The 47114-nt window shown below is 60.8% G+C and carries 42 protein-coding genes (1 of these 42 cut by a window edge); 36 read left to right on the forward strand and 6 right to left on the reverse strand.

Annotated features, from left to right (window positions below):
- Positions 1-66: the 3' portion of a cupin domain-containing protein gene (locus AC07W4_RS17305; RefSeq protein WP_495033257.1), read on the forward strand. Its footprint begins 531 nt before the window's first position; only the last 66 of its 597 coding nucleotides appear in the window; the start codon falls outside the window, past its left edge; the stop codon is at positions 64-66.
- Here the strand turns inward: AC07W4_RS17305 and AC07W4_RS17310 are convergent.
- Positions 63-995 (reverse strand): helix-turn-helix domain-containing protein, encoded by a 933-nt coding sequence (locus AC07W4_RS17310; protein ID WP_495033258.1) that lies wholly within the window; start codon positions 993-995, stop codon positions 63-65. The two genes, AC07W4_RS17305 and AC07W4_RS17310, sit on opposite strands and share 4 nt — an antisense overlap.
- Before the next feature lie 162 nt (positions 996-1157).
- On the opposite strand from AC07W4_RS17310, the gene AC07W4_RS17315 reads away from it, so the two are divergent.
- The 19 genes from AC07W4_RS17315 to AC07W4_RS17405 all read left to right on the forward strand — a co-directional run bounded on the left by AC07W4_RS17315 (position 1158) and on the right by AC07W4_RS17405 (position 24102).
- Entirely contained in the window at positions 1158-2516 is a 1359-nt protein-coding gene (locus tag AC07W4_RS17315) for a glutamine synthetase family protein (RefSeq protein WP_495033259.1), read from the forward strand.
- 183 nt (positions 2517-2699) lie between these two features.
- Positions 2700-3788, forward strand: a complete 1089-nt coding sequence (locus tag AC07W4_RS17320) for a polyamine ABC transporter substrate-binding protein (protein ID WP_495033260.1) — start codon at positions 2700-2702, stop codon at positions 3786-3788.
- A complete protein-coding gene (locus tag AC07W4_RS17325; protein WP_495033261.1) occupies positions 3785-5086 on the forward strand; it encodes an NAD(P)/FAD-dependent oxidoreductase in 1302 nt (433 codons plus the stop codon). The genes AC07W4_RS17320 and AC07W4_RS17325 overlap by 4 nt, the downstream gene beginning before the upstream one ends.
- A gap of 264 nt (positions 5087-5350) precedes the next feature.
- Entirely contained in the window at positions 5351-5947 is a 597-nt protein-coding gene (locus AC07W4_RS17330; RefSeq protein WP_495033262.1) for a paraquat-inducible protein A, read from the forward strand.
- On the forward strand, positions 5944-6600 hold the full coding sequence (locus AC07W4_RS17335; RefSeq protein WP_495033263.1) for a paraquat-inducible protein A: 657 nt from the start codon (positions 5944-5946) through the stop codon (positions 6598-6600). Before AC07W4_RS17330 ends, AC07W4_RS17335 begins: the two co-directional genes overlap by 4 nt.
- Positions 6581-8257, forward strand: a complete 1677-nt coding sequence (locus AC07W4_RS17340; protein ID WP_495033264.1) for a PqiB family protein — start codon at positions 6581-6583, stop codon at positions 8255-8257. Before AC07W4_RS17335 ends, AC07W4_RS17340 begins: the two co-directional genes overlap by 20 nt.
- Positions 8258-8274: 17 nt before the next feature.
- On the forward strand, positions 8275-8832 hold the full coding sequence (locus AC07W4_RS17345; RefSeq protein ID WP_495033265.1) for a PqiC family protein: 558 nt from the start codon (positions 8275-8277) through the stop codon (positions 8830-8832).
- A gap of 284 nt (positions 8833-9116) precedes the next feature.
- Entirely contained in the window at positions 9117-9767 is a 651-nt protein-coding gene (pmrG, locus tag AC07W4_RS17350) for a lipopolysaccharide core heptose(II)-phosphate phosphatase PmrG (protein ID WP_495033266.1), read from the forward strand.
- A 181-nt stretch (positions 9768-9948) separates the two neighbouring features.
- On the forward strand, positions 9949-11670 hold the full coding sequence (arnT, locus tag AC07W4_RS17355; RefSeq protein WP_495033267.1) for a lipid IV(A) 4-amino-4-deoxy-L-arabinosyltransferase: 1722 nt from the start codon (positions 9949-9951) through the stop codon (positions 11668-11670).
- A 151-nt stretch (positions 11671-11821) separates the two neighbouring features.
- Entirely contained in the window at positions 11822-13066 is a 1245-nt protein-coding gene (locus AC07W4_RS17360) for an MFS transporter (protein ID WP_495033268.1), read from the forward strand.
- 78 nt (positions 13067-13144) lie between these two features.
- Positions 13145-13660, forward strand: coding sequence for a sigma-70 family RNA polymerase sigma factor (locus AC07W4_RS17365; RefSeq protein WP_495033269.1), 516 nt, complete (start codon positions 13145-13147; stop codon positions 13658-13660).
- On the forward strand, positions 13661-14638 hold the full coding sequence (locus AC07W4_RS17370) for a FecR domain-containing protein (protein WP_495033270.1): 978 nt from the start codon (positions 13661-13663) through the stop codon (positions 14636-14638).
- Between the two features lie 100 nt (positions 14639-14738).
- On the forward strand, positions 14739-17171 hold the full coding sequence (locus AC07W4_RS17375; protein WP_495033271.1) for a TonB-dependent siderophore receptor: 2433 nt from the start codon (positions 14739-14741) through the stop codon (positions 17169-17171).
- 65 nt (positions 17172-17236) lie between these two features.
- Complete coding sequence (locus AC07W4_RS17380) at positions 17237-18412, forward strand: ABC transporter substrate-binding protein (protein ID WP_495033272.1); 1176 nt, start codon at positions 17237-17239, stop codon at positions 18410-18412.
- On the forward strand, positions 18409-19470 hold the full coding sequence (locus AC07W4_RS17385) for a FecCD family ABC transporter permease (RefSeq protein ID WP_495033273.1): 1062 nt from the start codon (positions 18409-18411) through the stop codon (positions 19468-19470). The genes AC07W4_RS17380 and AC07W4_RS17385 overlap by 4 nt, the downstream gene beginning before the upstream one ends.
- On the forward strand, positions 19464-20219 hold the full coding sequence (locus AC07W4_RS17390; RefSeq protein ID WP_495033274.1) for an ABC transporter ATP-binding protein: 756 nt from the start codon (positions 19464-19466) through the stop codon (positions 20217-20219). The genes AC07W4_RS17385 and AC07W4_RS17390 overlap by 7 nt, the downstream gene beginning before the upstream one ends.
- Before the next feature lie 199 nt (positions 20220-20418).
- On the forward strand, positions 20419-21432 hold the full coding sequence (locus AC07W4_RS17395; RefSeq protein WP_495033275.1) for an iron ABC transporter substrate-binding protein: 1014 nt from the start codon (positions 20419-20421) through the stop codon (positions 21430-21432).
- 4 nt (positions 21433-21436) lie between these two features.
- Entirely contained in the window at positions 21437-23035 is a 1599-nt protein-coding gene (locus AC07W4_RS17400; protein ID WP_495033276.1) for an ABC transporter permease, read from the forward strand.
- Complete coding sequence (locus tag AC07W4_RS17405; protein WP_495033277.1) at positions 23032-24102, forward strand: ABC transporter ATP-binding protein; 1071 nt, start codon at positions 23032-23034, stop codon at positions 24100-24102. The genes AC07W4_RS17400 and AC07W4_RS17405 overlap by 4 nt, the downstream gene beginning before the upstream one ends.
- 4 nt (positions 24103-24106) lie before the next feature.
- Here the strand turns inward: AC07W4_RS17405 and AC07W4_RS17410 are convergent, their stop codons facing one another.
- A complete protein-coding gene (locus AC07W4_RS17410; protein ID WP_495033278.1) occupies positions 24107-25045 on the reverse strand; it encodes a site-specific integrase in 939 nt (312 codons plus the stop codon).
- Positions 25046-25435: 390 nt separating this feature from the next.
- Here AC07W4_RS17410 and arnB point away from each other — a divergent pair, with 390 nt between their 5' ends.
- The 13 genes from arnB to AC07W4_RS17475 all read left to right on the forward strand — a co-directional run bounded on the left by arnB (position 25436) and on the right by AC07W4_RS17475 (position 40091).
- Entirely contained in the window at positions 25436-26584 is a 1149-nt protein-coding gene (gene arnB / locus AC07W4_RS17415) for a UDP-4-amino-4-deoxy-L-arabinose aminotransferase (protein ID WP_495033279.1), read from the forward strand.
- Entirely contained in the window at positions 26581-27636 is a 1056-nt protein-coding gene (arnC, locus tag AC07W4_RS17420; RefSeq protein WP_495033280.1) for an undecaprenyl-phosphate 4-deoxy-4-formamido-L-arabinose transferase, read from the forward strand. Before arnB ends, arnC begins: the two co-directional genes overlap by 4 nt.
- A complete protein-coding gene (gene arnA / locus AC07W4_RS17425) occupies positions 27633-29624 on the forward strand; it encodes a bifunctional UDP-4-amino-4-deoxy-L-arabinose formyltransferase/UDP-glucuronic acid oxidase ArnA (RefSeq protein WP_495033281.1) in 1992 nt (663 codons plus the stop codon). Before arnC ends, arnA begins: the two co-directional genes overlap by 4 nt.
- Complete coding sequence (arnD, locus tag AC07W4_RS17430) at positions 29624-30508, forward strand: 4-deoxy-4-formamido-L-arabinose-phosphoundecaprenol deformylase (protein WP_495033282.1); 885 nt, start codon at positions 29624-29626, stop codon at positions 30506-30508. Before arnA ends, arnD begins: the two co-directional genes overlap by 1 nt.
- Positions 30505-32154, forward strand: a complete 1650-nt coding sequence (gene arnT / locus AC07W4_RS17435) for a lipid IV(A) 4-amino-4-deoxy-L-arabinosyltransferase (RefSeq protein ID WP_495033283.1) — start codon at positions 30505-30507, stop codon at positions 32152-32154. The genes arnD and arnT (AC07W4_RS17435) overlap by 4 nt, the downstream gene beginning before the upstream one ends.
- Positions 32151-32495 carry a 4-amino-4-deoxy-L-arabinose-phosphoundecaprenol flippase subunit ArnE gene (arnE, locus tag AC07W4_RS17440; RefSeq protein ID WP_008052193.1) on the forward strand — a complete coding sequence of 115 codons (345 nt, stop codon included), beginning with the start codon at positions 32151-32153 and terminating at the stop codon, positions 32493-32495. The genes arnT (AC07W4_RS17435) and arnE overlap by 4 nt, the downstream gene beginning before the upstream one ends.
- A complete protein-coding gene (gene arnF, locus AC07W4_RS17445) occupies positions 32492-32893 on the forward strand; it encodes a 4-amino-4-deoxy-L-arabinose-phosphoundecaprenol flippase subunit ArnF (protein ID WP_495033284.1) in 402 nt (133 codons plus the stop codon). Before arnE ends, arnF begins: the two co-directional genes overlap by 4 nt.
- A complete protein-coding gene (locus AC07W4_RS17450; RefSeq protein WP_495033285.1) occupies positions 32890-34269 on the forward strand; it encodes a UDP-glucose dehydrogenase family protein in 1380 nt (459 codons plus the stop codon). Before arnF ends, AC07W4_RS17450 begins: the two co-directional genes overlap by 4 nt.
- Before the next feature lie 5 nt (positions 34270-34274).
- Positions 34275-35858: an ArnT family glycosyltransferase gene (locus tag AC07W4_RS17455; RefSeq protein ID WP_495033286.1), complete on the forward strand. Its 1584-nt coding sequence runs from the start codon at positions 34275-34277 to the stop codon at positions 35856-35858.
- Positions 35859-35914: 56 nt separating this feature from the next.
- Complete coding sequence (locus tag AC07W4_RS17460) at positions 35915-37126, forward strand: MFS transporter (protein ID WP_495033287.1); 1212 nt, start codon at positions 35915-35917, stop codon at positions 37124-37126.
- A gap of 159 nt (positions 37127-37285) precedes the next feature.
- Positions 37286-37993, forward strand: coding sequence for an HPP family protein (locus tag AC07W4_RS17465; RefSeq protein WP_495033288.1), 708 nt, complete (start codon positions 37286-37288; stop codon positions 37991-37993).
- Between the two features lie 97 nt (positions 37994-38090).
- Complete coding sequence (locus tag AC07W4_RS17470) at positions 38091-39563, forward strand: nucleobase:cation symporter-2 family protein (protein WP_495033289.1); 1473 nt, start codon at positions 38091-38093, stop codon at positions 39561-39563.
- Positions 39564-39620: 57 nt separating this feature from the next.
- Positions 39621-40091 carry an LEA/WHy family protein gene (locus tag AC07W4_RS17475; RefSeq protein ID WP_008052186.1) on the forward strand — a complete coding sequence of 157 codons (471 nt, stop codon included), beginning with the start codon at positions 39621-39623 and terminating at the stop codon, positions 40089-40091.
- Positions 40092-40106: 15 nt separating this feature from the next.
- On the opposite strand, the gene AC07W4_RS17480 is transcribed toward AC07W4_RS17475, so the two are convergent.
- Both AC07W4_RS17480 and pssA read right to left on the reverse strand, forming a co-directional pair.
- On the reverse strand, positions 40107-41123 hold the full coding sequence (locus tag AC07W4_RS17480) for an AraC family transcriptional regulator (protein ID WP_495033296.1): 1017 nt from the start codon (positions 41121-41123) through the stop codon (positions 40107-40109).
- 259 nt (positions 41124-41382) lie between these two features.
- On the reverse strand, positions 41383-42726 hold the full coding sequence (pssA, locus tag AC07W4_RS17485; RefSeq protein ID WP_495033290.1) for a CDP-diacylglycerol--serine O-phosphatidyltransferase: 1344 nt from the start codon (positions 42724-42726) through the stop codon (positions 41383-41385).
- A gap of 217 nt (positions 42727-42943) precedes the next feature.
- Between pssA and AC07W4_RS17490 the strand changes: the two genes are divergently transcribed.
- From AC07W4_RS17490 to AC07W4_RS17500, 3 genes are all read left to right on the forward strand, one after another.
- Positions 42944-43507 carry a TetR/AcrR family transcriptional regulator gene (locus tag AC07W4_RS17490; RefSeq protein ID WP_495033291.1) on the forward strand — a complete coding sequence of 188 codons (564 nt, stop codon included), beginning with the start codon at positions 42944-42946 and terminating at the stop codon, positions 43505-43507.
- 56 nt (positions 43508-43563) lie between these two features.
- Positions 43564-44040 (forward strand): nuclear transport factor 2 family protein, encoded by a 477-nt coding sequence (locus AC07W4_RS17495; protein ID WP_056727496.1) that lies wholly within the window; start codon positions 43564-43566, stop codon positions 44038-44040.
- 202 nt (positions 44041-44242) lie between these two features.
- Positions 44243-45022, forward strand: coding sequence for a TSUP family transporter (locus tag AC07W4_RS17500; protein ID WP_495033292.1), 780 nt, complete (start codon positions 44243-44245; stop codon positions 45020-45022).
- Here AC07W4_RS17500 and nudC read toward each other — a convergent pair.
- Both nudC and AC07W4_RS17510 read right to left on the reverse strand, forming a co-directional pair.
- Complete coding sequence (nudC, locus tag AC07W4_RS17505) at positions 44990-45820, reverse strand: NAD(+) diphosphatase (protein WP_008052180.1); 831 nt, start codon at positions 45818-45820, stop codon at positions 44990-44992. The two genes, AC07W4_RS17500 and nudC, sit on opposite strands and share 33 nt — an antisense overlap.
- A gap of 6 nt (positions 45821-45826) precedes the next feature.
- On the reverse strand, positions 45827-46639 hold the full coding sequence (locus AC07W4_RS17510) for a crotonase/enoyl-CoA hydratase family protein (protein ID WP_495033293.1): 813 nt from the start codon (positions 46637-46639) through the stop codon (positions 45827-45829).
- Positions 46640-47114: the final 475 nt, after the last annotated feature.

The following is a 47114-nucleotide window of genomic DNA, read 5'->3' on the forward strand; positions in this document are numbered from 1 at the left end:
CGCTATGGCAACCCTGGCGATGTCGATGCGGTGGTGATCTGGGTGATTACGCCACCGACGTTCTAACGTCGGCTGCGAGCGCTTGCCTGAGTGGTACTCGCACGCTTGAGGGTGTCACTCGGCAGCTCGTTGAACAATGCGCGGTAGCTGCTGGAAAACCGCCCCAGATGCCAGAACGACCAATGCATCGCCACCTCGGCCACGGTAGTTTGCGTGGGCGTGCGACTGAGCAATTCGCGGCGGGCGCTGTTGAGGCGGCGCAGGCGCAGCCATTGGGTCGGCGACATGCCGGTGTAGGTCTTGAACGCATGCTGCAACTGGCGCAGTGAAACCCCGGCAACCTGGGACAACTCCAGCAGGTTGAGGTGTTCTTCCGGGGTGTCCGCCGCCCATTCCCCTACCCGCTTCATGATCGACCGCTCGCCGGCCCGACGCTGCAAGGCCCCCTGGTCGAGGCCGACACAGGCGTTGTCGAGGATGAACAGACAGTCTTCCAGCAATTGCTGGGTCAGCGCTTCGCGGCTCGGCGGATCGAAGGTCTGCGACAGCCGCGTCAAGGTCCCGCTGAGCCAACGGCAGAACAGCGCGTTCTGCTGCGAGTTGAGCGGTGCCATGAACAGCCCTTCGAGCCGGGCGATGTCCAGACTATGACGTTGTACAAACTCCGGCCCGAACACCACGGCGATTTCCTGGTAGTTCTCCGGGGTGATCCAGATGTTGCGGCTCTCGCCATTCAACACGTACAGCGCGTTGTCGCCGCGATCGAAACAGAACGACAACGAGCCCTGGGGCGCGCTGAAATTCTGCTCGACCCGGGTGTTCATCGACTCTTCGTATATCTCCACGCCCTGCAGATCCAGATAGCGCACCAGGCCTGCGAAATGCCCCGGCGACATCTGCTGGTATTGCTGCACCCAGCCCGGCGTGGCGCGGATTTGCTCGGCGACATCGGCGGTGTTGAAGGCTTGGACCTGGAGGGCGTTGGAACCTGTCATGGGGCGACCTTACGCACTCTTTTGGTGCGCTTTGTACTGCTTAAAGTGGATAGATGGAACCGCAAGGCTCGCACAAGATAGTCGTCAACGCGCTACAGGGGAAGTGTCCGGCGGATGAAACCGGTCTCTCCTGGCGTTAATAAAACCAATAACGAGGTCTTTATGAATGTCCCTTTCGATCAGCTGTTCACTTGGCTGAAAGATCACAAGATTACCGAAGTCGAGTGCGTTGTCAGCGACCTGACCGGCATTGCACGCGGCAAAATTGCACCGACCAACAAGTTCCTGCATGAGCGAGGCATGCGCCTGCCGGAAAGTGTCCTTCTGCAAACGGTAACCGGGGACTTTGTCGACGACGACATCTACTACGACCTGCTCGACCCGGCCGACATCGACATGGTCTGCAAGCCGGACGCCGACGCTGTCTACGTGGTGCCATGGGCCATCGAGCCGACCGCCATCGTGATCCACGACACCTTCGACAAGTTCGGCAACCCGATCGAACTGTCGCCGCGCAACGTGCTGAAGAAAGTCCTGCAGTTGTACACCGACAAAGGCTGGCGGCCGATCGTCGCGCCGGAAATGGAGTTCTACCTGACCCAGCGCTGCGAAGACCCGGACCTGCCGCTCAAGGCACCGATGGGCCGTTCGGGCCGCGCCGAAAGTGGTCGCCAGTCGTTCTCCATCGACGCGGCCAACGAATTCGATCCGCTGTTCGAAGACGTTTATGACTGGTGCGAACTGCAAGGCCTGGACCTCGATACGCTGATCCACGAAGACGGCCCGGCGCAGATGGAAATCAACTTCCGTCACGGCAACGCCCTGGACCTGGCCGACCAGATCACCGTGTTCAAGCGCACCATGCGTGAAGCGGCGCTCAAGCACAACGTGGCGGCCACCTTCATGGCCAAGCCGGTCGGCGACGAGCCAGGCAGTGCCATGCACCTTCACCAGAGCGTGGTGGACATCGCCACCGGCCAGCCGATCTTTGCCGATGCCGATGGCAACATGAGCGAGCTGTTCCTGCATCACATTGGCGGCTTGCAGAAGTACATCCCGAAAGTGCTGCCGATGTTCGCGCCGAACGTCAATTCGTTCCGCCGCTTCCTGCCGGACACCTCGGCACCGGTGAACGTCGAATGGGGCGAAGAAAACCGCACCGTCGGCCTGCGCGTGCCGACTTCCAGCCCCGATGCAATGCGCGTGGAAAACCGCTTGCCGGGTGCCGACGCCAACCCGTACCTGGCCATCGCCGCCAGCCTGCTGTGTGGTTACCTGGGCATGGTCGAGCGCGTCGAGCCGAGCGCTGCGGTACAGGGCCGCGCCTATGAACGTCGCAACCTGCGCCTGCCGATCACCATCGAGGACGCCCTGACCCAGATGGAAGAGTGCGACACCATCAGCCGCTACCTGGGCAGCAAGTTCGTGCGGGGCTATGTCGCGGTCAAACGCGCCGAGCACGAGAACTTCAAACGGGTGATCAGTTCGTGGGAGCGTGAGTTCCTGATGCTCAGCGTCTAAGGCCCCCGCTCCCCCAGGCATCACACATTCCCTGTGGGAGCGGGCTTGCTCGCGAAGGCGGCCTGTCAGTCAACGACGATGTTGTATGTACCGGCCTATTCGCGAGCAAGCCCGCTCCCACAAGAGGACACAGAACACCAAAGAATTGCCTGAAGAATCCAATAATTCCAAGAAGGTATCGATATGCGTCTATTGAAATCCGTGGTTCCAGCCGCACTGGCGGTTCTGTTCAGCGCCGTTGCCCAGGCTCAGCCCCAGGTGAGTGTCTACAACTGGACCGACTACATCGGCGAAACCACCCTCGCCGACTTCCAGGCCAAGACCGGGATCAAGGTGATCTACGACGTATTCGATTCCAACGAAACCCTGGAAGGCAAATTGCTTGCCGGTCGCACCGGGTATGACGTGGTGGTGCCGTCCAACCACTTTCTCGCCCGCCAGGTAAAGGCCGGCGCGTTCCTCAAGCTCGATCGCGAGCAGCTGCCGAACTTCAAGAACCTCGACCCGAAACTGCTGGCTTTGCTTGAGAAAAACGATCCGGGCAACTCGCACTCGGTGCCGTACCTGTGGGGCACCAACGGCATCGGCTATAACGTCGACAAGGTCAAGGCTGTGCTGGGCATCGACAGGATCGACTCCTGGGCCGTGCTGTTCGAGCCGGAAAACATCAAGAAGCTCAGCGCCTGCGGCGTGTCGATGATGGACTCGGCGGACGAAGTGTTCCCGGCGGTCCTCAACTACATGGGCATGGACCCGCGCAGCGAAAACCCCGAGGACTTCAAGAAGGCCGAAGCCAAGCTGCTGCAGATCCGCCCCTACATCACCTACTTCCACTCCTCCAAGTACGTCTCGGACCTGGCCAACGGCGACATCTGCGTGGCGTTCGGTTACTCGGGCGACGTGTTCCAGGCCGCCAACCGCGCCAAGGAAGCCAACAACGGCGTGAACATCGCCTACGCCATTCCCAAGGAAGGCGCCAACCTGTGGTTCGACCTGCTGGCGATCCCCGCCGACGCCAGCAATCCGAAAGAAGCCCACGCCTTCATCAACTACCTGCTGGACCCGCAAGTGATTGCCAAGGTCAGCGCTTCGGTCGGCTACGCCAACCCGAACCCGGCCGCCAAGCAGTACATGGACCCTGAGCTGGTCAGCAACCCCGAGGTCTATCCGCCCCAGGAAGTCCTCGACAAACTCTACATCTCCACCACGCCGCCGCAGTCGATCATGCGCCTGATGACCCGCTCGTGGAGCAAAGTGAAGTCCAACAAATGAATCAGTACACAGAGGAACACACCCACTCCTATTACGCGGCGTCCGCCAAGGGCATGAGGCAGCGTCCCGCGCTGGCCTCGGACCTGACGGCCGATGTCTGCGTGGTCGGCGCGGGTTTCACCGGCATCAACACCGCCATCGAACTGGCCCAGCGCGGGCTCTCGGTGGTCCTGCTGGAGGCCCGGCGGATTGGCTGGGGCGCCAGCGGGCGCAACGGTGGCCAGTTGATTCGTGGTATCGGCCATGACGTCAGCGGATTCGCCAAACACATCGGCGCCGATGGTGTGCAATACCTGGAACACGCCGGGACCGAGTCGGTGCAAGTCGTGGCCAATCGCATCCGCGAGCACGGTATCGATTGCGACCTGAGCTGGGGCTTCTGCGAACTGGCCAATACCCCGGCCCAGTTCAAGGCGTTCAAGGCCGAGCAGGCGGAACTGATCGAGTCCGGTTATGCCTTTGAAACCCGACTGGTGGCGCCGCAGCAGATTCGTGAGCAGGTGGTGAACTCCGGCGTGTATGCCGGTGGCCTGGTGGACATGGGCTCGGGGCATTTGCATCCGCTGAACCTGGTCCTTGGCGAAGCGCAAGTTGCCGAGTCCCTTGGGGTGCAAATTTTCGAGCAGAGCCCGGTGCTGGAGTTGATCCATGGCAGCACGGTGCAGGTCCGTTGCGCGGGTGGAACAGTGCGCGCCGACACGTTGGTGCTGGCCTGCAACGCGCACCTCGAAGAACTGGAACCGAAGCTCAGCGGCAAGGTGCTCCCGGCGGGCAGCTACATCATCGCCACCGAGCCATTGTCGCAAGATGCCGCTGCAAAACTGATCCCGCACAACGTCGCGCTGTGCGACCAGAAGGTCGGTCTGGATTACTACCGGCTCTCGGCTGACCGGCGCTTGCTGTTCGGCGGTGCCTGCCACTACTCCGGGCGCGATCCGTCGGACATCGCGGCCTACATGCGTCCGCAGATGCTCAAGGTGTTCCCGCAACTGGCCGATGTGCGCATCGACTATCAGTGGGGCGGCAAGATCGGCATCTCGGCCAACCGCTTCCCCCAGGTCGGGCGCCTGAGCCAGCACCCGAACGTGTTCTACGCCCAGGGCTACTCCGGTCATGGCCTGAACGTGACCCACTGGTGCGCCAAACTGTTGGGCGAAGCGATCCATGCCGGTCACAGCAAAGGCTTCGACGTGTTCAGCGCCGTGCCGCACATGACCTTCCCCGGCGGCCGTGCCTTGCGCTCGCCACTGCTGGCACTTGGCATGTTCTGGTATCGGATGCGGGAAATGCTCGGCTGACACAATCCTCCCGGACGCCCCCTGCCTACTGTGGGAGCGGCGGTGCGGCGATCCGACTTGCTCGCGAAAGCGGTCAGACATTCAACATTGATGTCGACTGACCCACCGCTTTCGCGAGCAAGCCCGCTCCCACAGGTTCAGTGGTTGAGCGCAAAACCTGCGAACTACCCATCCCCTTGTTTCGACTTTCGATTTGCTCAATTGCAAGGCACTTCTATATTGAGGAGGTGCTCTGAACTTCCTGCCTTCTGTTGAGCCTGGCCCATGGCATCTACCGATCAACTGATCATCTGCGAGCACTGCGACAGCGTGTACCAAAAAGTGACGCTCGCCAAACATCAGAAAACCCTGTGTACGCGCTGCGGCGGCGTGCTGCAGCGCTATAACGGCCTGACAGTGGAACAGCGTCTTGCGTTGACCTTCACCGCGCTGATGCTGTGGATTTTCGCCAATTTCTATCCAGTGATGAGCATCAGCCTCAAAGGCTCGAAGCACAGCGCCACCCTCTGGGACTCGGTGCTGGCCCTGAGCCTGGGGCCTATCACCTTCATCGCCATGGTGGCGGCGATCGCCATGATCATCGCGCCGATCTTCCAGTTGTTGCTGCTGATCTGGGTGCTGGGCTTCGCACTCTCCGGGCAACGCTCACCCGGCTTCAGGTTCTGCATGCGCTGGCTGGAAACCCTGAGGCCCTGGAGCATGCTCGAAGTCTGCCTGCTGGGCGCCATGGTCGCCGTGATCAAACTCGCCGGGCTGCTTGATGTGCTGCCCGGTATCGGGTTGTTTGCCCTGGCCGTGTTGAGCCTGATGATGATCCGCATCGCCGGGCGCGACATCCGCGAACTTTGGGACATTGTATGAGCACGCCTCCGTACGCCGACGAGCTCAACCTGTGCCTGTGTCACACCTGCGGCCTGGCTTGCGACATGACTGACGAACCTCACGAATGCGAGCGTTGCGGTGCGCCGCTGCACCGGCGCAAAACCAACTCGCTGACCCGCACCTGGGCCTACATGATCGCGGCCCTGGTGTTTTACATCCCGGCCAACCTGTTGCCGGTGATGAACACCGAAATGGTCGGCCATGGCGCCGACAGCACGATCATGAGCGGCGTGCTGGAGTTCTGGCAGGCCGGGGCCTGGGACATCGCCCTGATCATTTTCATTGCCAGTATCGCGGTACCGGGCATCAAGTTCGTCGCCATCACGCTGCTGCTGGTCACCGTGCAACGCGACAGTGAGTGGGCACGTAAAGAGCGGTCGACGCTGTTCCGCTTCGTCGAGGTCATCGGCTACTGGTCGATGCTCGATGTGATCGTGGTCGCACTGGTCGCCTCGCTGGTGAAATTCCAGGCCCTGGCCGACATCGAGCCGCGCCCGGGCATTCTGTTCTTTGGTCTGGTGGTGGTGTTCACCATGCTCTCGGCCATGAGTTTCGACCCGCGCATGATCTGGGATAAAGAACGGGAAAACCCAAACAATGAGGAGGTCACGGATGAAGTCACAAGCCACTGACGGGCCGCAAGCCCCCGGGCAGGCACCGATCAAGACCCGCCGTTTCAGCGTTTCGCTGGTCTGGATCGTGCCGATCGTCGCGGTGCTGGTGGGTATTTCGCTGGTGGTTCACAGCATTCTGCAGCAAGGCCCGACCATTGTTGTCACGTTCAAGACCGGGAGCGGCCTGACCGCGAATAAAACCGAGGTCAAGTACCGTAATGTGGTGATTGGCCAAGTCTCGGATGTGGAACTGAGCAATGACCAGAAGAGTGTGAACGCCACCATCAAGCTGGCCAAGCAGGCCGAAAGCTTCACCCGCGAAGACTCGCAGTTCTGGGTAGTGCGGCCGCGCATTGGAGCGGGCGGTGTATCCGGTATCGATACGCTGCTGTCGGGCGATTACATCGGTGCCGATATCGGCCAGGCCAACGGCCGGGCAAAACACTTCACGGGGCTGGAGAACCCGCCACCCATCACCTACGGCGAGCCGGGCAAGCGTTTCACCTTGTTCACCCAGGATCTGGGGTCGCTGGACATCGGCTCTCCGGTTTACTACCGCAAGATCCCGGTGGGCCAGGTGGTGGCCTACGCGCTGGACCCGGATGGCAAAGGCGTGAACATAGAGCTGTTCATCCATGCCCCCAATGACAAGTACGTCACCGAAAACACCCGTTTCTGGAACGCCAGCGGCATTGACGTGAACGTCGGCGCCAACGGTTTTGCGGTCAAGACCGAATCCTTGTCGTCCTTGCTGGTGGGCGGCATTGCCTTCCGCGCGCCCGACTACAGCCCCAACGATAAGCCTGCTGCCGCAGAGTACGCCTACGAACTGTTCGAAGACCAACAAACCGCCCTCGCCCCGCCAAACGGCAAGCCGCAATACCTGGCCATGCGCTTCGACCAGGCACTGCGAGGGCTCAAGGTCGATGCCCCGGTGGAATTCCTCGGTGTGGAAATCGGCAAGGTGGTGGCGGTCAATCTGGATTACGACGAGAAAAAACGTTCCTTTCCGATCAACGTCGGAATCGTGATTTACCCGCAGCGCCTGGGCCAGGCCCACATCAAAATGCTCAAGGCACTCAATCATGACCCTAATGATGAGGCCGGGGGCGTGCGCCTGATCGGCACCTTTATCGAAAACGGCCTGCGAGCCCAGGCCCGCACCGGCAACTTCCTGACCGGCCAGTTGTACATTTCCCTGGACTTCTACCCCAAGGCCGACAAAGTCACCTTCGATGCAAACGCACGCCCGGTCATGATTCCAACCATTCCCGGCAGCCTCGAGCAATTGCAGGAAAAACTCGAATCCATGGTCGACAAGATCAACAAACTGCCGATCGAGCGCATCGCCGGCAATCTCGATGGCAATCTCGTCGAACTGCGCAAAGGCATGATGCAATTCAACGGCAAGATCCTGCCTGGCGTGCAAACCACCCTGTCGGATGTCAGCAAGACCCTGGAAACCGCCAATTCGACCCTGCAGTCCGCCAGTTCGACCTTGGCCGAGGATTCGCCGCAACGGGAAAAACTGGGGCAAACCCTGGATGAACTGGGACGCACGTCGAGATCCTTGCGTGATCTTTCGGATTACCTGGGACGGCATCCGGAATCGCTGCTTCGCGGCCGTCCGAAAAATGCCGCGCCCATGAATCTGCAAGGGCCGCCGCGCAATTGAACACAGGAGCAATACCCATGGCTTTACCGCTGAAGTTCACCCTGGTCACCGCGATGTTGCTGCTCGCCGCCTGCCGCAGTGACCCGATTCAATTCCACACCCTGACCCCGGCCCAGGAAGGCAATCACTCAAGGACCACCGTCGGGGTGATCGAGATCGAGATGCTCAGCGTGCCGCCCCAAGTCGATCGCGCGCAGATCGTCATTCGCGAGGGCAACAGTGGCCTGGTGATCCTGGAAACCCAATGGTGGGGCGCTACCCTCGTGGACGAATTGCGCAGTGCGCTGGTTGATCAACTGAGTAACCGTCCTGTACAAGGCCGACATTCGGTGCGGATCGATGTGCAGCGTTTTGACTCGGTCCCCGGCCAGTACGCCTTGATGGACGTGGAATGGCGCCTGCGCAGTGCCAGCACCGGCGACACGGCCCGGGTGATTTGCCGCAGTACCTTGCAAACGCCCTCGGGCGCGACCATCGATGACCTGGTGCTTGCCCAGCAAAACAACGTCAAACGCCTGGCCGCGCTGATCAGCCAGGCGGCCATCAAACCACAGGCGAGTTGCCCCGCGCCCTGAACGCTTTCGCCCCCGGTTCAACGGCGACAAGTTCGCCGTTGATCCGTCCCTTCTGTGTTCCGCTGTAATTCTGCGCAACAGAAAAAGATAACAATTCCCAGTAACCGACTAGTGACTAGCGGTACCTCCCCTGCAATTTTTTCACATTCCTTTCACTGCCCTGACACTTGCAGAGTTGTAACTTTCGCTGCAGTTAATTCACCGAACTTGGTCCAGGTGGATTTTTTTATGCTGTTTCGGGCTTTATCAACAGCACTTTCCTGGTGCTCCAATGGTGGAAAAACTTGGTCAACCCTGTCTCGCGTAAACCGTCTTCGCGCCTGTCCAGATCAGTCGTGGCCATTGGCGTACTGACCGTCGGCTTGCTGGCCGCCGGTTTTTTCCTGTGGCCCAAATCCCCGACCAACCTGGCCCAGGAGAGCGCGCAAGCCCGGGCCCGATTGCTGCAACACTGGAGTGCCGGCGAGATCGCGGTGCTGGTTCGTCATACCGAACGTTGCGACCGTTCCAGCAACCCATGCCTGGGCCCGGCTGACGGCATTACCCGTGTCGGCAGTGAAGCGGCGGCCGTTGTCGGGCAAGGTCTGGCACACCTGGGTCTGTCACAGACCGACATCCTGACCAGCCCCGTTACACGCACCGTGCAGACCGCGCATTACATGTTCAACAGTGACCCTCGGTCCCAGGAATGGCTGGCCACCTGCGGCACGACCCTGCGTAACGATGTCGTGGCACACAAGGTGGCCCATCGCAACCTGGTACTGGTGACCCACAGCGGTTGCATCGCGGACTTTGAACAGCAGACCGGCCTCAAGCATGCGGCGAAGGACGCCGAGTACGGCAGCTCGTTGTTTGTCCACATCGATGGTAATGGGCAACTGCAAGTGCTCGGTATTGTGAATGCCGAAGACTGGAACACACTGTTACAAAAATAGAACTGAAATTTTTACGGCTCAAAAATTTTGCTACTAAGTTATTTCAAGCCGGACTGAATGAAGCCTGAACAAAACGGCGAGAAGTGTGATTGAACTTCTCGCCGTTCAATATCATTGCCGACTTTCTCCTACAAGTTGCACATCACTCTCTAACCAGCCACTTCAGCGCCAAGGTCGAGTCATGACGTCAAATCAGCCATTGCCAGATTTTACTGGCCAGCCTTCCCGCCTGCACGCCCCAACGGCGTCTGTCAACGAGCGCTGGATGTTATTCGCCTTGGTACTGGCGTTCTTCGCGTTCTACTTGCTACCCTTGATGAGCCACGGCCTGTGGATTCCAGATGAAACCCGTTATGCGCAGATCAGCCAGGAAATGCTGCAGAGCGGGAACTGGATCTCGCCGCACTTCATGGGCCTTCGTTATTTCGAAAAACCGATTGCCGGGTACTGGATGATTGCCATCGGTCAGGCGGTGTTTGGCGACAACTTGTTCGGGGTGCGCATCGCGTCGGCGCTGAGCACCGGGCTGAGCGTTTGGCTGACCTGGCTGATTGCCCGCCGGTTCTGGGGCGATCCGCGCAAAAGTTTTGCCTGCGCACTGTTGTACATGAGTTTCGGGCTGATTGCCGGTCAGGCCGGGTACGCCAACCTCGACCCGCAATTCACCCTGTGGGTCAACCTGAGCCTGGTCTCCCTGTGGTTTGCCATCGACAGCCGCACCACCCGTGCCCGCCTGGTTGCCTGGGTGGTCCTGGGCATCGCTTGCGGCATGGGCTTCATGACCAAGGGCTTCCTGGCCTGGCTGCTGCCGGCGGTGATCGCCCTGCCCTACATGCTCTGGCAGCGTCGTATTGGCGAGCTATTGCGTTACGGGCCACTGGCTGTTGTGGTCGCCACGGCCGTCTGCCTGCCCTGGGCGCTGGCCATTCATCATCAAGAACCGGATTTCTGGAATTTCTTTTTCTGGAACGAACACGTACGCCGCTTCGCCGCCGACAACGCGCAACACGCCCGTCCGTGGTGGTTCTACCTGCCGATGCTGGTTGTTTCTGTCCTGCCCTGGGCTGTGTTGTTACCAACAACCCTCATCCAGGCCTGGAACAACAAGCGTCAGCCCGTCAGCGGTTTTCTCCTGCTCTGGTTGTTGTTGCCATTGGCGATTTTCAGCATGAGCAGCGGCAAGTTGCCGACCTACATCATGCCGTGCCTGTTGCCGCTGGCGCTGCTGATGGGGGATGCCCTGACCCGCCTTCTGCAACAGGCACGGGGACGGACGATTCGCCTCAACGGATGGCTCAACGTCATCATTGCCACGGCGGCCCTGACGGCCTTGCTGTACCTGCAATTGCGCAAAGAAATTTTTGAGAACACCGAGATGTTCAGCCTGTCCCTGGCGTTCATCGTGCTGCTGGGCTGGATCATCGCCAACGCCCTGCAAATCCTGCGGCCATTGACGTTATGGGCGATGCCGGCCCTCGGCATCTGGCTGCTGGTGGCGCTGCTACCTGCCGCCATGCCGGGCCAGATCGTCGACAGCAAGATGCCCGACCGGTTTATCTCCGAACACCTGGACAGCCTGAACCAGACCACCACTCTGCTGAGCAACGACCTGGGGGCAGCCTCGGCCTTGTCTTGGCTGACCAGGCGACCGGAAGTAGCGCTCTACAACGTCGTCGGTGAATTGAAATACGGCCTCCAGGATCCCGCGGCGGCCTCGCGCAAGGTGAGCCTGCAAGACGTCGGGCAATGGATGAACGAGGCGCGCAAGAAGGGCTCGGTCGGGGTGGTGATGCGGGTCAACAGCGTCGCCGAGGTTCAGGAAGTCGAGGCGCTACCCACCGACGGCACGCGTTATCAGCGCGGCAACCTGCAGGTCCTGATCTTCCCGCAAATCCGGCCCTGATCGCCGAGACGAAAAAACCCGAGTGGCCCGGACGGCCGCTCGGGTTTTTCATTTCCGCCCGCGATCTTCGTCTGTGGGGTGTTCAGCACCGCGGCAACGCCGGTACTCTTCGCGCCATCCATCGATAGCGTTTAACCACCGAGAGCCGTCAATGCCCGTTGCAGGTACGTTCCAGGGATCGAGCGTCAGAATCCTGATTTATCTATTGTTCACGATCCAGCTTGTCTCCATGGGCGCAATGGAAATGAGCGGCCCGTTCTGGCCCATGTACCTGCGTGGGCTGACAGACTCCGAAGCACTGTTCAGCTTCGCCAGCATCGCCGTGTACATCGGCCCGATGCTGGGCATCATGCTCACCAGCGCGTTCTGGGGCCGTATCGGTGACCGCCATGGACACAAGCTGATGATGATCCGCGCCCTGGCCGGCTTGTCCTTGACGCAACTTGGCCTGGCCCTGTGCAGCGATATCTGGATCATCCTGCTGTTGCGCTTTTTGCAGGGCGCCTTCGCCGGCTACATTGCCCCGGCCCAGGCCTATGGCGTGAGCATCGAAACACCGGCGCGGCGGGCGCGACTGTTCGCCATTTTGCAGATATCGACCAATGTCGGCTCCTTGCTCGGTGCGGTGGTGGGCGGTCTGATTCTCGATTACGCGACGTTTTTCTGGATCAATCTCATCGCTTCGGCGCTATGCGCGGTGTGCACCGTCGTGGCGGCGCTGACCTTGCCGAATGTGCCGCCCGTGGCAAAAGCACCGGTGGCGGCCGCCACAATGCAAGGCAAGCAGTCAGGCAGCCTCTGGCGATATTCGCCGCTACTGCCGTTGATGGCCGTCATGGGCATCCTGTTGCTGGCGCGGATGCTCCCGCAAACTTCGTTCTCGCTGTACGTCAGCTCGGTTTTCCAGGTCAGCCATTCGACCGTGGGCTTGTGTTACGGCTTGCTGGCCCTGGGGTTCATCCTGTCGGCAAGCCCATGGGCGCGATATTTCGAAAACAGAAACCGGCAGCAGACGTTGCACCGCCTCACTTACATCATCCTCGGCTGCGCCGCCCTCAGCGCCGTTGCCGCCATCACTCGCCAACCGATGGTGTTTATCACCGCCTATTTCATCTGGGGCGTGCTGCTGGGGGCGACGACCCCGGTACTGATGGCGCAGATTTCAAAGGCCACCGACAGTGCCCGACAGGGTTATGTGATGGGGGTAGCGCAAAGCGCCCTGCAACTGGCGTCCATCGCCGGCATCTCGGTCGGCGGGTTGCTCAGCCAGGTATATGGCTTGCAGTACACCTACCTGTTCGTTTGCGCAGCCTATCTATTGGCGTTGATTCCCATTGTCGCCCTGCGCACGCGCGGCACGCCCGCACCCTCGGGCGAAACCGCAGCGGGCGACTGACCGGCAGGATCGTGCTTGCGTCGGAGGCAGGCTGTCCATTAGCATTGGGAATACTTCTCAATTACAAAAAAACCATCCATGAGCGACGCTGTCTCCGCCCCCCACAACAATCATCTGGCCCTGATCGAGGCGCTCTACAGCGGCCATCACGGCTGGCTGTACGCCACATTACGGAAAAAACTGGGCAACGCCATGGATGCGGCGGATCTGACGCAGGACACCTTCACCCGCATTCTGGCCTCGCGGGTGTCGGTCATCGAGCAACCCCGGGCCTACCTGAGTTGCGTGGCCAAGGGCATCCTGGTCAATTGGTATCAGCGCAAGGCGCTGGAACACGCCTACCTCGACGCCCTGGCATTGTTGCCCGCGCCGCAAGTGCCGTCACCCGAATTGCGTTTCATCGTGCTCGAAACCCTGCATGAAATCGACGCGATGCTCGATGCCTTGCCGCCGCTGGTCAAACGGGCATTCTTGCTGTCGCAGATCAGCGGCCTGAAGTACGACGATATCGCCGCGCAACTCGGTGTTTCACTGATCACCGTCAAACGCTACATGAAGCAAGCCTTCGTGCAGTGCCTGTTGCTGGTGGAATGAATGTCGACTTTGCGTAGTCATCTCCAGCTCGATACACAGGCCCTCGAAGAGGCCGCTGAATGGCTGATCCGCCTGAGTGAAGGCGAACTCGACGAAACCGAACGGGCGGAATGGGAGCGCTGGCAGGTCAGCACGCCTGAACGCCATCGAGCCTGGGCCCGCGCCCGATTGCTGCAAAGCAAGCTGGGCGGCCTGCCGCCGTCGCTGGCGATGTCGGCACTGGACCGCCCGAGCAGTCCGGCACGCCGGGTGGCGCTGGGCAAACTGGCGATGATTCTGGCGGCGTTGCCCGTGGGTTGGGGCAGTTGGAGGCTGGTGGAGTCGCAACAGTGGACCGCCGATTACCGCACCGCCGTCGGCCAGCAACGCCAGCTGACCCTGGCCGACGGGTCGCAGATCACCCTCAACACCGACACCGCCCTCGATGTGCTGTTTGACGCCAACCAACGATTGATTCGTTTACGCGAAGGCGAAATCCTGGTGCAGACCGCAGCCGACAGCCTGCCCCAGGCGCGGCCGTTTCTGGTCAGCACCCGACAGGGGTTGATGCAGGCCATGGGCACTCGTTTCACCGTACGAGAACTGTCGAGCCGCACCCAACTGGCGGTCCTTGAGGGGGCGGTCAAGGTGCAGTTGTCCGACGCCGGTCGTGCCGCGCCCTTGATCGTCAACGCCGGCGAACGTACCGATTTTTCGTCGCGCAGCTTTGGTCAACTCAGTCCCGTCGACCGCTCCGTCAGCGCCTGGACCCAAGGCATGTTGATGGCCGACAACCTGCGCCTGGCGGATTTCGTGGCCGAACTGGCGCGTTATCGCAGCGGCATCGTGCGCTGCCACCCGGCGATTGCCGATCTGCGGATCTCCGGCGCCTTCCCCATCCGGGAGACCCAACGCACCCTGAACATGCTTGTGCAGACCTACCCGGTCATCGCCACCGGCCATCTGAGCGGTTATTGGGTGACGCTCTACCCCGCCTGACTCCCTGCAAAAAAAACTGCTGCGCGGGTGATACTTTTTTTGATCTCGGCTGGCAAGGAAAGGAAGCACTTCTCAACCTCGTCGAAAGGGTCATCACTCCATGTTCGTTGCACGACCTCTGCGCTCGGATCGCTCACTCAAACTGGCGATCCGCAGCGCACTGCTAAGCCTTGCCCTGACCAGCGCCGCCAGCCCGTACGCCCAAGCGGCGGAGCCTGCGCAACTGGATGCCGCAGCCACCCGCACCTACAACATTGCCCCCGGTCCACTCGGTACGACCCTGTCGAAATTTGCCGTGGAAGCCGGCATGGCATTGTCGTTCCAGCCGTCGCTGACCGACGGCCTGACCAGCCCGGGCCTGTCAGGCACCTATTCGACCCAGGAAGCCATCAGCAAGCTGCTGGCGGGCAGCGATCTGCAAATCGTAGCGCGTAGCGATGGCAGCTACACCCTGGCGCGTCGCCCGGCTGAAAGCGCGGGCGCCCTGACGCTTGGCGCCACCACGGTCAGCGGTACCGATGGGCGCAGCGACGGCTTGCCAGCTGAGTATCCGGGGGGGCTGGTCGCCCGTGGCGGTCGGCTCGGTATGCTGGGTAACACCGATGTGATGGATGCCCCCTTCAGCGTCAGCAACTACACTTCGACCCTGATGAAGGATCAACAGGCCGTGACCGTGGCCGACGTACTGGAGCGCGATTCTTCCGTGCGTTCCACCGGCCAGACCGGGGGCGTGGTCGATTCGTTCTTCATTCGTGGCTTTCCGGTGGGTGAAGGCAACCTCGGCGAACTGGCCTTCGACGGTGTGTACGGTGTCGCACCCAACTACCGGGTGTTCACCGAGTACGCCGAGCGTATCGAGGTGCTCAAGGGCCCTGGCGCGCTGCTCTACGGCATGTCGCCCAACAGCGGTATCGGCGGTGTGATCAACGTGGTGCCCAAGCGTTCGCTGGACGAGGACCTGACGCGCTTCACCGCCAGCTACGCCATGAATTCCCAGGTGGGCGGGCATATCGACCTCAGCCGCCGCTTCGGTGAAGGCCGCGAGTTCGGCGTGCGCATCAACGGCAGCACGCAAACCGGCGACACCGCCATCGACGAACAATCCCGGGACGTCGACATCGGCTCCATCTCTTTTGATTACCAGGGCGAACGCCTGCGCACTTCCCTGGACCTGATCAGCCAGAAAGAAGAGTTCGACGCGCCTTCGCGGCCGTTCCTCATCGCCTCTGGTGTCGACATCCCTTCCGCCGCCAACGGCCGCACCAATGTCACACAGGAATGGGGCTGGTCCGAAACCCGCGACAAGTCGGCTCTGCTCAGCGGCGAGTACGATCTCAACGACGCACTGACCGTGTTCGCCCATGCCGGCGGCGGCAAGTCCGATGTATCGCGGTTGTCGGACCAGACCCCGACCATCCTCAACAGCGCCGGCGACACGTCCTCGATTCCTGGTTACTACAAGTTCGAAGTCGAGCGTTATACCGTCGACGCCGGCGCCCGACTGCGCTTCGACACCGGCCCGATCAGCCACAGCACCACCCTGCAAGTCACCCGTTACCGTGACGAACTGTCCCGCGGCATCATTTCCGGGCCACCGCTGCTGTCCAACATCTACCACCCGATCGATCGTCCAAAGCCGAACATCCCGACGCCTGCCACACCGAAAGTGTCAGAAACCGAGCTGTCCGGCGTGGCACTGGCCGATACCCTTTCGGTACTGGACGAGCGTGTGCAGGTTACCCTCGGTCTGCGTAAACAGAACATCAAGTCCGACAACTTCAACGCAGCCGGTTTCGTCACCACGTCCTACGACGAAAGCGAAACCACACCGATGTTCGGGTTGGTGGTCAAACCCTGGGATCATGTTTCGTTCTACTACAACTACATCGAAGGCTTGAGCAAAGGCGATGTCGCACCGGCCACGGCGTCGAACTCCGGCGAGATATTCGCGCCCTACATTTCCCGGCAGCAGGAAGTCGGGGTCAAGGTCGACTACGGCACCTTCACCTCGACCCTCAGCCTGTTCCAGATCAAGAAACCAACCGGCGAACTGGCCAACGGCGTGTTCTCGGTACAAGGCGAGCAACGCAACCGCGGCGTGGAGTTGAATGTGTTTGGCGAAATCGCCCAGGGTACTCGCCTGCTCGGTGGCGTCACGTTGCTGGACGCCGAGCTGACCAAGTCCGGCAACCCTGCCAACCGCGGCAATAAACCAGTGGGTGTGCCCGACGTCCAGGCCAACCTCTGGGCCGAATGGGACACGCCCTGGGTCGAAGGCCTGACGCTGACCAGTGGCGCGATCTATACCGACAGCCAATACGTCAACCAGGCCAATAGCCAGGAACTCGACGCATGGACCCGCATTGATGCCGGTGCCCGTTACACCACCCGCATCGCCGCGCACCCGACCACGTTCCGGGCGACAGTGCAGAACGTGTTCGACCGTGAATACTGGTCCGGTGTTGCCTCCTACGGGGCGTTCTCCCAAGGCGCGCCACGCACCCTGCTCATGTCGGCCACCGTCGACTTCTGAAACGCCCGGCCCCGGACAGCGACCTGAGCCGTTGTCCGGGCCGGCCTTTGGCAAAGGTTTCAACCATGGCATCTGTACATCGACGCAGCCTCGCTGCGTTTTTGCTTGTCGGGCTAATCGGTATGGTGGTGCTGGCACCGCGTGCGGCGAACGCGGTCGATCAAGACCCGGCAGCCGTGACCGTGACTGATCTGCTGGGTCGCAAGGTCAAGGTTCACGTACCGGTCAGGCGGGTCATACTCGGTGAAGGCCGCCAGTTGTACCTGGTGGCCGCGCTGGACACACAAAACCCCATCCAGCGCATCGTTGGCTGGCGCAAGGATCTGATCCAGTCCGATCCGGATACGTACGGCGCCTACCTGCAAAAATTCCCCGACATCGCAACAATCCCGACCTTCGGCGGCTTTGAAGACGGCACGTTCGACATCGAGCAGGCGATCTCCCGGCAACCGGACGTAATCATCCTCAATATCGAGGCGCAGCACGCCACCGAAGATGCCCGCTACATCGAGAAACTCGATGCGCTGGGCATTCCGGTGGTCTATGTCGATTTTCGCAACAACCCGATGCAAAACACCGAGCCGACCATGCGCCTGTTTGGCCAGCTGTTTGGCAAGGAAGATCGCGCCGAGGCGTTCATCGATTTTCGCAACCAACAGATCCGCCGGGTCACCTCGCTGATCGAGGCCCGCCGGCCAGCGCGGCCGAATGTCTTCATCGAGCGCATCGGTGGTTACACCGACGATTGCTGCCTGAGTTTTGGCGATGAAAACTTCGGACGTTTCGTCGAAATGGCCGGGGGTAACAACATTGCCAAGGGCATCATCCCCACGACCTTCGGCCAATTGAACGCCGAACAGGTGGTGGTGGCCAACCCGGACCAGGTAGTGGTCACCAGCGCCAACTGGCAGGCCTTTGCACCGGGCGGACACTGGGTGGGTGTCGGGCCTGGCGCCGACCTGCAGCAGGCACGCGGCAAACTGGCGTGGTACACCCGGCGCCCGGCCTATGCCGGGATCAAGGCGCAGGACGATCAGGCGTTTCACGCCATCTGGCATCAGTTCTACAACAGCCCTTACCAATTCGTCGCCATCCAGCAGCTGGCCAAGTGGTTTCATCCGCAGTTGTTTACCGACCTGGACCCCGATGCCTCGTTTCGCGAACTGCATGAGCGGTTCCTGCCGGTCCCGTACGAGCCTGGCTACTTCGTCAGCCTGAAGAACCTGGAGGTCTCGCCATGAGTTCTCTGGGCGAAGTTCCTGTAGTGCAGCGCGACATCTATCGCCATCTGGTGTTGCGCAAACGCTTGATCCTCGTGGCGCTGGCCGCCTTGCTGCTGTGCAGTGTGCTGCTGGACCTTGCGTCGGGACCGGCGCGTTACAGCCTGGGCGAAGTCTTGGGTGCGCTGTTTTCGCCGGACAGCGCGCCGGCGCAAATTCGTGTGGTGATGTGGGACATTCGCCTGCCGGTCGCGTTGATGGCGGTGGCCGTCGGCGCCGCGCTGTCCCTGGCCGGCGCCCAGATGCAGACCATCCTCAACAATCCCCTCGCCAGCCCTTTTACCCTGGGCATTTCCGCCGCGGCCAGCTTTGGCGCAGCCATGGGCCTGGCCTTCGGGGTGGCGCTGTTTCCCCTGGCGGCGCAATACATGGTCCCGGTCAATGCGTTCATCATGGCAATGCTTTCGGCGCTGTTGATTCACTTCCTGAGCATGCGCCGCGGCGTCACGGCCGAAACCATCGTATTGCTGGGGATTGCGCTGGTATTCACCTTTAACGCACTGCTGGCGTTGGTGCAGTTTTTTGCCACCGAGCAAGCCGTGGCGGCCGTGGTCTTCTGGACCATGGGCAGCCTGACCAAGGCCACCTGGCCCAAACTCGGCATCATTTGCCTGGTGATCCTGATCACCCTGCCGATCTTCGCCCGACGGGCCTGGGCACTGACCGCCCTGCGCCTGGGCGATGACAAGGCCGCGAGTTTCGGTATCAACGTGCGAAGCCTGCGTTTCCAGACACTGATCATGGTCAGCCTGCTGGCGTCGTTTCCGGTGGCGTTTGTCGGCACCATCGGTTTTATCGGGCTGGTCGGCCCGCACATCGCACGGATGTTGATCGGCGAAGACCAACGGTTCTTCCTGCCGGCATCGCTGTTGACCGGGGCGCTCATCCTGTCCGCCAGTTCGGTGGTCAGTAAAACCTTGATACCGGGTGCAATCTTTCCGATCGGGGTGGTCACCTCGCTGATCGGCGTGCCGTTCTTCATTTCTCTGATTCTGGGCGGGAAGAAAAACTCATGGTGAAAATACAACTGGAGAACCTCGGTGCCCGCTACGGTCAGCGCGAAATCATTTCCGGCGTCACCACCTCGACCTTTATCGGCGGTCAGGTGGTCGCCGTGGTCGGGCCGAATGCCGCAGGCAAGTCCACCCTGTTCAAACGCATGGCCGGGCTGATCGACGGGCCTGGACGGGTCATCCTCCAAGACTCGAAAAAAGGTCTCCAGGGCATCAGCTACATGCCCCAGGGCCTGAATGCCAGTGCCCGCCTGACGGTCTACGAATCGGTACTGCTGGCACGCAAGCAACTGACCCCGGGCTGGACCGTCGACGACGACGAGTTGAAACGGGTGGACCAGATCCTCGGCGCACTTGCCATCACCGAGCTATCATTTCGCAACCTCGGTGAACTCAGCGGAGGTCAGCAGCAACTGGTCTCGATTGCGCAAACCCTGGTGCGCGAACCCGAAGTGCTGCTGATGGACGAACCCACCAGTGCCCTGGACATGCACCGTCAGGTGCAGGTGCTGAACTTTATGCGCGAGCTGGCGCGAAAGCGTCAGGTGATCGTATTCATCGCCATCCATGACCTGAATCAGGCGTTACGCTTTGCCGATCAGGTATTGGTGATCGCCGAGGGCACGACAAAAGGCAGTGGCCCCAGCGAAGAAGTGATCACCGGGCAGATGTTGCGAGATGTCTACAGGGTCGAAGCCCGGATCGAAACATGCAGCCGGGGTCAGCGTCATATCCTGATCGACGACATCGTTTAATCGACAAGTCGCACCACGGCTGACACAGTGCTGCTAATCTGAATGAAAATTACATGTATTAACGGTTTTTTTGACGTTATTTTCTCATTTGGATCTCTACATTTCCCGCACTTCAAAAACATGCAAATGATTCGCATTGGTTAACTGGCGTTTGAATGCGCATGACTTTCAAAAAAATGCACCAGGAGCAGCCCGCAGAATGATTCCAAAAATCCCTTCGTTCTTGAAAAAAGCCCTGCTGGCCACCGCTTTGCTGAGCGCCGGCCAGGTCTATGCCGCTGACTCCGTCGGCATCGTGGTGTACAACGCGCAACACGAAGGCCTGACCAAGGCCTGGGTCGAGGGTTTTACCCAGGAGACCGGTATCCCTGTCACCTTGCGCAACGGCGATGACACCGAGATGGGCAATCAGATCGTGCAGGAAGGCACGGCTTCTCCGGCGGACGTGTTCCTGACCGAAAACTCCCCGGCCATGGTCCTGGTCGACAACGCCGGGCTGTTTGCGCCTGTCGACAAGGCCACGCTGGAGCAGGTTGACTCCGCCTACCGTCCGGCCCACGGCAAGTGGGTCGGGATTGCCGCGCGCTCCACGGTGTTCGTCTACAACCCGAGCAAACTGCCGGAAGCCGACCTGCCGAAATCGATCATGGACCTGGCTTCGCCGAGCTGGAAGGGCCGCTGGGGTGCATCGCCGGGTGGTGCTGACTTCCAGGCCATCGTCGCGGCCATCATCGAACAAAAGGGTGAGGCCGCCACGCTGGAGTGGCTCAAGGCGATGAAAACCAACTACGCCAACTACCGTGGCAACAGTTCGGTACTCAAGGCGGTGAACGCCGGGCAGATCGACAGCGGCTTGATCTACCACTATTACAGCCTGGTAGATCAATCCAAGACGGGCGAAAACAGCAAGAACACCGCCCTGCACTATTTCAAGCACAAAGACCCGGGCGCTTTTGTTAGCATCTCCGGCGGCGGCGTCCTCGCTTCCAGCAAACACCAGGAACAAGCCCAGGCGTTTCTCAAATACATTACCGGCAAGGATGGCCAGGCTGTCCTGAAGAACGGCAAGTCGTTTGAATACGCCGTGGGCAAAGGCGCTGCATCCAACCCTAAACTGGTGCCTCTGAATCAACTCGATGCGCCGACTGTCGATGCTTCGAAACTCGACAGTAAAAAAGCCGTGGAGCTGATGACACAGGCCGGACTGCTCTAAATTGATGCCAGAAACCCTGCCTGCGGGGGTCGCTGAGGCGGCACCCGCACATTTGCGTCGACGATCCCGCGGAGTCTTTGCGGGACGTGGCGGTGTATGGGTGATCGGTTTGTCGGTGCTGGTTTCATTACTGGCGCTGCTACCGATCGCTTACGTTATCGGCGTGTCCCTGCAGACAGGCTGGTCAACCGTTGTGACCCTGGTGTTCCGCCCTCGGGTCGGTGAACTGCTGGTCAACACCGTGTTGCTGGTGCTGCTGACGATTCCCTTGTGCGTCGCGCTGGGGGTGACGCTGGCGTGGCTCACGGAACGCACGAATCTGCCGGGGCGGCGCTGGTGGTCGTTGCTGGCCACCGCGCCACTGGCGGTGCCTGCGTTCGTTCACAGCTACGCCTGGGTCAGCCTGGTGCCACCGATTCACGGCTTGTTCGCCGGTGTCCTGGTCTCGGTCATCGCCTACTTCCCGTTCCTGTATTTGCCGGTAGCGGCCACCTTGCGCCGGCTCGATCCAGCCATCGAAGACGTCGCCGAATCCATGGGGCTCAAGCCCTGGAAAGTGTTTTTCCGCGTGGTGCTGCCGCAATTGCGCCTGGCGATCTGCGGCGGCGCCTTGCTGGTCGGCCTGCACCTGCTGGCCGAATATGGCCTGTACGCCATGATCCGCTTCGACACCTTCACCACCGCGATCTTCGATCAGTTCAAATCGACCTTCAACGGTGCGGCTGCACACATGCTGGCCAGTGTGCTGGCGCTGTGTTGCCTGGCGATGTTGACGGCCGAATCCGCTGCCCGGGGATCCGCGCGTTACGCTCGCGTCGGCTCCGGAAGTGCCCGGGAGCAACGGGTCGTGTGCCTGAAACCGGCCTCCACCCTGATCTCGCTGACGCTGCAAATCGCGACCTGCGCCCTGGCCCTGGGCGTGCCCTTGATCACCTTGGGCAAGTGGCTCATCGCCGGCGGTGTGGAAGTCTGGGACATGGCCGAATTGTTGCCCGCCCTGGAGCAAACCCTGCTGTTAGGCATCGCGGGCGCGGCGCTGACCACCTGCGCGGCAATCCCGATTGCCTGGCTGTCAATCCGCTACCCCGGTCGAATGCAACGGGTGCTGGAAAGCTGCAACTACATCACCAGCTCCTTGCCGGGCATTATCGTGGCGCTGGCCCTGGTAACCGTCACGATCCATTTTGCCCGGCCGATCTACCAGACCACCTTCACTGTGCTGCTGGCGTATCTGTTGATGTTCTTGCCCCGTGCGCTGGTGAGCCTGCGCGCAGGCATTGCCCAGGCCCCGGTGGAACTGGAAAACATCGCTCGCAGTCTTGGCCGTTCGCCGGCCCGGGCACTGTGGCTGATCACCTTGCGCCTGGCCGCACCGGGGGCAGCCGCCGGCGCGGCGTTGGTGTTCCTGGCGATCACCAACGAATTGACCGCCACCCTGCTGCTGGCCCCGAACGGCACGCGCACCCTGGCCACCGGATTCTGGGCCATGACCAGCGAAATCGATTACGCTGCCGCGGCACCCTACGCCTTATTGATGGTTGTGCTGTCGCTGCCGCTGACCGGACTTCTTTATCACCAATCGAAAAAAACGGCTGGCCGATGAACACTCTTGAACTGAATGCCCTCTACAAGTCCTATGGCGCCCATTGCGCGCTGGACAACGTCAGCCTGTCGGTGCCCAGCGGCAGTCGCACGGTCATCGTCGGTCCTTCCGGCTCGGGCAAGACCACATTGCTGCGGATGATTGCCGGCTTCGAGTTCCCCGATTCCGGACGCCTGTCGCTCAATGGCCAGACCCTGGTCGACGGCACCCACGAAGTGCCGGCCCATCAACGCCTGATCGGCTACGTGCCACAGGACGGCGCGCTGTTTCCGCACATGACCGTGGCGGCGAACATCGGCTTCGGCTTGTCGACCAAGGGCGCTGAAAAACAACAGCGCGTCGCCGAACTCATGGACAGCGTGGCGCTGGACACGAAGATGGCCGAGCGCTGGCCTCACGAATTGTCCGGCGGCCAGCAACAGCGCGTGGCCCTGGCCCGAGCCCTGGCGCAACAGCCACGGCTGATGCTGCTGGACGAGCCGTTCTCGGCGCTCGATACCGGATTGCGCGCCGCGATGCGCAAGATGGTCGCGCGACTACTGGAAGACGCGGGCGTCACCACCATCCTGGTCACCCATGACCAGAGTGAAGCCCTGTCGTTCGCCGACCAGTTGGCGGTGATGCGTCATGGCCGACTGGTACAGTCCGGGCATCCGCTGGATCTTTACCGCTATCCCGAAGACGAGCAGACCGCGCTATTCCTGGGGGATGCCGTGGTGATGCCTGCACGCATCGAGGCCGGTTGGGCCCATTGCGACCTGGGGCGGATCCCGGTCAACAACCACCGCAACAACAGCTCGGCGCAAATCATGCTGCGCCCCGAACAGTTGCAACTGGCCAGCATCCTCCCCAGCGACCCGGAAGCCAGCGGTTGCCGGGCCGTGGTCACCGATCGGGATTTCAGCGGCAACACCTGCACGCTGACGGTGGAACTCCAGCCAATGACCCGCAACGAGCAATCTGGCCGATCATTGCTGGTGCGCAGTTCCGGCATGTATGCACCACCGGCCGGCAGCGCGGTTCAAGTCTCGACCATTGGCCACGCCCATGTACTGAGCGAGATTTAATCGCTTACAGGTCGAATCGATCCACCGCTCGACGCCGCTCGTTGTCGTCGCGCACATCGTAGTTGGCCGTGGTCTGGATGTTGCTGTGGTGCGCCAGCTTCTGTGCAATCGACAAGTCATGCTCTTCGATCACCCGGGTGATGAATGAACGCCGGAAGTCGTGGGGCATGATTTTCACCCCGACCTGCGCACCCCGTTGCCGGGCGATGTAGTAGATCGCATGCTTGGTGACGCGCTCACGGGTAATGTGGCTGCCACGACGGATGCGGTTGAACAGGAACGGGTCGTCCGGCTCGCCGTCCTTGAGCAGCGAACGGCGCAGCTCAAGCCAGGCTTCAAGCTTGGCAAAGGCCCAGGCCGGGGCGTACTTGATCAACTGTTTGTTGCCCTTGGCCGTCACCCGCAGGCTGCGCTCGGTGAAATCGACCTGATTCAACTCCAGGTTCACCGATTCGGATTTACGCATTCCCGAACCGTACAAGATCCCGATGATCGCAGCATCGCGCAGGCCTTGCGGCCGTGGATCGGCGGCGCAGACCGCCATCAGCTCCTGGATCAGCGTGCGCCTGAGATTACGCCCCTGGGACAGTCGCGTACCGGCCATGCCCTTCACCGAACGCATCTTCAACAGGTGATCCTGAGAGATCAGGCTCATGCGCCACGCTTCGTTCATCACCCCGCGCACCGCGTTGACATACAGCGAGGAGGTGTTCGGCGCATAGCCGTCCGAACGCAAGGTGGCCACCAGCGCAATCACGTCCTCGGGTTGCAGGTTGTGCCAGGGGATTTCCTCGATATCGTGGTCATCGAAGCCCAGGCGGTCGGCGGCATCCTGCAGCACATAACGCATGGTCAGTTGGCTGGACGGCGCCAGCCGCGCCAGATACAGAGTCAGCGGATTGGTGAGGGGTGAGAGAGAATCAGTAACAGGTAAGTCAATCAAACGAAACGGCCTTGAATGTAAACAGTTCAATGAAACAACTAAGAAATGAAGTAACGATGATGTAAAAGACATTACCGCTGTAGGATTTTTCCTAAGAACCGCCATTTACTTCGGAAGTCTGAACAACGGCTTAATAGCTTTCAGATAAACGATTCCCCAACCGTTTTTTCATGTTCCTTTCACAAAATCGGGCATAACCTCCTATAAAGTCGGCGCCACCCGAATGGACGTCCAACCTGCCGCCCGTGGCGAAAAAAGTCAACCGATGCAGTTTTTTACCGCCAACCGGTAACTGGTTGATTTGGTGCAGGTTCTGATTTAGCGTCTAAGCTGATTTTTGGATCCCTTTTAGCCTCAAAGGCTATTTACGTTTCAGCCCCAGAGGTGCCCATGAGTCAGGCGTTTCTCCCTTTCTCCCGTCCCGGTATCGGCGACGAAGAAATCGCAGCCGTAGAGCAAGTATTGCGTTCCGGATGGATCACTACCGGGCCGAAGAACCAGGCGCTGGAAGAACACTTCGCCAACTACGTCGGTTGCCGACATGCCGTGGCACTTTCCTCGGCCACCGGCGGGATGCATATCACCCTGCTGGCATTGGGTGTCGGTCCCGGCGATGAAGTCATTACACCCTCGCAGACCTGGGTATCCACCGCCAACATGATCACCCTGCTGGGTGCCACGCCGGTGTTCGTCGACGTTGACCGCGACACGTTGATGACCGACGTGGCCTCTATCGAAGCTGCGATCACGCCGCGCACCAAAGCCATCATCCCGGTGCATTACGCCGGTGCGGCATTCGACCTCGACCCGCTCTACGCCCTGGCCGACAAACACGGCATTGCCGTGATCGAAGACGCCGCCCACGCGGCTGGCACCTACTACAAAGGTCGTCACGTCGGCTCCAAAGGCACGGCGATCTTCTCGTTCCACGCGATCAAGAACATGACCTGCGCCGAAGGCGCCATGTTCGTCAGCGACGATGAAGCCCTGGCCTCGCGGGTACGCATGCTCAAGTTTCACGGGCTCGGGGTTGATGCCTACGATCGCCTGACCCATGGCCGCAAGCCCCAGGCCCAAGTGATCGAGCCAGGCTTCAAGTACAACCTGGCCGACATCAACGCGGCCATCGCGCTGGTGCAACTGGAACGCCTGGACGAGATCAACGCCAAGCGCGCTCAATTGGCGCAGGCCTACCTGCAGCGTCTGGAAGGCCTGCCGGTGCAACCCCTGGCCGTCCCCGCCCATTCGCAAAAGCACGCCTGGCACCTGTTCATCCTGCGCATCGACGCCGAGCGCTGCGGTCTGGATCGCGAAGCGTTCATGAAAGCCCTCCAGGAACAGAATATCGGCACCGGCATTCACTTCATTGCAACGCACCTGCACACCTACTATCGACAACGTTACCCCAACCTCTACCTGCCCAACACCGAATGGAATTCGGCGCGGCTGTGTTCGATCCCCTTGTTCCCCGACATGACCACCGATGATGTCGAGCGCGTCGTCGGCGCCATTGAAAACTGCATGGACAGAAGCCTTTGAGACCTTACCCAATCAACTTCGTTTCGATCGTCATTCCGGTCTACAACGAACAGGAAAGCCTGCCGGAGTTGCTTCGTCGCACCGAAGCAGCCTGTCAGCAATTGACCCATCCCTACGAGATCGTTCTGGTCGACGACGGCAGCCGTGACGACTCCGCACAGATTCTGGAAGATGCCGCTTCCCGCGAAGGCAGCCCGGTGGTGGCGGTCATCCTCAACCGCAACTACGGCCAGCACGCAGCGATCATGGCCGGTTTCGAGCAGTGCAAGGGCGATGTCGTCATCACCCTCGATGCCGACCTGCAAAACCCGCCCGAAGAAATCCCGCGACTGATCGAGCAGGCCGAACTTGGCTACGACGTCGTCGCGACTGTACGCAACAACCGCCAGGACTCGGCCCTGCGCCGCTGGCCATCGAAGCTGATCAACCTCGCCGTGCAACGCTCCACCGGCGTGGCCATGAGCGACTACGGCTGCATGCTGCGGGCCTACCGACGCACCATCGTCGATGCCATGCTCGCCTGCCGTGAACGCAGCACCTTCATTCCGATCCTGGCCAACAGCTTTGCCCGCCACACCACGGAAATCCTCGTGACCCACGCCGAGCGTGAACACGGCGATTCCAAGTACAGCCCCATGCGCCTGATCAACCTGATGTTCGACCTGGTCACCTGCATGACCACCACGCCCCTGCGACTGCTGAGCATCGTCGGCGTCGGCATGGCGGCCCTGGGCATGCTGTTCGCCATCGCCTTGGTCCTGCTGCGCCTGGTGTTCGGTGCCGGATGGGCCGGTGGCGGTACCTTCGTACTGTTCGCCGTGCTGTTCGTCTTCACCGGTGGTCAATTCATCGGCATGGGCCTGCTGGGTGAGTACCTGGGCCGCATGTACAGCGACGTGCGAGCACGCCCGCGCTTTTTCATTGAAAAGGTGCTGCGTAGCCAGCCCGCCTCCCCTGCTTCCCCTGCTTCCCCTGCTTCCCCTGCTTCCGTTGTTACCGTTGTTACCGTCGACGGCCTTACTTCCACTTCTTCAGATCAGGTTCCTTCATGAGTGCAAAAGCTGTTGTCTTCGCCTATCACGATATTGGCTGCGCCGGCATCGAATCCCTGCTTTGCTCCGGTTTCGAGATCGCAGCGGTGTTCACCCACGCCGACGATCCGAAGGAGAACGCGTTCTACGGCTCCGTCGCACAACTGTGCGCGCGCCACGGCATTGCCGTGCATGCACCGGAAGATGCCAACCATCCGCTGTGGATCGAGCGTATCGCCAAGCTCGACCCCGACTACATTTTCTCCTTCTACTACCGCAACCTGCTAGGCGAACCACTGCTGGCCACCGCGCGCAAAGGCGCGTTCAACCTGCACGGCTCCCTGCTGCCGCGCTACCGTGGTCGTGCACCGGCCAACTGGGTGCTGGTCAACGGCGAAACCGAAACCGGCGTGACCCTGCACCGCATGGTCAAGCGTGCCGACGCGGGCGCCATCGTTGCCCAGCAGAAAGTCGCGATCCAGCGCAGCGACACGGCGCTGAGCCTGCACGCCAAATTGCGCACGGCGGCCTCTGACCTGCTGCGTGACACCTTGCCGGCGCTGCTGCAAGGCAAGGCCAGTGAAACACCGCAAGACGAATCCAAAGCCACCGTATTCGGCCGTCGCACCCCGGCCGACGGCAAACTGGTCTGGGCCAAACCGGCCGAAGAACTGTTCAACCTGGTCCGCGCGGTTACCCAGCCATACCCGGGCGCCTTCTGCGCGGTGGGCGAGCACAAGCTGATTGTCTGGAGCGCCGAAGTCGCCAAGGGCAACGAAGGCCTGGCGCCGGGCCGCGTCATCAGCGTCGACCCGCTGCGCATCGCCTGTGGTCAAGACTCGCTGGTCATCAACGCCGGCCAGCGCAACGACAACGGTCTGTACCTGAGCGGCCCGCAACTGGCCAACGAGCTGGGCCTGGTGGACGGTTCCGTGCTGCGCGGCGCCGAATCCGGTCGTGCCCCGCGCCGCACCCGCGTACTGATCCTGGGCGTCAACGGCTTCATCGGCAACCACTTGTCCGAGCGCCTGCTGCGTGACGACCGCTACGAAGTCTACGGCCTGGATATCGGTTCGGACGCCATCGAGCGTCTGCGCAGCCACCCGAACTTCCACTTCGTCGAAGGCGACATCAGCATCCACTCCGAGTGGATCGAGTACCACATCAAGAAGTGCGACGTGGTGCTGCCGCTAGTGGCCATCGCAACGCCAATCGAATACACCCGTAACCCGCTGCGGGTATTCGAACTGGACTTCGAAGAGAACCTGAAACTGGTTCGCTACTGCGTCAAGTACAACAAGCGCGTGATCTTCCCGTCGACCTCGGAAGTCTATGGCATGTGCCAGGACCCTAACTTCGACGAGGACAACTCCAATCTGGTGGTCGGCCCGATCAACAAGCAACGCTGGATCTACTCGGTCTCCAAGCAACTGCTGGACCGCGTGATCTGGGCTTATGGCCAGAAGGGCCTGAACTTCACCCTGTTCCGTCCGTTCAACTGGATGGGCCCACGCCTGGACCGTCTGGACTCTGCCCGAATCGGCAGCTCCCGGGCGATTACCCAGCTGATCCTGAACCTGGTGGAAGGCACGCCGATTCGCCTGTTCGACGGTGGCGAGCAAAAACGTTGCTTCACTGACATCGCCGACGGTGTGGAAGCACTGGCGCGGATCATCGACAACGATAACGACGTCTGCAACGGCCAGATCATCAACATCGGCAACCCGGACAACGAGGCCAGCATCCGTCAGTTGGGCGAAGAGCTGCTGCGTCAGTTCGAAGCTCACCCTCTGCGCGCCAACTTCCCTCCGTTCGCCGGTTTCCGCGACATCGAAAGCAAGGCGTTCTACGGCACCGGTTACCAGGACGTTTCGCACCGCAAGCCAAGCATCGCCAACGCCAAGCGTCTGCTGGACTGGACGCCAACCGTTGAGATGAGCGAAACCATCGGCAACACCCTGGACTTCTTCCTGCGCGAGGCCATGCTCGAAATCGCGGACAAGCGCTGATGCAGGCGGGACTGCGGATTGATGTCGACACCTATCGGGGCACCCGTGAAGGGGTGCCCCGGTTGCTGGAAATCCTTGATGAAGCTCAGGTCAAGGCGACGTTCTTCTTCAGTGTCGGGCCGGACAACATGGGGCGCCACTTATGGCGCCTCATCCGTCCACAGTTTCTCTGGAAAATGCTCCGTTCCAACGCAGCCGGCCTGTATGGCTGGGACATCCTGCTGGCGGGTACCGCATGGCCCGGAAAGCTGATTGGCCGCGATCTTGGGCATCTGATGCGTCAGGCCCGGGATGCCGGGCATGAGGTTGGACTGCACACATGGGATCACCATGGCTGGCAGGCCAATGCCGGGACCTGGAGCGACGCGCAACTGATCGAACAGATCCGCAAGGGCGTAGACACGCTCAGTGACATTCTTGGCGAGAAAGTCGACTGCTCGGCGGTCGCCGGCTGGCGTGCCGACGAGCGCGTGATCGAAGCCAAACAGGGCTTCGGTTTTCGCTACAACAGCGACTGCCGCGGCCAGAGTCTGTTCCGGCCGCGACTGGCCAATGGGCAATTGGGTACGCCGCAAATCCCGGTGGACCTACCGACCTTCGACGAAGTGGTCGGTCCGAGCGTCGCAGCCAAGGATTTCAACAGTTTCATCCTGGACCGGTTCACCCCGGGAAAACTCAACGTCTACACGATCCATGCCGAGGTAGAAGGGATTCTGATGGCCAACGATTTCCGTCAACTGCTCAACGATGCGCGCCAGCGCGACATTCGTTTTCAACCCTTGGGCGATTTGTTGCCCCAGGCCCCTGACAGCTTGCCGCTCGGCCGTGTGGTACGTGGTTCTCTCGAAGGTCGTGAAGGCTGGCTGGGAGTGCAAGGCGCATGAGCAAACGCTGGGCTTTGCCGTTATTGCTGGCCTTGATGGCGCTGGCGTACCTGCTGCCGCTGGGCAGTCATGGCTTATGGATTCCCGACGAAACCCGCTACGCCCAGATCAGCCAGGGCATGCTTCTGAGCGGCAATTGGGTGTCGCCGCATTTCATGGACGTGCGCTATTTCGAAAAACCCGCGGCCGGCTACTGGATGATTGCACTCGGGCAGGCGCTGTTCGGCCAGAACCTGTTCGGGGTGCGTTTCGCCTCGGCGCTGAGCACCGGTCTGGGCGTGTTGCTGTGCTATCTGGTCGCCCGCCGGATGTGGAACGAGCCGCGCAAGAGTTTCGCCTGCGCCATGCTCTTCATGAGTTTCACAATCATTGCGGCTATGGCGGGGTATGCCAACCTCGATCCGCAATTCACCTTCTGGGTGAATCTGAGCCTGGTGGCGCTATGGTTCGCGCTTGACAGTACGAGCCGTGGGCAACGCCTGATCGCGTGGGCGGTGTTGGGCCTGGCTTGCGGCATGGGCTTCATGACCAAGGGTTTCCTGGCCTGGCTGTTGCCGGTACTGATCGCCCTGCCCTGGATGATCTGGCAAAAACGCTGGCGTGAACTGCTGGTCTACGGCCCCGTGGCGGTCGTGGTCGCCATCGTCGTCAGCTTGCCGTGGGCGCTGGCCGTACACGCCCAGGAGCCCGACTATTGGCGATTCTTCTTCTGGCACGAGCACATCCGCCGTTTTGCCGGGGACGATGCCCAGCATGATGCGCCGTGGTGGTACTACCTGCCGTTGCTGGTGGCGTTCAGCACGCCATGGGTTGCCTTGCTGCCACCCGCGCTCAAGCAAGCCTGGCAAACCCGACGCCAGTCCAATATCGCGTTCCTGCTACTGTGGCTGTGGATGCCGTTGTTCTTCTTCAGCCTGAGCAAGGGCAAGTTGCCGGCCTACATCCTGCCGTGCATGCTGCCTCTGGCATTGTTGCTCGGCCATGCGCTGGCTGACCGATTGAAGCTGGAGCAAGGTCGTGCCCTGGGCATCAACGGCCTGCTGAACCTGGTGGTGGGTGTGGTCACCCTGCTGGCCCTGGTTTACCTGCAATTGAAAAAGCCGATTTACGATCATGAACTGCACAACCTGGTGTTGGTGTTCATCGGCTTGATCGGCTGGATCATGGCCAACCTGCTGCAAGCCTTCCGCCCGTTGCAATGCTGGGCCGCCCCGGCTTTTGGCAGCCTGTTGCTCGCTGCCTTGCTGCCCGCCGGCCTGCCCAACTCCGTCGTCGCCAACAAGACCCCTGACCAATTCATCCTCGATCATGCCCAGGAACTTGGCCAGAGTGCCAAATTGTTGAGCAACGATCTGGGGGCCGCATCGGCGTTGTCCTGGCGGGTGAAACGGCCGGAAGTGGCTTTTTTCAACACGATAGGCGAATTGAAATATGGCCTTGCCTATCCTGACTCGCTTAAGCAGCGCGTCAACTCCGATCAGGTGCAACAGTGGATGCACGACGCCCGCCAGCAAGGTTCGGTCGGTGTGGTCATGCGGGTCAAGGGCGAAGAAGAGCTGCGCGAACTTGAACAGTTGCCTAAAGAAGGCAAGCGATACGAACAAGGCAATCTGGTGATTTTGATCATTCCTCAGGCGGCACCATGAGCCTGCTATTGCTACTGGTGGCCTGCCTGCTCACCTGCCTGGGCCAGATTGCCCAGAAATATGCGGTAGAAAGCTGGCGCGCCCAACCATCCGGCTGGGCGGAGAAACTGCGCTCGCCCTGGCTTTGGCTGGCCCTCGCCTCCCTGGGGCTGGGCCTGCTGGTGTGGTTGCTGGTGCTGCAACGCCTGGAAGTCGGGATTGCCTACCCGATGCTCAGCCTGAACTTCGTGCTGATCACCCTGGTGGCGCGCTTTGTGTTCCACGAAACCATCGACAGTCGCCACTGGCTGGGTGTGGCACTGGTGATCGGCGGCGTGGCACTACTGGGGCAACACGCATGAACCTGAGTCGCGGTATCACCTTCGCACTGGGCAGTGTTTTGCTGGTCAGCGCCGCCCAACTGGGCATGCGCTGGAGCATGAGTCACCTGCCACAACCCGAACAATGGCTCAGCGCCCCCATCGACCTGACAGCGGTTGCCGTGGTGCTCCTGGCCATCGTCGCCTACGCCCTGTCGATGCTCTGCTGGCTCGTCGCGCTGCGGGACCTGCCCCTGGGCCGTGCGTATTCGTTGTTGAGTATCAGCTACGCGCTGGTGTACCTGCTGGCCGCCAGCCTGCCGCTGTTCAACGAAACGTTCAGCCTTACGAAAAGCCTTGGCGTGGCATTGGTCATCCTCGGCGTCATCACCATCAATTCTCGACCTGCTCGTGCGTCCGAATCAAGGAGTGCCCCATGAAAATCAGTGTGTTTGGTAGCGGTTACGTCGGCCTGGTGCAGGCAGCGGTATTGGCGGAAGTAGGCCACGATGTGGTCTGCATGGACGTGGACGAGAAAAAAGTCGGACTGCTCCAACAGGGCCACGTGAGTATCTTCGAACCCGGGCTGGCCAGCCTGGTACGCGAAGGCCTGGATGCCAAGCGGTTGCAGTTCACCAGCGACGAAAAATTCGCCGTTGAGCATGGTGAGGTGCTGTTCATCGCGGTCGGTACTCCGTCCCGGGACGACGGCTCGGCGGACCTGCGCTACGTGATGTCGGTGGGCGACGCGGTGGCGCGTCATCGCCAGCAACCGGCGATCCTGGTGGAGAAGTCCACCGTCCCGGTCGGCACCGGCGATGCCTTGCGTGCACACATCGACAAATGCCTGCTCAACGCCGGGCGCGTATTGCAGTTCGATATCGTCTCCAATCCGGAGTTCTTGAAAGAAGGTTCGGCGGTGGCCGATTGCCGTCGCCCGGACCGTATCGTCGTGGGCTGCGAGCGCGAAGAAGTGCGTGAGGTGATGCGTGACCTGTACTCGCCCTTCAACCGCAACCATGAACGCATCATGTTCATGGACCTGCGCAGCGCCGAGCTGACCAAGTACGCCGCCAACTGCATGCTGGCGACCAAGATCAGCTTCATCAACCAGATCGCCGAACTGGCCGAGCACCTGGGTGCCGACATTGAATCGGTACGCCTGGGAATCGGTGCCGACTCGCGCATTGGCTACCACTTCATCTACCCCGGTTGCGGCTACGGTGGCTCATGCTTCCCAAAGGACATGCGCGCCCTGATCCACAGCGCCGAGCAAGCCCATTGCTCCAGCGACCTGCTGCAAGCGGTGGAAGCCATCAACGAGCGGCAGAAATTCAAGTTGTTCGAGCGCATCAACGCGTTCTACAAGGGCGACTTGCGTGGCAGGACCTTTGCCTTGTGGGGCCTGGCGTTCAAGCCAAACACCGACGACATGCGCGATGCGCCAAGCCGGGTGCTGCTCGAATCCTTGTGGGCCGCCGGGGCAAATGTCCGCGCGTTCGATCCGGAAGCCATGCAGGAAACCCAGAAGCTGTATCCCGATGAAGCGAAACTGATGCTCATGGGGACGCCCGAGTCGGTCCTGTCCGGTGCCGATGCACTGATCATCTGCACCGAATGGCAACAGTTCAAGGCGCCGGACTTCGAGCTGATCCAGCAGCGGCTCAACGCACCGGTGATCTTCGACGGCCGCAACCTGTACGACGCAGACCGTCTGGCACGCATCGGTTTCACCTACTTCCCGATCGGCCGGGGCGAGTCGAGCAAATTGCCGATTCCGTACCAGCAATGGATTGGCGAGTCAGTGGTCGCCTGAACACCATGATCCCTCACATCCGCCGACAGTCCCTTGCGCTGGGCCTGTTGGCGCTGTTGTTGTTCTGCGCCGGGATTTACCAGCAGGCGGCCATCGGTTTCGATTCGCGCTTCGTGCTGTTCGCCCAGGAGATGCTGCGCAATGGACCGTCGTTTTTTCCAACGACCTATGGTCAGCCCTACGCCGACTATTCGGGTCTTTCAACGGTATTCATCTGGCTGCTTTCACTGCCGTTCGGCCAGGTCACCAGCCTGACCGCATGGCTGCCGAGCGCCATCGCCGCGGCGGTCATCGTCACCTTGATGTACCGCCTGCTGGCGCCCTACTCCACGCGTTGGGCGCTGTTGAGCATCGCCTTGATGCTGCTGACCAACACCTTCATCACCGAAACCCGAGCCGTTTCCCTCGACCTGATGCTGGCGGCCGTCGCGTTCAGCGTGTTCTACCTGGGCTATGCCACCGACCACTTCTCGGCGCCGCGCCGCCAGGTTTTGATCTTTGCCTTGTTGATGCTGGGCTTCTGGATTCGTGGCCCCATCGGCCTGGTCATTCCTGCGGGGATGCTGTGCGGCTATTTCCTGGTAAGTCGCCAATGGAGACGAATGCTGGTCTTCGGATTGCTGGCGTCCGTGCTGCTGGCGGTGTGCGTCGGGCTTTTGTTGTGGCTGGCGGACGTCAGTGGCGGCCCGGCTTTCTTGCAGGATGTGATTCGCATGCAGTTCATGGGACGCATGGATGGTAGCGAAGGCTCCAATGAGGTGATGTATTACTTCACCAGTTCGCCAGGCAACTACGCACTGGCCTGGCCGCTGGCAGTGCTGGCGCTGATGGCGGTCGCAGCTTCTGGCCGACAACAGTCAGGCCCGGGATTGCGCCTGATGCTGTACTGCGCGGCCGCCGGGTTGATCGTGATGGTCGGCCTTTCCGTCCCGCAGGCGAAAAAGGCCCGTTACCTGCTGCCGATGCTGCCCATGGCGGCGATCATTGCGGCCTATCCGTTTTACGCCGTGCAAGGTCGGCTATTCAGTTGGCTGCGCGTATTGATGCAGGGGCTTTGGCTACTGATCCCCGGGCTGCTGATCGTGACCTTGCTGGTGATACAGCGAAGATTCCCCGATGACGTGGCTCACCTCACTTCGTTGTTCATCATTCTCGGCGTGCTGCAAGCGGTCGCCGTGGCAGCGTTCAAGCAACCTCGCTGGCGCGCACAGATTCTCGCGCTTTGCGCGGTCCTGGCACTGTGGTCGTTATATATCCTGCAGTTCGAGCCGATCCAGCGACAGCTTTACGACACCCGGACCTTCAGCCACGAAGCCTTTGAGCGGGTTCAAGAAGACCCCGCACCCTTGGTAATGCACGCGATGGGCAAGGATGCCAAAGCCATCAAGTTCATGGTCAACATCAATCAAGGCCTGCAACCGGAGTTCACCGATTCACCCCGGGAACTTGACGCCCTCAAGGGCCCGGCGTGGCTGATGATGGACCTGAACGTTTACAAGACACTGCAAGGCACGGCTATAGGTGCATTGCCACCCGTGTTGAGCGGGCGGTTCGACAAGAACGATTTCGTGCTGCTGCACCTCAATTGAATCCCGTTGCAACGACCGAGTATCCGGCTGCTAGAGTAGCGCTCACGATCGGGCTGATGCCGGCCCGATCGAATAAGGATATTCGCGCCGTGACCAGCTACTCCCCCCTCATCCGCCGACTGCTGATCTGCTCGCTGACCATTGTCGTCAGCCGCGCCATCACCAGCCCTTTGCTCACCCTGTTCGTCAGCGACAAGCTGGGCCTCAACCAACAGGACGTTGGCTTGCTGCTCGGCATCGCGGTGTTCATCGCCACCCTGCTCTCCCTGTATGGCGGCTACATCATCGATCGCTTCGAAAAACGCCGTTTGCTGATTCTCTCGATGGCGTCCAGCGCGGTCGGCCTGGTGTTGCTGACCTTTGCTGAAAACCTCTACCTGACCACGATCACCCTGATCGTCACCGAAACCGCTTCATCGCTGTTCCTGATCGGTTCGAAAGCAATCCTCAGCGATAACCTTCCGGTGGGTCAGCGCGCCAAGGCGTTTTCCCTGAGCTATACGCTGACCAACATTGGCTATGCGGTCGGGCCGATGCTCGGTGTACTGATTGCCGGTGCTTTTGCCAGTGCCCCCTTCCTGATCGCTGCGGCCATCGCTTTTTTCAGTATTTTCCTGATGACCGGGATCGCGAAGGACCCGGCGCGCTCGCCTGCCAGCGGCCAGGCGCAGAGTTTCCTCAAAACCCTGATCACCCTGAAAAACGACCGTACCCTGATTCTGTTCACCGCCGGTTGTCTGCTCAGCACCGTGGTGCACGGGCGATTTACCTTTTACCTGTCGCAGTACCTGCTGGTGACCAGCAATCCCCGGCACACCATGGAGATCATGGCCGCCCTGCTCGCGTGCAATGCCATCAGTGTGATCTTGCTGCAATACCAGATCGGGCGTTTTCTCAAGCGCGAGCAACTGCGCCAATGGATCGTGGCCGGCACCGGCCTGTTCATCCTCGGGCTGATCGGCTTCAGCCTGGCGGACAGCCTGGTGAGTTGGTGCGTGGCGATGTTCATCTTCACCCTCGGTGAAATCATCATTTACCCGGCCGAGTTTCTGTTCGTCGACACCCTGGCACCGGAAGATCTGCGGGGCAGCTACTACGGCGCGCAAAACCTTGCGGCCCTTGGCGGTGCGCTAAGTCCGGTGATTTGCGGCTTCATGTTGATGCACACCCCGGCGCCGACGATGTTTTATGCCTTGAGTACACTCGCTGCCCTGGGCGGTTTGCTGTGCTACACAAGCGGCCGACGGCGGGATTTAAATCAAAATTAATGCACTGAAAGCTCATTAATATGAATTTGTCAGCAGCAGGATTGAACGGCACACTGTGCGCGTTCCTCCCCCAACAGTTGGAACAACTTCAAGGGCTTTCTGGGTTCCCCAGCTAAGCCTTTTTTTTGCCTCGATTTTTTCTGTCGGAGTCTTCTCTGAATGCTTGCCCGCTGGTTGCCCGCCGCCATCAATACCCGCCCCACCGAATGGAGCCGCGCTGCCATCGGCATGGCCCTGGGGACACTGATGAGCGTGTGGCTCTGTAGCCAGGTGTTCGGCATCGAGGTGGCCCAGCACCTGATCGGCCCGCTGGGGGCCTCGGCGGTGCTGTTGTTTGCCGTGTCTTCGGGCGCGCTCGCCCAGCCCTGGTCGATTCTCGGCGGCTACCTGAGCGCCGGGGTGATTGCCTTGCTGGTGGCTCATGTGTTGGGCCGAACCCTGGGTAGCGCTTGCCTGGCGGCGGGCATGGCGTTGATCCTGATGTGCTGGCTGCGGTGCCTGCATCCGCCGGCCGGTGCCTTGGCCCTGACCCTGGTGCTGGCCGATCCGGCGACCATTGCCATGGACTGGAGAGCCATTGGGCCGGTGATGCTCAGCGCGGCGACGATGCTGCTCTGCGCCCTGGCCTACAACAACCTGACCCGTGTTCGTTACCCCAAGAGCGCCAGCGAGACGGTGGCCAGGATTCCTGCCGATCACCCGCCGGTCGACCGTCAGGCCATCACCGCCGAAGACCTGAAACTGGCGTTGGCCGACATGGAAGCGTTCTATGACGTCACCCCCGAAGACCTCGAGCAGTTGATCCAGGCCAGCCAACTGCACGCCAAACGCCGCAGCGTCGGCGAGGTGCTCGCCCCAAGATTGTAAGTCGCTGTTTTAGAGGTTCTTTTGCCGTGGCCGGGCGGTTCTGGCATCCTGCGCCTCCATTTTCTGACCCGGCCCGCCTTCTGGCACGCAAACCACCATGACCGCCTCCGAAAAAGCCCCCGCTCCACGCCACAGCGACCTGATCTACGGCCTCGATGACCGCCCGCATCTGACCGCCACCGTTTTTGCCGCCCTGCAGCACGTGCTGGCAAGTTTCGTCGGCATCATCACCCCGACGCTGATCATGGGCAGCGCCCTGGGCCTGCAAAGCGAAATTCCTTACCTGATCAGCATGGCGCTGTTCGTTTCCGGCCTGGGCACCTTCGTGCAGGCGCGGCGCTTCGGCCCGGTAGGCTCCGGCCTGTTGTGCCTGCAAGGCACCAGTTTCTCGTTCATCAGTGTGATTCTCAGCGCCGGCTTCATGGTCAAGGCCCGGGGCGGCGGCACCGACGAGATTCTCTCGACCATCTTCGGCGTGTGCTTTTTTGCCGCGTTCATCGAAGTGGTGCTGAGCCAGTTCATCGGCAAACTGCGCATGCTGATCACCCCGGTGGTGACCGGAACCATCATCACACTGATGGGTTTGTCGCTGATCAAGGTGGCCATGACCGACATCGCCGGCGGCTTCGGCGCCCCGGATCTGGGGGCGGCCAGTCACCTGGCCCTGGCGGCGCTGGTGCTGGGTACCATCGTGGTGTTGAACCGGGTGGACGTGCCGTTTCTGCGCCTGGGGGCGATTGTCATCGGCCTGACCCTGGGCTACGGGGTGGCATGGCTCACGGGCCAGGTGGACTTCAACAGCCTGCCCGAAGTCCCGCTGATGAGCGTACCGGTACCGTTCAAGTACGGGTTCTCCTTCGATTGGGTGGCGTTCATTCCGGTGGCGGTGATCTTCCTGGTGTCGCCGCTGGAAGCCGCCGGTGACCTCACGGCCAACTCGATGATCTCCCGGCAACCGGTCAAAGGCCCGGTGTACATTCGCCGGATCAAGTCCGGCCTGCTCGCCGATGGCCTCAACTCGGCCATGGCTGCGGTGTTCAACAGCATGCCGATGGTGACCTTCGCCCAGAACAACGGGGTGATCCAGCTCACGGGCGTGGCCAGCCGCTACGTGGCGTTTTTCATTGCCGGATTGCTGGTGGTGCTTGGCCTGTTCCCAATGATCGGCGCGGTACTGCAACTGATGCCGAAACCGGTGCTCGGTGGCGCGGAACTGGTGATGTTCGGCACCGTCGCCGTAGCCGGGATCAAGATTCTCGCCGAGGCGGGCCTGCATCGGCGCAACATGCTGATCGTGGCGATTTCCGTCGGCATGGGCCTGGGCGTGGCCGCCGTGCCGGAGGTCTTGCGTGAACTGCCCAAGGCCCTGCACAACATTTTCGAATCGCCCATCACCGTCGGCGCGCTGTGCGCTATCGTTCTTAATATCTTCCTGCCCGAGGAATTCATCGAACTGGAAGAGGACGAATTCGATCCTGAGGCCTCGGTGCTTCAGGTCATGCAGAACCCCGATGTGACCGCCAGGGATGAACCCGCAAAGGCTGCGGTGGTCGCACAGTCGAACCACTAGTCGGGCTCAATGGCTGAGCCGCCGGCGGTTCAGCCTTTTTCAGATGAGAGCACCTCCATGCGCAGCCTCCACGCGGTCCTGATTTCCCTCCTGCTCTGCCTGAGCGCCTGTTCCTCGCTGCCCAATCGAGACCCGTTGAAAATCAACGTCGTGGGTGTCGAGCCCCTGCAAGGCGAGGGCATGGAAGTGCGTTTTGCCGTGAGAATCCGCGTGCAGAACCCCAATGACACCACCCTCACCTACAGCGGCGTCGCCCTGGACCTGGACATCAACGGCCAGCCCTTCGCCTCAGGCGTCACCGATGAGAGAGGTACGATCGGTCGCTTTTCCGATACCATCGTGACCGTGCCGGTCAGCGTTTCGGCGTTTTCGGTGATTCGCCAGACCTATGGCATCAGCCAGATGAAAACGCTCAACAACATGCCTTATGTCCTGCGCGGCAAGCTCTCGGGTGGGGTGTTCAACACGATGCGTTTCGTCGACAGTGGCACACTCAATCTGCCTGGGCCGATCACTGGCACCCGTTGAAAACCTGCGAGCAATTCACTCGGTGTCATTGAGAATCAGGCTGCGGTAATGCCCCGGATTTGACCCCGACCACTTGCGAAACGCCTTGTAGAACGAACTGACGTCAGCGAACCCCAGCCGCGTGGCGATTTCACTGAAGCTGATCGCCGGCTCGGCCAACCAGACGATCGCCAGCTCCTTGCGCACGCCGTCCTTGAGGCCTTGATAGGTTTGCCCTTCTTCGGCCAGTCGGCGGCGCAAGGTTGAAGCCGACATGCACAGGCGTTGCGCCAGGGCTTCGGTTTCCGGCCAGTGTTCGGCAGGCAGGTGGCGCAGGTCGTGTTTGATGCGGCTGGCCAGGCTCTGCGGATCGCGGTACTTGACCAGAATGTTCGCCGGCGCACGAGCCAGGAATCGCTCGAGTTCTTCAGGGCTGCGCTTGATGGGCAGGTCCAGGCAATCGGCGGAGAAAATCATCCGCGTCCGCGGGCGGTCGAAGCGCAGGTTCTCGGAAAACATCACCTGATAGTCATCGCAGAAATCCGGCTTCGAACAGCGCAGTTCGATGGCCAGGATCGGAATTCGCCGCCCTGCCAGCCAGCAGGCAACACCGTGCACGATCATCCAGTAGGTGAAATAGGTGAAGGCCCGGCGCGGGTCCTTGTTGTCCTCCAGCAGGACGATTTCCGCCAGGCTTTGCTGACGCACCAACTGCGCCGGCAGGTGTTCGAGGATCAGCGACAGGAACCCCAGGCCGCTGGCCACTCCCGCCGCCACGTTGGGTTGAAGCATGGCGCTGCGACACAGGAACGCGAAGCTGCCGGATTTGAGTTTGCGAGGGTCCATGCCAAAGAACTCATCATCCCCGCGCCGGGCCAGTAACCGCCACAGCCGCGCATAAGCCGTGGCCGGAACACGGGCGTCGGTGCTGCCCAGCAGCTGCGGGTCGATACCAACCTTGCTCAACACCTCATCCGTGGCAATGCCCGGCGCGCAGCTTTGCAACAGTGCTTCACGCACCAGTTGAATGGAGATGGTGTCTTTTTCCGACATGGATCGCGGCAAGCCCTGTTCTTGTTCGAGTGGGGGGCATATTAGCCGAAACCACCCGCTCAACGCAGATCCCTTGTGGGAGCGGGCTTGCTCGCGAAAGCAGTGTGCCTGTCGTTGATGTACCGAAAGTGAAAACGCCTTCGCGAGCAAGCCCGCTCCCACAGGTTATTCAGCGAACACAGAGTTTGTGTACGACAAAGCCCCCTGTAGGAGCGGGCTTGCCCGCGAAGGCGTCAGTCGCCGCAGGCTGCGATCTTTTTCAGAGGATGCGGTAGAGCAACCGCTCGATCCGCACGCGACTCACACGCTTGAGGAACCTGGCCACGCCCGCCGGGTATTCGGCCAGGGTTTCCAGATTCTGGAATTGCTCGATTCGCCGGGTGTGCTGGAAGATCTCTGCCAGCTCTTTACGACGCGGCTCCAGCAGTTCGCCATGGGGATCATCGATCAGCAAAGCGTTTTCCAGATCGAGTCGAAACGCCCGGGGGTTGAGATTGTTGCCGGTCAGCAAGGTATAGCGCCGGTCGATCCACATGCCCTTGAGGTGGTAGGTGTTGTCGCCATCACGCCACAGGTGCAGGTTCAACTGCCCGCTGTCGATGTTGCGCTGATGACGCTTGGCAAACCGGCGCAAGCTGATTTCGTACAGGTACGGCAGCGCCGAAATGACCCGGAACGGTTCGCTCGGCGGAATGTAGAAGTCGTTGGCCGTCTTGTCGCCGACCACAATGTCGATCTTCACCCCACGGGCCAGTGCGCGGTTGAGCTCGCGGATAATCGCCAGCGGCAGGTTGAAGTACGGGGTGCAAATGGTCAGTTGCTGCCGGGCGCTGGCGATCAGTTCGCAGATCACCCGGTTCAGCGGATTGTTCTTGCCGACGCCGAGCAGCGGGCTGACGGACAGACCGGTCCTGTCGGTGGTGCCCCGCGTGGTGTCGTACGCCGCGTGCTTGAGACGGCTGCGCAGGTCACCGATATCATGGCGCAGGCTGCGGGTGGTCGGCAGGTTCGGAAGGTCGAGGCGGTGCACCGCCTTGGACGCCACCAGGCCGTGCTGCACCAGGTGCTGCATCGAATCGGCCAGTTCACGATTGTGCAGCAGGTGATAGCGGTCGTAGCGGTACTTGTCGAACTTGTGCAGATAGACGTTGTTCAGGCTCGCGCCGCTGTAGATCACACAGTCATCGATCACGAAGCCTTTAAGATGCAACACACCGAACAGTTCGCGGGTTTGGACCGGGACGCCGTAGATCGGCACTTCGCTGGCATGGGTGCGGGTCATTTCCTGATACCAGGCGGAGTTGCCCGGTTGCTTGCCGGCACCGATCAGGCCGCGCTGGGCGCGCAGCCAGTCGACGACGACCACCACGTCCAGGTCCGGACGCGCCAGTTTGGCCGCGTGCAAGGCATCGAGAATTTCCTGGCCGGCTTCATCCTGTTGCAGGTACAGCGCAACGATATAGATGCGCCGGGTCGCGCTGGCGATTTTCTCCAGCAGGCAACCACGGAATTCGGCTGCGCCGGAGAGGACGCTGACGGCATCGGCCGTCAGCGGAAAACTGCGCAACTTGGGCAGCAGGGAGCGTTTGAAAAGCGACGGCATAGGGCTCGCAATGGGTCGAATCCGAAGAACCCAAGAGCTTACACCATCGCTGGGTTCGGGTCTTGTTACTGTCTGTAATGTCCTCTTCGCGAGCAAGCCCGCTCCCACAAGGGAACGCATTTCAAATGTGGGAGCGGGCTTGCTCGCGAAGACCATTTATCAGGCACTACAAAAATATCGATTGACCATGGAGAACGATCGTTCTACTGTTAGCCACATGAACGAAATCAATAGCAATGACACACGCGACATCATTCTGGATGTCACCGAAAAGTTGATCTACAAAAGTGGCATAGCCGCCACCGGCATGGATCTTCTGGTGAAAACCGCCGGCGTCTCCAGAAAAAGCGTCTACCACTACTTCGCCAACAAGGACGAACTGGTGGTGGCCGCCCTGCAACGCCGCGACCAGCGCTGGATGCATTGGTACAGAGGCGCAGTCGGCCAGGCACAAACCCCGGCCGAGCGACTGCTCAATCTGTTTACCGTACTCAAGTCGTGGTTCGCCTCCGAAGGTTTCCGTGGCTGCGCTTTCATCAACACCAGCGGCGAGACCGGCGACCCGCAAGACCCGGTGCGCCTGATCGCCAAAGAACATAAACAGAAACTGCTCGACTACCTGTGCGAGCTGTGTACCGAACATGGTGCCGAGGATCCGCAGATGCTGGCCAGACAGCTGCTGATCCTGATCGATGGTGCCATTACCGTGGCGCTTGTAATGGGTGATCACAGTGCCGCCGATAATGCGCAATGCATGGCGCGAAAGTTATTGGACCTGTAGCAACTCAATCAAGCTCGACACAATGTTGGAACTTTAACTTGATACGGAGACTTGAAATGTCTAATGCCGAAGTTCGTCCGCCATTACCCCCTTTCACCCGTGAATCGGCCATTGAAAAAGTTCGCTTGGCCGAAGACGGCTGGAACTCCCGGGACCCGGAGCGCGTGTCCCTGGCCTATACCCTGGACACCCAATGGCGTAACCGCGCCGAGTTCGCCCACAACCGCGAAGAAGCCAAGGGCTTCCTGACCCGCAAATGGGCCAGGGAGCTGAACTACCGACTGATCAAGGAGCTCTGGGCATTTACCGACAATCGCATTGCCGTGCGTTATGCCTATGAATGGCACGACGATTCGGGCAACTGGTTCCGCTCCTACGGCAACGAAAACTGGGAGTTCAACGAGGACGGCCTGATGGCCCGCCGCTTCGCCTGCATCAACGACATGCCGATCAAGGAAAGCGAGCGCAAGTTCCACTGGCCGCTGGGGCGTCGACCTGACGATCATCCAGGCCTGTCGGATCTTGGCCTGTAAATTCACCGATACCACCTGTGGGAGCGGGCTTGCTCGCGAAGGGGCCATCAGATCCAACATTGACGTTGGCTGACACACCGCTTTCGCGAGCAAGTCGAATCGTCGCACCGCCGCTCCCACATTGGTTTTGTGTTGTACAGGTGAGTAAGATGTCGCCCCTTCCCCGCAGCCTCTTTCTGCACCCGCCGAATAAGCCGATCCCATGCCTTTCGAACTCAGCGTTGACCCCTCCACCCTGGCCATCCTGGCCCTTGTCGCTTTTGTTGCCGGTTTCATCGACGCCATCGCCGGTGGCGGTGGTCTGTTGACCACCCCGGCCTTGTTGACTGCCGGCCTGCCGCCGCACCTGGTGCTGGGCACCAACAAACTCAGTTCGACCTTCGGTTCGGCCGTCGCCAGTTTCACCTTCTACCGACGCAAGCTGTTCCATCCAGCACAATGGATTCATGCCATCGTCGGCACCCTGGTCGGCGCACTGACCGGTGCCGTGGTCGCCCATTACCTGCCGGCGGAGTGGCTGAACAAAATGCTGCCGGTGATCGTCTTCGCCTGTGGCGTTTACCTGTTGTTCGGCGGCACGCCGAAAGCGCCGCTGGACAGCGAGGCACCGATCAAGAAAAAGTGGCAATCGACCCAAGGTTTCAGCCTCGGTTTCTATGACGGCGTGGCCGGTCCGGGCACGGGCGCGTTCTGGACCGTGAGCAGCCTGCTGCTCTACCCCATCGACCTGGTCAAGGCCAGCGGCGTGGCGCGCAGCATGAACTTCGTCAGCAACGCGGCGGCGCTGTCGATCTTCATCTTTTCCGGTCAGGTGGACTGGATCATCGGCCTGTGCATGGGCTCGTCGTTGATGGTCGGCGCCTTCTTCGGCGCCCGCACCGCCATCAGCGGCGGCGCGAAATTCATTCGCCCGGTATTCATCACCGTGGTGCTGGGCCTGACCGTACGCCTAGCCTGGCAGCACTGGTTCAGCGTGGCCTAAACGCCGGGCCACATAGACGTCGATCAGGTAACGGGCAATCGAGCGTGACGCCGGCAACGGCGGCAGCTCGTGCACGTTGAACCACTGGGCGTCCTCGATCTCGTCTTCCTGACAGACGATCTCGCCACCGGCATATTCGGCGTGAAAGCCGAGCATCATCGAGTGCGGGAATGGCCAGCACTGGCTACCCATGTACTGGATGTTCCTGACCTCGATGCTCACCTCTTCGCGCACCTCGCGAACCAGGCAGTCCTCGGCCGATTCGCCCGGCTCGGCGAACCCCGCCAATGTGCTGTAGACACCGCTGACAAAACGCGGTGAGCGTGCCAACAGCACTTCATCGCCTCGAGTCACCAGTACGATCATGCTCGGCGAAATCCGTGGGTAGCTGCGCAGATCGCATGGCTGGCAATACATCGCCCGTTCGCGCGGTACCTGGGTCATGGCCTGACCGCAGTTACCGCAAAAGCGGTGCTCGCGGGCCCAGGTGCCGATCTGTGCGGCGTAACCGAGCACCTTGTAGACCGTGTGATCGCCTTCGAGCATGAACGCCCGCAGGCCTTTCCAGTTGCAACCCGGCACTTCGCTGTGACTGCGCAATTCCAGCAGATAGACCGGCTCGCCATCGAGATGACCGATGCCATGCTCGGCGAGAATCGACAGGTCCTGGCGCTTGAGCCATTCACGCGGGAACAATGCGCCATTGTCATCGAACAGAAAGCCTTCGGGGCTGCGCGCGACGGCCCAGCCGCCGGGTTGGTCGGTGTCCAGTACTGCGGTGGTCCAGCGAGGAATCATGGTTAATCAATCCAGAAATTCGGGTTTCTGTTTGCTCATATGGGCGGCCATGGCCACGCGCAGATCGGTCGATTGCAGCATGGCGGCGTTCCAGGTGGCGATGTATTCGAGGCCGTCATCGATGCGATGGTCACGCATGTAGCTGATCATCTCCTTGGTGCCGGTGACGGCGATCGGCGACTTGCTGGCGATTGCGTAGGCAATGCCCATGACGCCGTCGAGCAGGCTGGCGCTGTCGCTGTAGACGCGATTGACCAGGCCCATGCCCCGCGCTTCATCGGCGCCGAAGGTGCGACCAGTGTAAGCCAGTTCGCGCAGCATGCCGTCACCGATGATCCGCGGCAAGCGTTGCAGCGTGCCCACGTCGGCGGCCATGCCGATGTCGATTTCCTTGATCGAAAACTGTGCGTCCTCGGCGGCATAACGCATGTCGCACGCGGCAATCAGGTCGATGGCGCCCCCCAGGCAGTAACCCTGAATGGCCGCAAGCACCGGTTTGCGGCAGTTGTCGACGGCATTGAACGACGCTTGCAGGGTGAGGATCTTGCGTCGCAACAGGCGCGCATTGCGTCCGACGTCCTTGCCCAGTTCATTGGCCACACCGGCCAGCATCATCAGATCGATACCCGAGGAGAAATGTTTGCCTGCGCCGCTGAGGACCACCACGCGCACTTCATCGGTGTCGTCGATCCACCGGAAGATCTCGACGATCTCGCTCCAGAACGCCGCGTTCATCGAGTTGATCTTCTCCGGGCGGTTGATCTGCACATGGGCGATTTTATCGACCAGTTCGACGTTGAATGCGCTGTATTGAGACATGCCGGTGATCCTTTTGCAGGCAAAAATGAAGCCCGAACTATAACAAGGCCTCGAAGTTAATGCCGATCAGTTAAGCCACAACGCAATCTGTAGCAGCTGCCGAAGGCTGCGTCCGACTGCGCAGCAGTCGTAAATCCGGCTTGCACGAACTCCCTGACGTACCGCGAACTCTGATTTCACGACGGCTGCGCAGCCGGACGCAGGCTACGCCAGCTGCTACAAGGAAGGCGTAGCGTCCGGGTTCGCCTAACTGATCGGAATTAGGCCCCGAAGTTAATGCCGATCAGTTAAGCCACAACGCAATCTGTAGCAGCTGCCGAAGGCTGCGTCCGACTGCGCAGCAGTCGTAAATCCGGCTTGCACGAACTCCCTGACGTACCGCGAACTCTGATTTCACGACTGCTGCGCAGCCGGACGCAGGCTACGCCAGCTGCTACAAGGAAGGCGTAGCGTCCGGGTTCGCCTAACTGATCGG

Source organism: Pseudomonas sp. GW821-FHT02A08 (assembly GCF_059422045.1).

Excerpts from the sequence above, each read along its gene's own strand:
- AC07W4_RS17310 (WP_495033258.1), bottom strand. The coding sequence starts at position 995 with ATGACAGGTTCCAACGCCCTCCAGGTCCAAGCCTTCAACACCGCCGAT.
- AC07W4_RS17315 (WP_495033259.1), top strand. The coding sequence starts at position 1,158 with ATGAATGTCCCTTTCGATCAGCTGTTCACTTGGCTGAAAGATCACAAG.
- AC07W4_RS17320 (WP_495033260.1), top strand. The coding sequence starts at position 2,700 with ATGCGTCTATTGAAATCCGTGGTTCCAGCCGCACTGGCGGTTCTGTTC.
- AC07W4_RS17325 (WP_495033261.1), top strand. The coding sequence starts at position 3,785 with ATGAATCAGTACACAGAGGAACACACCCACTCCTATTACGCGGCGTCC.
- AC07W4_RS17330 (WP_495033262.1), top strand. The coding sequence starts at position 5,351 with ATGGCATCTACCGATCAACTGATCATCTGCGAGCACTGCGACAGCGTG.
- AC07W4_RS17335 (WP_495033263.1), top strand. The coding sequence starts at position 5,944 with ATGAGCACGCCTCCGTACGCCGACGAGCTCAACCTGTGCCTGTGTCAC.
- AC07W4_RS17340 (WP_495033264.1), top strand. The coding sequence starts at position 6,581 with ATGAAGTCACAAGCCACTGACGGGCCGCAAGCCCCCGGGCAGGCACCG.
- AC07W4_RS17345 (WP_495033265.1), top strand. The coding sequence starts at position 8,275 with ATGGCTTTACCGCTGAAGTTCACCCTGGTCACCGCGATGTTGCTGCTC.
- arnT (WP_495033267.1), top strand. The coding sequence starts at position 9,949 with ATGACGTCAAATCAGCCATTGCCAGATTTTACTGGCCAGCCTTCCCGC.
- AC07W4_RS17360 (WP_495033268.1), top strand. The coding sequence starts at position 11,822 with ATGCCCGTTGCAGGTACGTTCCAGGGATCGAGCGTCAGAATCCTGATT.
- AC07W4_RS17365 (WP_495033269.1), top strand. The coding sequence starts at position 13,145 with ATGAGCGACGCTGTCTCCGCCCCCCACAACAATCATCTGGCCCTGATC.
- AC07W4_RS17370 (WP_495033270.1), top strand. The coding sequence starts at position 13,661 with ATGTCGACTTTGCGTAGTCATCTCCAGCTCGATACACAGGCCCTCGAA.
- AC07W4_RS17375 (WP_495033271.1), top strand. The coding sequence starts at position 14,739 with ATGTTCGTTGCACGACCTCTGCGCTCGGATCGCTCACTCAAACTGGCG.
- AC07W4_RS17380 (WP_495033272.1), top strand. The coding sequence starts at position 17,237 with ATGGCATCTGTACATCGACGCAGCCTCGCTGCGTTTTTGCTTGTCGGG.
- AC07W4_RS17385 (WP_495033273.1), top strand. The coding sequence starts at position 18,409 with ATGAGTTCTCTGGGCGAAGTTCCTGTAGTGCAGCGCGACATCTATCGC.
- AC07W4_RS17390 (WP_495033274.1), top strand. The coding sequence starts at position 19,464 with ATGGTGAAAATACAACTGGAGAACCTCGGTGCCCGCTACGGTCAGCGC.
- AC07W4_RS17395 (WP_495033275.1), top strand. The coding sequence starts at position 20,419 with ATGATTCCAAAAATCCCTTCGTTCTTGAAAAAAGCCCTGCTGGCCACC.
- AC07W4_RS17400 (WP_495033276.1), top strand. The coding sequence starts at position 21,437 with ATGCCAGAAACCCTGCCTGCGGGGGTCGCTGAGGCGGCACCCGCACAT.
- AC07W4_RS17405 (WP_495033277.1), top strand. The coding sequence starts at position 23,032 with ATGAACACTCTTGAACTGAATGCCCTCTACAAGTCCTATGGCGCCCAT.
- arnB (WP_495033279.1), top strand. The coding sequence starts at position 25,436 with ATGAGTCAGGCGTTTCTCCCTTTCTCCCGTCCCGGTATCGGCGACGAA.
- arnA (WP_495033281.1), top strand. The coding sequence starts at position 27,633 with ATGAGTGCAAAAGCTGTTGTCTTCGCCTATCACGATATTGGCTGCGCC.
- arnD (WP_495033282.1), top strand. The coding sequence starts at position 29,624 with ATGCAGGCGGGACTGCGGATTGATGTCGACACCTATCGGGGCACCCGT.
- arnT (WP_495033283.1), top strand. The coding sequence starts at position 30,505 with ATGAGCAAACGCTGGGCTTTGCCGTTATTGCTGGCCTTGATGGCGCTG.
- arnE (WP_008052193.1), top strand. The coding sequence starts at position 32,151 with ATGAGCCTGCTATTGCTACTGGTGGCCTGCCTGCTCACCTGCCTGGGC.
- arnF (WP_495033284.1), top strand. The coding sequence starts at position 32,492 with ATGAACCTGAGTCGCGGTATCACCTTCGCACTGGGCAGTGTTTTGCTG.
- AC07W4_RS17450 (WP_495033285.1), top strand. The coding sequence starts at position 32,890 with ATGAAAATCAGTGTGTTTGGTAGCGGTTACGTCGGCCTGGTGCAGGCA.
- AC07W4_RS17455 (WP_495033286.1), top strand. The coding sequence starts at position 34,275 with ATGATCCCTCACATCCGCCGACAGTCCCTTGCGCTGGGCCTGTTGGCG.
- AC07W4_RS17460 (WP_495033287.1), top strand. The coding sequence starts at position 35,915 with ATGCCGGCCCGATCGAATAAGGATATTCGCGCCGTGACCAGCTACTCC.
- AC07W4_RS17465 (WP_495033288.1), top strand. The coding sequence starts at position 37,286 with ATGCTTGCCCGCTGGTTGCCCGCCGCCATCAATACCCGCCCCACCGAA.
- AC07W4_RS17470 (WP_495033289.1), top strand. The coding sequence starts at position 38,091 with ATGACCGCCTCCGAAAAAGCCCCCGCTCCACGCCACAGCGACCTGATC.
- AC07W4_RS17475 (WP_008052186.1), top strand. The coding sequence starts at position 39,621 with ATGCGCAGCCTCCACGCGGTCCTGATTTCCCTCCTGCTCTGCCTGAGC.
- AC07W4_RS17480 (WP_495033296.1), bottom strand. The coding sequence starts at position 41,123 with ATGTCGGAAAAAGACACCATCTCCATTCAACTGGTGCGTGAAGCACTG.
- pssA (WP_495033290.1), bottom strand. The coding sequence starts at position 42,726 with ATGCCGTCGCTTTTCAAACGCTCCCTGCTGCCCAAGTTGCGCAGTTTT.
- AC07W4_RS17490 (WP_495033291.1), top strand. The coding sequence starts at position 42,944 with ATGAACGAAATCAATAGCAATGACACACGCGACATCATTCTGGATGTC.
- AC07W4_RS17495 (WP_056727496.1), top strand. The coding sequence starts at position 43,564 with ATGTCTAATGCCGAAGTTCGTCCGCCATTACCCCCTTTCACCCGTGAA.
- AC07W4_RS17500 (WP_495033292.1), top strand. The coding sequence starts at position 44,243 with ATGCCTTTCGAACTCAGCGTTGACCCCTCCACCCTGGCCATCCTGGCC.
- nudC (WP_008052180.1), bottom strand. The coding sequence starts at position 45,820 with ATGATTCCTCGCTGGACCACCGCAGTACTGGACACCGACCAACCCGGC.
- AC07W4_RS17510 (WP_495033293.1), bottom strand. The coding sequence starts at position 46,639 with ATGTCTCAATACAGCGCATTCAACGTCGAACTGGTCGATAAAATCGCC.